Origin of the sequence: Pseudarthrobacter defluvii, from assembly GCF_030323865.1 — a bacterium.
Taxonomy (GTDB): domain Bacteria; phylum Actinomycetota; class Actinomycetes; order Actinomycetales; family Micrococcaceae; genus Arthrobacter; species Arthrobacter sedimenti.
Genome location: NZ_CP066362.1, coordinates 3,805,302 through 3,861,419, shown reverse-complemented (window position 1 = coordinate 3,861,419; position 56,118 = coordinate 3,805,302). Strand labels below are relative to the sequence as shown.

Annotated in this window: 52 protein-coding genes, 1 tRNA gene and 2 riboswitches (2 of these 55 running past the window's edge); of the genes, 27 read left to right on the top strand and 26 right to left on the bottom strand. The window is 66.5% G+C overall.

From position 1 onward, the window contains the following. Nucleotides 1-310: the beginning of a LysR family transcriptional regulator gene (locus JCQ34_RS17995; protein ID WP_286399995.1), read on the bottom strand. Its footprint begins 605 nt before the window's first position; only the first 310 of its 915 coding nucleotides appear in the window; it begins with the start codon at nt 308-310; the stop codon falls past the left edge of the window. Nucleotides 311-465: 155 nt separating this feature from the next. On the opposite strand from JCQ34_RS17995, the gene JCQ34_RS17990 reads away from it, so the two are divergent. Beyond that, nucleotides 466-1,929, top strand: a complete 1,464-nt coding sequence (locus JCQ34_RS17990) for an amino acid permease (RefSeq protein ID WP_142132328.1) — start codon at nt 466-468, stop codon at nt 1,927-1,929. A 324-nt stretch (nt 1,930-2,253) separates the two neighbouring features. Beyond that, nucleotides 2,254-5,760, top strand: coding sequence for a bifunctional proline dehydrogenase/L-glutamate gamma-semialdehyde dehydrogenase (locus JCQ34_RS17985; RefSeq protein ID WP_286399990.1), 3,507 nt, complete (start codon nt 2,254-2,256; stop codon nt 5,758-5,760). Between the two features lie 76 nt (nt 5,761-5,836). Here the strand turns inward: JCQ34_RS17985 and JCQ34_RS17980 are convergent, their stop codons facing one another. Together JCQ34_RS17980 and JCQ34_RS17975 are read right to left on the bottom strand one after the other, a co-directional pair. Beyond that, the gene (locus JCQ34_RS17980) at nt 5,837-6,151 is read right to left on the bottom strand and encodes a hypothetical protein (protein WP_236799977.1); all 315 of its coding nucleotides are present in this window, start codon (nt 6,149-6,151) and stop codon (nt 5,837-5,839) included. 164 nt (nt 6,152-6,315) lie between these two features. Beyond that, the gene (locus JCQ34_RS17975; RefSeq protein WP_286399985.1) at nt 6,316-7,170 is read right to left on the bottom strand and encodes a LysR substrate-binding domain-containing protein; all 855 of its coding nucleotides are present in this window, start codon (nt 7,168-7,170) and stop codon (nt 6,316-6,318) included. A gap of 140 nt (nt 7,171-7,310) precedes the next feature. Here JCQ34_RS17975 and JCQ34_RS17970 point away from each other — a divergent pair, with 140 nt between their 5' ends. Continuing rightward, nucleotides 7,311-8,690 (top strand): MFS transporter, encoded by a 1,380-nt coding sequence (locus JCQ34_RS17970; protein ID WP_286399982.1) that lies wholly within the window; start codon nt 7,311-7,313, stop codon nt 8,688-8,690. A gap of 60 nt (nt 8,691-8,750) precedes the next feature. Here JCQ34_RS17970 and JCQ34_RS17965 read toward each other — a convergent pair. Continuing rightward, nucleotides 8,751-8,824 (bottom strand) — tRNA-Gly (locus tag JCQ34_RS17965). 253 nt (nt 8,825-9,077) lie between these two features. Between JCQ34_RS17965 and JCQ34_RS17960 the strand changes: the two genes are divergently transcribed. Beyond that, entirely contained in the window at nt 9,078-9,539 is a 462-nt protein-coding gene (locus JCQ34_RS17960) for an SRPBCC family protein (protein ID WP_286399979.1), read from the top strand. 49 nt (nt 9,540-9,588) lie between these two features. Here JCQ34_RS17960 and JCQ34_RS17955 read toward each other — a convergent pair whose 3' ends face one another. Next, on the bottom strand, nt 9,589-11,313 hold the full coding sequence (locus JCQ34_RS17955; RefSeq protein WP_286399976.1) for a CAP domain-containing protein: 1,725 nt from the start codon (nt 11,311-11,313) through the stop codon (nt 9,589-9,591). A 142-nt stretch (nt 11,314-11,455) separates the two neighbouring features. Between JCQ34_RS17955 and dcd the strand changes: the two genes are divergently transcribed. Next, the gene (gene dcd / locus JCQ34_RS17950) at nt 11,456-12,031 is read left to right on the top strand and encodes a dCTP deaminase (protein WP_286399973.1); all 576 of its coding nucleotides are present in this window, start codon (nt 11,456-11,458) and stop codon (nt 12,029-12,031) included. Nucleotides 12,032-12,105: 74 nt separating this feature from the next. On the opposite strand, the gene JCQ34_RS17945 is transcribed toward dcd, so the two are convergent. The 3 genes from JCQ34_RS17945 to JCQ34_RS17935 form a co-directional block, all read right to left on the bottom strand. Continuing rightward, entirely contained in the window at nt 12,106-13,287 is a 1,182-nt protein-coding gene (locus JCQ34_RS17945; RefSeq protein ID WP_286399970.1) for a cation:proton antiporter, read from the bottom strand. Between the two features lie 5 nt (nt 13,288-13,292). Continuing rightward, nucleotides 13,293-13,775 carry a cation:proton antiporter regulatory subunit gene (locus JCQ34_RS17940; protein WP_286399967.1) on the bottom strand — a complete coding sequence of 161 codons (483 nt, stop codon included), beginning with the start codon at nt 13,773-13,775 and terminating at the stop codon, nt 13,293-13,295. Between the two features lie 64 nt (nt 13,776-13,839). Next, nucleotides 13,840-15,243, bottom strand: a complete 1,404-nt coding sequence (locus JCQ34_RS17935; RefSeq protein WP_286399965.1) for an MFS transporter — start codon at nt 15,241-15,243, stop codon at nt 13,840-13,842. Between the two features lie 196 nt (nt 15,244-15,439). Between JCQ34_RS17935 and JCQ34_RS17930 the strand changes: the two genes are divergently transcribed. From JCQ34_RS17930 to mnhG, 6 genes are read left to right on the top strand one after another with little or no spacing between them, the layout of a single operon-like run. Beyond that, complete coding sequence (locus JCQ34_RS17930; RefSeq protein ID WP_286399962.1) at nt 15,440-18,529, top strand: Na+/H+ antiporter subunit A; 3,090 nt, start codon at nt 15,440-15,442, stop codon at nt 18,527-18,529. After that, on the top strand, nt 18,526-19,146 hold the full coding sequence (locus JCQ34_RS17925; protein WP_286399959.1) for a Na(+)/H(+) antiporter subunit C: 621 nt from the start codon (nt 18,526-18,528) through the stop codon (nt 19,144-19,146). Before JCQ34_RS17930 ends, JCQ34_RS17925 begins: the two co-directional genes overlap by 4 nt. Continuing rightward, complete coding sequence (locus tag JCQ34_RS17920; protein ID WP_286399956.1) at nt 19,143-20,768, top strand: Na+/H+ antiporter subunit D; 1,626 nt, start codon at nt 19,143-19,145, stop codon at nt 20,766-20,768. The genes JCQ34_RS17925 and JCQ34_RS17920 overlap by 4 nt, the downstream gene beginning before the upstream one ends. After that, the gene (locus JCQ34_RS17915) at nt 20,765-21,310 is read left to right on the top strand and encodes a Na+/H+ antiporter subunit E (protein WP_286399955.1); all 546 of its coding nucleotides are present in this window, start codon (nt 20,765-20,767) and stop codon (nt 21,308-21,310) included. The genes JCQ34_RS17920 and JCQ34_RS17915 overlap by 4 nt, the downstream gene beginning before the upstream one ends. Next, on the top strand, nt 21,307-21,585 hold the full coding sequence (locus JCQ34_RS17910; protein WP_286399952.1) for a monovalent cation/H+ antiporter complex subunit F: 279 nt from the start codon (nt 21,307-21,309) through the stop codon (nt 21,583-21,585). The genes JCQ34_RS17915 and JCQ34_RS17910 overlap by 4 nt, the downstream gene beginning before the upstream one ends. Continuing rightward, the gene (gene mnhG, locus JCQ34_RS17905) at nt 21,575-21,985 is read left to right on the top strand and encodes a monovalent cation/H(+) antiporter subunit G (RefSeq protein ID WP_286399949.1); all 411 of its coding nucleotides are present in this window, start codon (nt 21,575-21,577) and stop codon (nt 21,983-21,985) included. Before JCQ34_RS17910 ends, mnhG begins: the two co-directional genes overlap by 11 nt. Before the next feature lie 7 nt (nt 21,986-21,992). Here mnhG and JCQ34_RS17900 read toward each other — a convergent pair whose 3' ends face one another. From JCQ34_RS17900 to JCQ34_RS17890, 3 genes are all read right to left on the bottom strand, one after another. Beyond that, a complete protein-coding gene (locus JCQ34_RS17900) occupies nt 21,993-22,256 on the bottom strand; it encodes a DUF4235 domain-containing protein (protein ID WP_142132343.1) in 264 nt (87 codons plus the stop codon). Between the two features lie 133 nt (nt 22,257-22,389). Continuing rightward, nucleotides 22,390-22,653: a CDGSH iron-sulfur domain-containing protein gene (locus tag JCQ34_RS17895; RefSeq protein WP_376977856.1), complete on the bottom strand. Its 264-nt coding sequence runs from the start codon at nt 22,651-22,653 to the stop codon at nt 22,390-22,392. Nucleotides 22,654-22,724: 71 nt separating this feature from the next. Next, nucleotides 22,725-23,780, bottom strand: coding sequence for an iron-containing redox enzyme family protein (locus JCQ34_RS17890; protein WP_286399946.1), 1,056 nt, complete (start codon nt 23,778-23,780; stop codon nt 22,725-22,727). Nucleotides 23,781-24,058: 278 nt separating this feature from the next. Next, nucleotides 24,059-24,199, top strand: a riboswitch (TPP riboswitch). Between the two features lie 67 nt (nt 24,200-24,266). Here JCQ34_RS17890 and JCQ34_RS17885 point away from each other — a divergent pair. The 5 genes from JCQ34_RS17885 (at nt 24,267) to JCQ34_RS17865 (ending at nt 30,182) form a co-directional block, all read left to right on the top strand. Continuing rightward, the gene (locus JCQ34_RS17885; protein ID WP_286399945.1) at nt 24,267-24,890 is read left to right on the top strand and encodes an ECF transporter S component; all 624 of its coding nucleotides are present in this window, start codon (nt 24,267-24,269) and stop codon (nt 24,888-24,890) included. Next, nucleotides 24,890-26,437 (top strand): ABC transporter ATP-binding protein, encoded by a 1,548-nt coding sequence (locus tag JCQ34_RS17880; RefSeq protein WP_286399942.1) that lies wholly within the window; start codon nt 24,890-24,892, stop codon nt 26,435-26,437. Before JCQ34_RS17885 ends, JCQ34_RS17880 begins: the two co-directional genes overlap by 1 nt. Continuing rightward, nucleotides 26,434-27,234 carry an energy-coupling factor transporter transmembrane component T family protein gene (locus JCQ34_RS17875; RefSeq protein WP_286399939.1) on the top strand — a complete coding sequence of 267 codons (801 nt, stop codon included), beginning with the start codon at nt 26,434-26,436 and terminating at the stop codon, nt 27,232-27,234. The genes JCQ34_RS17880 and JCQ34_RS17875 overlap by 4 nt, the downstream gene beginning before the upstream one ends. A 129-nt stretch (nt 27,235-27,363) precedes the next feature. Further along, on the top strand, nt 27,364-28,887 hold the full coding sequence (locus JCQ34_RS17870) for a UDP-N-acetylglucosamine 1-carboxyvinyltransferase (protein WP_286399938.1): 1,524 nt from the start codon (nt 27,364-27,366) through the stop codon (nt 28,885-28,887). 68 nt (nt 28,888-28,955) lie between these two features. Further along, complete coding sequence (locus tag JCQ34_RS17865; RefSeq protein WP_286399936.1) at nt 28,956-30,182, top strand: glutamate--cysteine ligase 2; 1,227 nt, start codon at nt 28,956-28,958, stop codon at nt 30,180-30,182. Between the two features lie 122 nt (nt 30,183-30,304). On the opposite strand, the gene JCQ34_RS17860 is transcribed toward JCQ34_RS17865, so the two are convergent. The 3 genes from JCQ34_RS17860 to JCQ34_RS17850 are packed head-to-tail and all read right to left on the bottom strand — an operon-like array spanning nt 30,305 to nt 32,184. Continuing rightward, a complete protein-coding gene (locus tag JCQ34_RS17860) occupies nt 30,305-31,513 on the bottom strand; it encodes an O-succinylhomoserine sulfhydrylase (RefSeq protein WP_142132351.1) in 1,209 nt (402 codons plus the stop codon). Then, complete coding sequence (locus tag JCQ34_RS17855; protein WP_286399935.1) at nt 31,514-31,924, bottom strand: rhodanese-like domain-containing protein; 411 nt, start codon at nt 31,922-31,924, stop codon at nt 31,514-31,516. Continuing rightward, complete coding sequence (locus JCQ34_RS17850; protein ID WP_286399933.1) at nt 31,921-32,184, bottom strand: DUF1737 domain-containing protein; 264 nt, start codon at nt 32,182-32,184, stop codon at nt 31,921-31,923. Before JCQ34_RS17850 ends, JCQ34_RS17855 begins: the two co-directional genes overlap by 4 nt. Nucleotides 32,185-32,197: 13 nt before the next feature. Beyond that, nucleotides 32,198-32,313: riboswitch (SAM riboswitch) on the bottom strand. Nucleotides 32,314-32,493: 180 nt separating this feature from the next. On the opposite strand from JCQ34_RS17850, the gene opgC reads away from it, so the two are divergent. Then, nucleotides 32,494-34,959, top strand: a complete 2,466-nt coding sequence (gene opgC, locus JCQ34_RS17845; RefSeq protein WP_286399931.1) for an OpgC domain-containing protein — start codon at nt 32,494-32,496, stop codon at nt 34,957-34,959. 85 nt (nt 34,960-35,044) lie between these two features. Here opgC and JCQ34_RS17840 read toward each other — a convergent pair whose 3' ends face one another. Beyond that, entirely contained in the window at nt 35,045-35,299 is a 255-nt protein-coding gene (locus JCQ34_RS17840) for a hypothetical protein (protein WP_286399929.1), read from the bottom strand. Between the two features lie 225 nt (nt 35,300-35,524). Here JCQ34_RS17840 and JCQ34_RS17835 point away from each other — a divergent pair, with 225 nt between their 5' ends. Continuing rightward, nucleotides 35,525-36,229, top strand: a complete 705-nt coding sequence (locus tag JCQ34_RS17835; RefSeq protein ID WP_286399927.1) for a TetR/AcrR family transcriptional regulator C-terminal domain-containing protein — start codon at nt 35,525-35,527, stop codon at nt 36,227-36,229. A gap of 12 nt (nt 36,230-36,241) precedes the next feature. Here JCQ34_RS17835 and JCQ34_RS17830 read toward each other — a convergent pair whose 3' ends face one another. Both JCQ34_RS17830 and JCQ34_RS17825 read right to left on the bottom strand, forming a co-directional pair. Then, complete coding sequence (locus JCQ34_RS17830; protein WP_286399925.1) at nt 36,242-36,706, bottom strand: pyridoxamine 5'-phosphate oxidase family protein; 465 nt, start codon at nt 36,704-36,706, stop codon at nt 36,242-36,244. A gap of 61 nt (nt 36,707-36,767) precedes the next feature. Then, nucleotides 36,768-37,697 carry an aminodeoxychorismate lyase gene (locus JCQ34_RS17825; protein ID WP_286399923.1) on the bottom strand — a complete coding sequence of 310 codons (930 nt, stop codon included), beginning with the start codon at nt 37,695-37,697 and terminating at the stop codon, nt 36,768-36,770. 93 nt (nt 37,698-37,790) lie between these two features. On the opposite strand from JCQ34_RS17825, the gene cls reads away from it, so the two are divergent. Next, nucleotides 37,791-39,266, top strand: a complete 1,476-nt coding sequence (gene cls, locus JCQ34_RS17820) for a cardiolipin synthase (protein WP_434738917.1) — start codon at nt 37,791-37,793, stop codon at nt 39,264-39,266. 41 nt (nt 39,267-39,307) lie between these two features. Here cls and JCQ34_RS17815 read toward each other — a convergent pair whose 3' ends face one another. The 7 genes from JCQ34_RS17815 to JCQ34_RS17785 form a co-directional block, all read right to left on the bottom strand. Continuing rightward, nucleotides 39,308-40,582 carry a multidrug effflux MFS transporter gene (locus JCQ34_RS17815; protein WP_286399922.1) on the bottom strand — a complete coding sequence of 425 codons (1,275 nt, stop codon included), beginning with the start codon at nt 40,580-40,582 and terminating at the stop codon, nt 39,308-39,310. Nucleotides 40,583-40,749: 167 nt separating this feature from the next. Further along, complete coding sequence (gene pabB / locus JCQ34_RS17810) at nt 40,750-42,831, bottom strand: aminodeoxychorismate synthase component I (protein ID WP_286399920.1); 2,082 nt, start codon at nt 42,829-42,831, stop codon at nt 40,750-40,752. A 33-nt stretch (nt 42,832-42,864) separates the two neighbouring features. Further along, complete coding sequence (locus tag JCQ34_RS17805) at nt 42,865-43,416, bottom strand: DUF2231 domain-containing protein (RefSeq protein ID WP_286404644.1); 552 nt, start codon at nt 43,414-43,416, stop codon at nt 42,865-42,867. A 73-nt stretch (nt 43,417-43,489) separates the two neighbouring features. After that, nucleotides 43,490-44,023, bottom strand: a complete 534-nt coding sequence (locus JCQ34_RS17800; RefSeq protein WP_286399918.1) for a low molecular weight protein-tyrosine-phosphatase — start codon at nt 44,021-44,023, stop codon at nt 43,490-43,492. A 135-nt stretch (nt 44,024-44,158) separates the two neighbouring features. Next, nucleotides 44,159-44,782, bottom strand: a complete 624-nt coding sequence (locus tag JCQ34_RS17795) for a LysE family transporter (RefSeq protein WP_286399916.1) — start codon at nt 44,780-44,782, stop codon at nt 44,159-44,161. Between the two features lie 39 nt (nt 44,783-44,821). Then, nucleotides 44,822-45,640, bottom strand: a complete 819-nt coding sequence (locus tag JCQ34_RS17790) for a methyltransferase domain-containing protein (protein ID WP_286399914.1) — start codon at nt 45,638-45,640, stop codon at nt 44,822-44,824. A gap of 29 nt (nt 45,641-45,669) precedes the next feature. Next, complete coding sequence (locus tag JCQ34_RS17785) at nt 45,670-46,170, bottom strand: MarR family winged helix-turn-helix transcriptional regulator (protein WP_286399912.1); 501 nt, start codon at nt 46,168-46,170, stop codon at nt 45,670-45,672. Between the two features lie 203 nt (nt 46,171-46,373). Here JCQ34_RS17785 and JCQ34_RS17780 point away from each other — a divergent pair, with 203 nt between their 5' ends. Next, complete coding sequence (locus JCQ34_RS17780) at nt 46,374-48,575, top strand: MMPL family transporter (protein WP_286399910.1); 2,202 nt, start codon at nt 46,374-46,376, stop codon at nt 48,573-48,575. 17 nt (nt 48,576-48,592) lie between these two features. On the opposite strand, the gene JCQ34_RS17775 is transcribed toward JCQ34_RS17780, so the two are convergent. After that, entirely contained in the window at nt 48,593-49,522 is a 930-nt protein-coding gene (locus tag JCQ34_RS17775) for an NAD-dependent epimerase/dehydratase family protein (RefSeq protein WP_286399908.1), read from the bottom strand. A 124-nt stretch (nt 49,523-49,646) separates the two neighbouring features. On the opposite strand from JCQ34_RS17775, the gene JCQ34_RS17770 reads away from it, so the two are divergent. From JCQ34_RS17770 to JCQ34_RS17740, 7 genes are all read left to right on the top strand, one after another. Next, entirely contained in the window at nt 49,647-50,393 is a 747-nt protein-coding gene (locus JCQ34_RS17770; protein WP_286399905.1) for a TetR/AcrR family transcriptional regulator, read from the top strand. Nucleotides 50,394-50,485: 92 nt separating this feature from the next. Continuing rightward, complete coding sequence (locus JCQ34_RS17765; protein WP_286399904.1) at nt 50,486-50,917, top strand: hypothetical protein; 432 nt, start codon at nt 50,486-50,488, stop codon at nt 50,915-50,917. A 233-nt stretch (nt 50,918-51,150) separates the two neighbouring features. Next, nucleotides 51,151-53,019, top strand: a complete 1,869-nt coding sequence (gene dnaK, locus JCQ34_RS17760; RefSeq protein WP_142132368.1) for a molecular chaperone DnaK — start codon at nt 51,151-51,153, stop codon at nt 53,017-53,019. Nucleotides 53,020-53,022: 3 nt separating this feature from the next. After that, on the top strand, nt 53,023-53,715 hold the full coding sequence (locus JCQ34_RS17755) for a nucleotide exchange factor GrpE (protein WP_286399902.1): 693 nt from the start codon (nt 53,023-53,025) through the stop codon (nt 53,713-53,715). A gap of 273 nt (nt 53,716-53,988) precedes the next feature. Then, nucleotides 53,989-54,960 (top strand): DnaJ C-terminal domain-containing protein, encoded by a 972-nt coding sequence (locus JCQ34_RS17750; RefSeq protein WP_286399899.1) that lies wholly within the window; start codon nt 53,989-53,991, stop codon nt 54,958-54,960. Nucleotides 54,961-54,974: 14 nt separating this feature from the next. Then, nucleotides 54,975-55,400 (top strand): heat shock protein transcriptional repressor HspR, encoded by a 426-nt coding sequence (locus JCQ34_RS17745; protein WP_286399897.1) that lies wholly within the window; start codon nt 54,975-54,977, stop codon nt 55,398-55,400. Between the two features lie 181 nt (nt 55,401-55,581). Continuing rightward, nucleotides 55,582-55,968 (top strand): hypothetical protein, encoded by a 387-nt coding sequence (locus JCQ34_RS17740; RefSeq protein ID WP_142135025.1) that lies wholly within the window; start codon nt 55,582-55,584, stop codon nt 55,966-55,968. Nucleotides 55,969-55,999: 31 nt separating this feature from the next. Here JCQ34_RS17740 and JCQ34_RS17735 read toward each other — a convergent pair whose 3' ends face one another. After that, nucleotides 56,000-56,118 carry the final stretch of an aldehyde dehydrogenase family protein gene (locus tag JCQ34_RS17735; RefSeq protein WP_286404639.1) on the bottom strand. 1,291 nt of this gene lie beyond the right edge of the window, so only the last 119 of its 1,410 coding nucleotides appear in the window; its start codon lies beyond the right edge, outside the window; it ends in the stop codon at nt 56,000-56,002.

The following is a 56,118-nucleotide window of genomic DNA, read 5'->3' as shown; positions in this document are numbered from 1 at the left end:
GCGCCGCGGACTGGAACACCGCGATGCGCACCGTGCCCGTGACGGTGGTCAGCGAGGCTGCCAGATCCGCCTCCGCCTGTTCCATGGTTTCCAGCAGCTGGGCGGTGTGGGCCACCAACACTTCCGCCTGCGGGGTCAGCTGGACCCGGCGCCCCGTTTTGCGGAGCAGCTCCACGCCCACTTCCTTCTCCAGCAGGGCCAGCTGCTGCGAGACCGACGACGGGCTGTACTGCAGGGCCTCCGCCACCTCAGCCAGCGTCCCCCGGATGCTTAATTCGCGGAGCAGCCGGAGCCTGCGGACGTCGAGCATGGCATATTCCTAACTGAAACTAACGAATATAGGTTAGAAGTAGTCACTTTATCTAACGCAAACCCGCACGCATACTGTTGAAATCGAGTTACCCCCGTCACAGCCAGGTCCCTTGGCGTGCCGCGGCGGGGTCGCCCCCCAAGCAGGAGTTCCTGATGAGCACCAAAGATTTGAGCCAGTCGATCATGCGGCGCAAGCCCATCGATGACATCGAAGAAGAGAGCAAGCACAGCGGACTGTTTAAGTCCCTGGGACTGTGGCAGCTCACCGCCATCGGCGTTGGCGGCATTATCGGCGTCGGCATCTTCTCCCTCGCGGGACTGGTGGCCGCCGGCAGTGAAGGCAACCCGGGAGTGGGGCCCGCGGTACTGATTTCCTTCCTGATCGCGGGCCTGGCCTCTGCGGCCGCGGCCCTGTCCTACGCGGAATTCGCGGGCATGATTCCCCGCGCCGGTTCCGCCTACACCTACGGCTACGTGGCGCTCGGCGAGGTGATCGGCTGGTTCATCGGCTGGGACCTGCTGCTGGAATACATCGCCATCGTGGCCGTGGTGGCCATTGGCATCTCCGGCTACCTTGACGCCTTCCTGTCCGGCATCGGCATCCACATGCCTGCCTGGATGACGTCCACGGTGGACGAGGGCAAGGGCGGCATCATCAACATCCCCGCCATCCTGGTCTGCCTCCTGGTTACGTGGATCCTGTCCCGCGGCACCAAGGCGTTCGGCCGGTTCGAACTCGTCGCCGTCGCCATCAAGATCGTCCTGATCCTCTTCATCATCGGCCTCGGCGTGTTCTACATCGACACCAACAACTACAACCCGTTCATGCCCAGCGGATTCGGCCCGGTTGTTGCAGGCTCCGCCACCGTCTTCTTTGCCGTGTTTGGATACGACGCCATGAGCACCGCGGCCGAGGAAGCCAAGGACGGCAAGAAGCACATGCCCAAGGCCATCGTGCTCTCGCTCATCATCGCCATGCTGCTCTATGTTGCCGCCACCCTGGTCCTTACCGGCATGCAGAACTACAAGGACATCGACCCCAAGGCCGGCTTCGCTTCCGCCTTCACCTCCGTGGGCCTGCCTGTGATCGCCACCATCATCTCGGTGTTTGCCGTGCTGTCCATCCTCACCGTGATGCTCACCTTCCTGCTGGGCGTCACCCGCGTGTGGTTCTCGATGAGCCGCGACGGGCTGCTTCCCGGCTGGTTCTCCAAGACCGACCGCCACGGCACCCCGCAGCGCGTCACCTGGATCGGCGGCATCGCCTCAGCGTTCCTGGCCGGCGTCTTCCCGATTAAGGCCGTCGCGGATCTGACCAACATCGGCATCCTGGCCGCGTTCGTCGTCGTATGCCTGTCCGTCATCATCTTCCGCTACAAGCGCCCCGATGCTCCCCGCACCTTCCGCTTGCCGCTGATGCCTGTGATCCCTGCCTTCGGTGTCCTGGCCTCGGCCTTCCTGATGCTCCAGTTGCACTGGGAAACCTGGCTGCGGTTCGTGGTGTGGCTGATTATTGGTTTGGTCATCTACTTCGGCTACGGCCGCAAGCACTCGCTGATGAACCCCAACAGCCCCCGCCACCAGGAACTGGCGGACCTCCACCGCCCGCTTTCCTAACCCCAACCCCCGCACGCCCGCTCACGTCTCGCGGGTTTTCCTGAAACGCCCGCTCACGTCTTGCGGTTTTTTCTAAAACCCTCGCTCACGTTCCGTCAGAACAGGAACCCTCCTGCACATCACGTGCAGGAGGGTTCTTTGTTTAGCCGCTGAAAGTGAGCGGGCGTTTGGGTTTTAGCCGCCAAAAGTGAGCGGGCGTTTGGAGTTTGCAAAGCATTGGTTTTTCTAACCTGTATTAGTTGGAAAAGATCGCTTTATCTTATGTGATTGGAAGCTCATACTGATGGAAAGACCCCTCCCTCAGTAAGAAAGATCGGGAACATCATGACCCACGTTGCAATGGAACCGGCAGTCGCCAAAGCGGCCACCCCGCAGGCGGTCGACGTCGACGTCCCCCAGGCAAAGGCCCTCGCCGATGAGGCAGTCGCACTGGTCCGCCACTGGCTTACCGAGGCCGCCAAGGTGCCGGTGGACCCGTCGGCCCAGCAGCTTGCCGGCGTCCTCAAGGATCCCAACGGCCTGGACTTCACCGTGGGCTTCGTGGACGGTGTGGTCCGTCCCGAGGACCTGAACGTCGCAGCCCGCAACCTCGCCGCACTCGCCCCCAAGGTTCCGGCCTTCCTGCCCTGGTACATGCGCAGCGCCGTGGCACTCGGCGGCACCATGGCTCCGGTCATGCCCCAGGTGGTTATCCCCATCGCCCGCAAGGTACTGCGCGAAATGGTGGGCCACCTGATCGTGGACGCCACCGACGCCAAGCTGGGCCCGGCCATCGCAAAGATCAAGAAGGACGGCATCAAGCTCAACGTCAACCTGCTCGGCGAGGCGGTCCTCGGCGAGCATGAGGCCTCCCGCCGCCTCGAGGGAACGCATACCCTGCTGGCGCGTCCCGACGTCGACTACGTCTCCATCAAGGTCTCCTCCACCGTGGCACCGCACTCCGCCTGGGCCTTCGACGAAGCGGTGGAACACGTCGTCGAAAAGCTCACCCCACTCTTCCAGCGCGCCAACTCCTTCGCCGCGGGCGGCCGCAAGGCCAAGTTCATCAACCTGGACATGGAGGAGTACAAGGACCTGGACATGACCATCGCGGTCTTCACCCGGATCCTGGATAAACCCGAGTTCAAGAACCTCGAGGCCGGCATCGTGCTCCAGGCCTACCTCCCGGACGCGCTGTCCGCCATGATCCGCCTGCAGGACTGGGCCGCAGAGCGCTGCGCCAACGGCGGTGCCGGCATCAAGGTCCGCGTGGTGAAGGGCGCCAACCTGCCCATGGAACAGGTGGAAGCCTCCCTCCACGACTGGCCGCTGGCCACCTGGGGCAGCAAGCAGGACTCCGACACCAGCTACAAGCGGGTCATCAACTACGCGCTGCACCCGGACCGGATTAAGAACATCCGCATCGGCGTGGCCGGCCACAACCTGTTCGACATCGCCTTCGCCTGGCTGCTGGCCAAGGAGCGCGGCGTGGAGTCGGGCATTGAGTTCGAGATGCTGCTGGGCATGGCGCAGGGCCAGGCCGAGGCCGTTAAGAAGGACGTTGGCTCCCTGCTCCTTTACACGCCCGTGGTGCACCCTGCCGAATTCGACGTGGCCATCGCCTACCTGATCCGCCGCCTGGAAGAGGGCGCAAGCCAGGAAAACTTCATGTCCGCGGTCTTTGAGCTCAGCGAAAACGAGGGCCTGTTCGAGCGCGAAAAGCAGCGCTTCCTCTCCTCGCTGGAGGCCCTGGACAACACCGTCCCGCTGCCAAACCGGCGCCAGGACCGGAGCCTCCCGCCGGAGCCGATGCCGCACACCGGTTTCCGGAACACCCCTGACACCGATCCCGCGCTCCCCGCCAACCGCACCTGGGGCCGCGCCATCCTGGGCCGTGTCGCCTCCTCCGCCCTGGGCGAGGACTCCGTCAAGGCTGCCTTCATCAACGACGAGGAAACCCTCAATAGCGCCATCGACAATGCCCTTGAGAAGGGCAAGGCCTGGGGCCGGCTCTCCGGCAACGAGCGTGCCGAGATCCTGCACCGCGCGGGCGAGATCCTGGAAGCCCGCCGCGCTGACCTGCTCGAGGTCATGGCGAGCGAGACCGGCAAGACCATCGACCAGGGCGATCCCGAGGTCAGCGAGGCCGTGGACTTCGCCCACTACTACGCCGAATCCGCCCGCAGGCTGGAAACGGTCGACGGCGCCACGTTCGTCCCAGCTAAGCTCACCGTTGTCACCCCGCCATGGAACTTCCCGGTCGCCATCCCGGCCGGGTCCACCCTTGCGGCACTCGCCGCCGGCTCCGCCGTCGTGATTAAACCCGCCAAGCAGGCCGCCCGCAGCGGCGCTGTGATGGTCGAAGCGCTGTGGGAGGCTGGCGTGCCCAAGGGTGCGCTGACCATGGTGCAGCTGGGGGAGCGGGAGCTCGGCACCCAGCTCATCAGCCATCCTGCCGTGGACCGCGTGATCCTCACCGGCGGCTACGAAACCGCTGAGCTGTTCCGTTCCTTCCGTAAGGACCTGCCGCTGCTGGCCGAAACCAGTGGCAAGAACGCCATTATCGTCACCCCCAGCGCGGACCTGGACCTCGCTGCCAAGGATGTGGCGTACTCCGCGTTTGGCCACGCCGGGCAGAAGTGCTCCGCCGCCTCGTTGGTGATCCTGGTGGGCTCGGTGGCCACTTCCAAGCGGTTCCACAACCAGCTGATCGACGCCGTCACCTCCCTCAAGGTGGGCTACCCGCAGGATCCCACCAGTCAGATGGGCCCGATCATCGAGCCCGCCAACGGCAAGCTGCTAAACGCCCTCACCACGCTGGGCGACGGCGAAAACTGGGCCGTGGAACCGAAGAAGCTGGACGAAACCGGCCGGCTCTGGAGCCCGGGCGTGCGCCACGGCGTCAAGCGGGGCTCCTACTTCCACCTCACCGAGTTCTTCGGCCCCGTCCTGGGCGTGATGACCGCCGAGACGCTGGAAGAGGCCATCGCCATCCAGAACCAGATCGAGTACGGCCTCACCGCGGGCCTGCACTCGCTCAACACCGAGGAACTCGGCATCTGGCTGGACACCATCCAGGCCGGCAACCTCTACGTCAACCGCGGCATCACCGGCGCCATCGTCCAGCGACAGCCCTTCGGTGGCTGGAAGAAATCGGCAGTCGGCGCCGGCACCAAGGCGGGCGGCCCCAACTACCTGGCGGGGCTGGGGGATTGGGCGCCGGCCGAGAGCACGGCTACTGCCTCTGTCACCCACGCTGGGGTGCGCCGCATCCTGGACGCAACTGGTTCCGCCCTGCAGCCCGCCGAGCTCGAGTCCGTCCAGCGTGCCCTGGCGTCCGACGCCGAGGCCTGGGCTGAGGAGTTCGGCACCGCCAAGGACGTCTCCGGGCTGAGCGCGGAGCGCAACGTCTTCCGCTACCGCAGCCTGCCGGTCACCATCCGCCTCTCTGAAGGTGCGCCGCTGGCACACCTCGTCCGGACTGTGGCAGCCGGGGTGCTGGCGGGTTCGGCACTCACGGTGTCCACCGCCGTCGAACTTCCCGCCCAGCTGCGCTCCGTGCTCACCGCGCAGGACATTGACGTGAAGGTGGACTCCGACGCCGACTGGCTGGCTTCGGCGGGGCACCTCGCCGCGGCGGGCAGGCTGTCCGGGGCGCGCATCCGCCTGATCGAAGGCGACGCTTCCGCACTGGCCGAAGCGACCGGCGGACGCCCGGACCTGGCCATCTACGCCCACGCCGTTACCGAGGCCGGCCGGGTGGAGCTGCTGCCGTTCCTGCACGAGCAGGCCGTCAGCATCACCGCCCACCGCTTCGGTACCCCAAACCACCTGTCGGACACGCTGATCTAGGGCAGGCAGGCGGTAAAAAGGTCCGGTGGTTGGGCTTGTTTACACAAGCCCAACCACCGGACCTTTTCTATGTCCTTTAGCCCAGGTACCAGCCGGGTGGTGCCCAGGTGGCCGGGACGCTGTGCGCGGAAAAATCCTCGCAGCGGGTGCAGGTGTAGGCTACCTCGCCAAGGGTGGCCACGCTTCCGTCACGCCGGTACGTGGGCGGAATGTACGACTCAAGGTAGACGAATTCGTCAGTACGGCATTTGTCGCAGGTTGGTTTTCCCACGTAACCGGAGTCAAGGGAGGCGTGTCCGGTTCCGAGGGTGTTCTGGCGCGTGGACGGCCGCGGTGCAGAGTACGGGCGTGCGTGGGCAGAACCGAGATGGATGTTCCTGGCTGTCGTCATTGGCTGCCTGTCCCAAGCGTTTTCCCATGCAGGGGACGCGCTTGATTTAGTGAACTGGCCTGCTGCTTGACCTTGAAAATTCAGCATAGGCCATGCCAGTTCCCCTATCAATGGACACGGACCCCCTAACTCCCCCAAATGCTGGAAATCGTGCCGGAAGAGAGTTAGGTTTGCCGGTTAATGGTCCGGCCGACGATCGATTGGGTAAGGGCGTCGATCACCTCGGCGTTTGCCAGCGGGTTGCGGATCAAAGTGAAGTCCACATCCCCCACGGGGGGAAGATCGAAGCGGCGGGTGATGATCTTCAGGTCTTCGGGCACCAGTGATGTCGGCATCACCGCAACGCCGATCCCGGCCCGGACCGCTGCCAGTACGCCACTGATCTGCCGGGTGGTGCAGGTGATCCGCCACGTCCTGCCATGCGCTTCGAGTGCATCGATGGCGAGCTTCCGGCTGAGGCTGGGGGCGGGGTAGGCAATCAGCGGTACAGGGTTGCCCGGCTCCATCACAGTCTGCTCCAGGCCCACCCAGGAGAAGGAATCGTGCTGAACCACAGTGCCGTCCTTTGCCCCGGCCACCCATTTCACGAAGACCAGGTCCAGTTGTCCGGCGTTGAGCTTGCGGTACAGCTGGTCGCTTTGCCCCACCGTCAGTTCCAGGTTGATCTGCGGATAGATCTGCCGGAACTCGCGCAGGATCCGGGGCAGCCCGGTGATGGCGAGGTCGTCCGCGGTGCCGAACCGCAACCGGCCCCGCATCGCGGAGCCGGAGAAATAACGGGCGGCGGCGTCGTGGGCGGACAGGATGTTCCGGGCGAATCCGGCCATGGCATCGCCGTTGTCCGTGAGCCGGACGTCGCGGGTATCGCGCGTGATCAGGCTGCGTTTGGCTGCCGCTTCCAGCTTGCGGATGTGCTGGCTGATGGTGGGCTGGGCCAGCCCCAGGCGCTCGGCGGCCTTGGTGAAGCTGAGGGTGTCGGCCACGGCCAGGAAGGAGCGCAACTGGGCTGGTTCGAACATGGGGACTCCGGTGTCTCTGGGGCTGCGGACCTATTGCGTATTGCAATACGAGTTATAGGGACCATACGCCTCCATAATCTGCTCTGCCAGCCTAGCGTTAAGGACATCCCAGACCGCCCCGCAATTTTGAGGACATCCCTGTGGCACCCCCACCGCCTTCGTCGGCCTCCATCTCCCAGCCAATCATCGACGCGGCGGGCTCAGCGCCGCCGGACAACCAGACCCAGCCGATTCCCGTCGTCGCAGACCGGCTCCCATGGAAGCACACCTTCATCTCGCTGAAGGTGCCCAACTTTCGGATCTTTGCTGCCGGCCACTTCATCGCGGTCATCGCCATCTGGATGCAGCGGATCGCCCAGGACTGGCTGGTGCTCCAGCTTTCCGGCTCCGTAACAGCCGTTGGCGTCACCGTGGCGCTGCAGTTCCTGCCCTCCTTGCTGCTGGGCCCCTGGGGTGGCATGATCGCCGACCGGTTCGCCAAGCGGAAGATCCTCATCCTGTGCCAGAGCATGGCCGCCGTCCTGGCCGCAACGCTGGCCACCCTTGCCCTCACCGGTGTCATCATGGTTTGGCATGTCTACGGCATTGCGCTGATCCTGGGCCTGGTGACAGTCCTGGACCAGCCCGCACGCCAGGTGTTCGTCAACGAACTTGTGGGCCCCACCTACCTACGGAACGCTATCAGCGTCAACTCCACCACCTTCCAGCTGGGCGGCCTGATCGGCCCGGCCATCGCAGGCCTGCTGCTGACGGCGGTGGGTGCCGGCTGGGCCTTCGCAGCCAACGCCCTGGCCTGCTGCTCCACCGTGGTGATGCTCCTGGTCCTGCGGAAGGACCAGCTGTTCGTCAGCGCCCCCACACCCAAGAGCAAGGGAATGCTGCGGGAGGGGCTCCGCTATGCCCTGAGCAAGCCCACCATCTACTGGCCATGGCTGATGGCCGGATTTGTCTCAGTCTTTGCCATGAGCCTGCCCGTAATCCTCGCCGCCTTCGCGGACCATATCTTCCAGGTGGGCGCCGGCGGCTACGGCGTGCTCAATGCCCTGGTGGCACTCGGTGCCCTCTCCGGCGCCGTGGCATCCACCCGCCGTCGTCAATTGCGCCTTCGGTCCGTGGTGTTCTGCGCCGGCATGTACGGCCTGATGCTCTGCCTTGCCGCGCTTGCCCCGTCGATGGTGACCTTCGGGGCGGTGATGGTGCTGTCCGGATTCTGGTGCCTTATGTTCCTGACCGGCTGCAACCAGCTGGTGCAGATCAGTTCCAACCTAGGCATCCGCGGCCGTGTGATGAGCCTGTACATCATGGTGCAGATCGGGGGCCAGGCGCTGGGCGGGCCCATGTTGGGTTCGATCGCCGAACATGCCAACCCCCATGTTGCCCTGCTGGTCTCCGGCGGCGTCCCGGCGCTGGCGGCCGCGACGGTGGCGGCAATCCTCGCGCGGAAGGGCTCGCTGCAGCTCAAGGTGGACTGGCGGGACCGGCGGCATCCGGTGCAGATCGCGCGGCGGGCGGCGGCGTAACAGGGCCGTGCTGGCAGGGTCAGGGAAGAGGGGAGGGGGCCTGGTCCGGCAGGAAGGGGTTGGAGCGGCTGACGGGAATCGAACCCGCGTATCAAGCTTGGGAAGCTAGCGCTCTACCATTGAGCTACAGCCGCAGCGCCCTCGCTTGAGCGGGGCAGAACTTAGCTTAGCGCAGATCTCCGGGCTCCCCGCCAACCCGGCAAGCAGCGGCGTCGTGTCCTTGAAACAGGCCATGCAACCCGCGGCGTCATCCAGTAACTCTTCAATAACGTCCGCGCTGCCTGCTAGGTCCGGGCGGTGAGCGCTGGCTAACCTGATCCGGGTAGCGGCCGCATTTGGGGGAGGCAGCTATTGCGGCAGCCGACGTCAACCACAGGAACTTTTTTCATGGCAATCGCAGAGCACGAGGTCCTCATCGAACGCGACGCCATGGCCGTGTACCAATACCTCCTTGACGCGACCAATCTTCCCGCCTGGCGCAGCGATGTCCGGAGCGTGAAGCTCCTGCACGGCCCGGCCGATGCCAACGGCGCGCTGTACCGCAAAATGGTGGCCGGCCGCTCCGGCCTGAGCATCCCGGCCGAGCTGGAGATCACCAACGTGCGGCCCGGGGCCGAAATAGAATTCCACATTGTCTCCGGCCCGGCAACGCGCTGGGGCGGCTACTACCTCAGCACCGAGGACGCCGGGACCCGCGTGCGGTTCTCCATGGAAGCGAAACGCGGCGGCCGCTTCGGCTTCCTCAGCACGTTCACGTTTCTCGACGGGATGCTGCAGCGCCGCGTCTGCTCCGATGTGGCCCAGCTGGACCGGCTGAAGCACGTACTGGAACTGCAGCCCGCAATCTGACGCCGGCTGAGGGGCGCCAGGGTTCCGGGTTTCGGTTGCCGGCTTTGGCCTATTGCGCCAGCCGTTGCCCGGCCCAGGGGCCGGCGATGTTCGACGGCGACGCGAGGCTTCCCGAGGTCAGGTCCCAGTACTGCACGGTGTCGTTGGCCCGCCGAAGCGCTATGCCAGTGGAATTCAGTCCGGTGACATTGCGCAGCGCCCGGATTCCCGTAACATCTGTCCACCCCGTCGCGACGGTGGGCCGGGCCTCAGCGCGAACGGCGGTGGTGCCCCACCCGCGGTAGAGCTGCACGGTGCCGTCGGTCTTCAACGCCAGGACGTCCTGGAAGCCGTCAGCGTCGTAGTCCACCATGGAGAGCCGGGAGGCGTAGACGCCCGTGGCAATGGTGACCCGGTCCGCGATATCCCCCGTGCCCTTGTTGGCATACATGAACAGGTTGCCGGCGCCATCCAGCGCCAGGATCTGGGGCATCCGGTTGTTGGCGCACCACCCACCGACCGCCAGGGTCAGGGTGTTCCAGCCGCCTGTTCCGAGGGTGATGGGCGCCTGGAACCCGCCACTGGCGATGCCCCTGTGCAGGGTCAGGTTGCCGCCGGTCCACTGCGTCAGGACGTCATAGGCGCCGTCCCGGTCCCAGTCGGTGACAAAGACTTCCTTGGCTCCGCCAAAGCCGGATCCGATGACCTTGGCTGCGGCGTAGGTGCGGGGCCCGGTGGACGCCCGGTTCAGCAGCTGGCCGGCGGAGTCGACGGAAACGAGGTCGGCCGGGCCGGTGATTGCCGCGGCGGCGAGGTTGAGGGTGGGCGGCATGTGCTTGACGGGTGCATCGCACAGACTTGGCGGCGGCGGCGGGAAAGCCCCGCCCGACCCGGCGCCGCCCGGGGAATCGAGCGTACCTGCCGGCAGTGTGGTGTATCCGAAGAAGTTCACTACACCCCAGATCTGGTAGGTGGAGTTCGTGTAGGAGATCCCGGCGCCCATTACGTTGAAGCGCGGGTCGAGAAGCATGGCGTTGTGGCCCGGCGATCCCTTCCACCACTCCACGAGCTGGGCGGCGTCGCGGTCGGTGCGGATGGCAATGACTTCGCCGGCGCCGTTGTTGGGGTTCAGGGCGCGCGGATCGGTCCAGAAACTCGCCCGGTGCTCGATCACTTCACGCGAGGCAATGCTGTCCGACCATTCCTGCGACATCCCGGCCACCGTGGGGTGGTACTTGACCTTGTTCAGGCCGTTGGCCACCCGGTACTCGTTGATCTTGTTAAAGACGGTAAGGACGGCGGACGCGTTGCTGTCCGGTACCAGTGCCTCGGTGGAAAGGGTAGCGGATTCGGGAGCCGGCAGCTGTGTTGTGGACGGTGATGCCAGTTCCTGGTCTGGTGCCCACAGCGGTGGGATGGACGCCGTTTGGGGTGTGGGCTGCGTGGAAGCGGCAGTGGCCTCCGGAGCCGACAGCGTTTCCGTGGCAGGCGCAACCCCTGCCTCGGACGAACGGGCGACGTCGGGGCCGGGCGTGCCGGTCGAGGGAGCAGGCTGCGGTGCTGGGGTTGGCCCGGTCAGGGGGGAAGCGATGCGAATGTCCGGGTCCACGGCAGGGGTGAGTTTGCCTGCCGGGTCCGCCTGAGCTGACGTTCCGCCGCTGCGGACCAGCGGGGTCTGCAACGTGATGCTCGCCGTGCCCGACGCCTGGCCGAACGGCAGCGGTTCGGGTGGTGCGGCAGCGGACGAAGAGACCAACGCCAACGCACAGAGCACGCCAATAAAAGACGGTGCCACTAATTTATTCACAACATCCCCAGCTCTGTTACGCCATCCGGGAGACCATTCCGGCGGCTTTCATTCGCAACATTAGCCCCAGGAGGCCACAGCAACAACGGGAAAGTGTGGCTGTGGATAACCGATACGGTAATTTGGGACGGTGCTGATCTCTGACCGCGACATTCGTGCCGAAATTGATTCCGAGCGGATCGTGCTTGAACCGTACGATCCGGCGATGGTCCAGCCGTCGTCCGTGGATGTCCGGATCGACAAGTTCTTCCGGTTGTTCGACAACCACAAGTACGCGCACATCGATCCGGCACAGGAGCAGCCCGAGCTGACGCGGCTGGTGGAAGTGGAGCAGGACGAGGCCTTTATCCTGCATCCGGGGGAGTTCGTCCTGGGTTCCACCTATGAGACCGTGACGCTGCCCGATGACATCGCGGCCCGCTTGGAAGGCAAATCATCGCTGGGCCGGCTGGGCCTGCTGACGCACTCCACTGCAGGTTTCATCGACCCCGGCTTTTCCGGCCACGTCACCCTTGAGCTGTCCAACATGGCAACGCTGCCCATCAAGCTGTGGCCGGGCATGAAGATTGGCCAGCTCTGCTTCTTCCGGCTGAGTTCGGCCGCGGAGTACCCGTACGGCCAGGGGGAGTACGGAAACCGGTACCAGGGCCAGCGCGGCCCCACCGCCAGCCGCAGCCACCTGAACTTCCACCGCACCAGCATCTAGCAGCACCACCCGGTAGCGGCGCGCCTAAAGCTACGGCGCTTAGAACTCCTGCGCGCCCTAAGGCCCTCGGCCGCCTAAAGCTGCGGGGCCACTTGGGCCGGCCGGATGAACGGCTTGGCCAGCGGTTCCACGTACCGCGCGGCCAGCGGGCCCAACACCGCCATCAGCAGTACGTAGGCGGTGGCCAGCGCCGCGAGGTCATGCGGAACCGCCCCCGAGGCAACAGCCAGGCCGGCAATCACAATGGAGAATTCGCCGCGGGCCACCAGGGCGGCGCCCGCCCGGAAACGGCCGGGCCGGGCGATCCCGGCCTGCCTGGCGGCCCAGATCCCGGTGATCATCTTGGTGCCCGCCGTGGCCACCGCCAGGACCAGGGCCCAGCCCAGGACCGGCGGAATGGAGGTGGGGTCCGTGTTGAGCCCGAATGCCACAAAGAAGATCGCGGCAAACAGGTCCCGCAGCGGCTCAAGGATCCGGGTGGCGTTGTGCGCGGTGGCGCCTGAGATGGCGATGCCCAGCATGAAGGCACCCACTGCCGCGGAGACCTGCATGGCGGACGCTACGCCCGCCACCAGCAGGGCGGCGCCCAGGACGTTGAGCAGGAAGACTTCGGAGTTCTCGCTGTGGACGGCCTTGGACACGTGGTGCCCGTGCCGCAGCGCCACCATCAGGACCACGCTGACCACCGCCAGGGCAATCCCCACCGTGGTCAGCCCGCCCAGGAAACTGACCCCGGCCAGCGTGGCCGTGAGGATGGGCAGGTAGACCGCCATGGCCAGGTCCTCGAACACCAGGATGGAGAGCACCACGGGTGTTTCGCGGTTTCCGAGCCGGCCCAGGTCCGTGATGACCTTTGCGGCGATGCCCGAGGAAGAGATGTAGGTGACCCCGCCCATGACCATGGCACCCACGCCGCCCCAGCCCAGGAGCAGGGCGAGCCCGGCCCCGGGCAGGAAGTTCAGGACTAGGTCCAGGATGCCGGCCTGCCACGAACGGCGCAGCCCGGTGAAAAGTTCAGCAGCCGTATATTCCAGCCCGAGCATAAGCAGGAGCAGGATGACGCCGATCTCGCCGGAGAGATGGGCGAACTCGTGCATGCCCTCGAGCTTGATGATGCCGCCGGCGCCGAAGGCCAGTCCGCCCAGCAGGTAGAACGGGATGGGCGACATGCCGATCCGTCCGGCCAGCCTGGCCAGGAGGCCGAGGCAGAACACAACGGCCCCCAGTTCAACGAGGGTCTGGGCCAACGGGTCCATGGGAGCTAGCCGTGGCGCAGGATATAGGCCGCCGAGTCGAGGCCTTCCTGGGTGCCCACTGCCACCAGCAGGTCACCGGGGTGGAGGACGACGTCGGGCCCGGGCGATGGCAGCACCTCACCCTCGCGCATGATGGCAACGATGGAGACGCCGCTCCGGGTGCGGATGGACGCCTTGCCCATGGGCTGGTTCTGGAACGGCGAGTCGGCGGCGATGGAGAACTGCCGGGTGACAATCCCCGGGACGTCCTTGTGCTCCTCCGCGAGCTTCATGGCCAGGTGCGTGCCGCCCAGGAGGTTGCCAAGGGTGGCTGCTTCGTCGCTGGTAAGCGGAATCGACGCCTGGCAGGTATCGGGATCGTCCCAGGTGGAAACGATGAGTTCCGTCTGGCCTTCCCGCCGCTCCACTACGCCGATGCGGCGTCCGGAGGCGGTCATGAAGTCCTTCCGGAGGCCCAGGCCCGGAAGGTTCGTTTCGTCCACGTTCATGGGTCCAGCCTAGTCTGCGTTGCCCTGCTTGGCGGAGTGCCGGAGCCGGACTGGAACGGTCCTCTTAGTTGGCGGGTACGACGGCGACGGGCGCCTTTGCTGGTGACTTCACCGGGAGCAGCACCAGGAGTCCGGCCAGGAGGACCAACATGATGCCCAGGATGCCCCACCGCTGTGCCTGGCCGGCAGGCACCAGCGGGGTTGCCAGGGTGATGCAGAGTGTGAACAGGGCGGGCGCCAGGAAGCTGACGGCCCGGCCGGTGGTGGCATACAGGCCGAAGAGCTCGCCGGATTCCCCGTGTGGCGCGAGCCGAGCCAGGTACGCCCGGGACGAGGACTGGGCCGGTCCCACGAACAGGCAAAGGAACAGCCCGAACACCCAGAACGTGGTGCTGCCGGCCCACTGCATTCCAAAAAGGGAATATGTTCCGTTGCCAAGGACCAGGATGGCGGTGCCGGCAATGAGGAGTCCCACCAACGAGCCGGTGATGACCGCCTTGGGACCCGCCTTGTCGTCCAGGAACCCGCCGAGCATCGCGCCGATGGCCGCCACCACGTTCCCGAAGATGGCGAAGAAGATCACCTGGGACAGGGCAAAGCCAAAGGTGCCGGCAGCGATGATCCCGCCGAAGGTGAAGACGGCGGCGAGCCCGTCACGGAATACGGCGCTGGCCAGCAGGAAATAGATGGTGTGCGGGCTGGTGGCGTAGATGGCCTTGATCCGCCGGAACAACAGGCCGTAGCTGGCAAGGAAACCCAGGCGCGTGGCTTGGGTGGTCCGCGGAAGCTCTGGGACGGCGAACAGGACAGGAAGGGCGAAGACGAAGAACCACAGGGCGGAGAAGACGGCCACGAGCCGGATGTTGAGGCTGTCCCGGGTGGACGCACCGAACCAGTCAAAGGCGGGCTGGACGAACAGTTGCAGGACGATCAGGAGGGCCACGATGCCGCCCAGGTAGCCTGCGCCCCAGCCGAAGCCGCTGACCTTTCCGATGTTCTGCGGCGTGGAAACCTGGGCCAGCATGGCGTTGTAGTTGACGCCGGCGAATTCGAAGAACACGTTGCCCAGCGCGATCAGGCATGCGCCGAGGAGCAGGAACTCCGGGCGCGGGAACACGAAGAAGCACAGGGCCGTGAGGACGGCGACGGCGGCTGAGTTCACTCCCAGCCACAGCTTTCGCCTGCCGCCCGCGTCGGAGCGCTGGCCCGTCACGGGTGCCAGCAGCGCGATGGCGAATCCGCCCACGGCCAGGGCCGCGCCCAGCACGGCGGACGCGCTGTCCTCGCCGCCGAAGGCCTTGGACGTCAGGTAGACGGTGAAGACGAAGGTGGTCATCACTGCGTTGAAGGCCGCCGAACCCCAGTCCCAGGAGGCCCAGGCCAAGATGCGGCCCTTGCTGGACGAGGGGGTTTCGGCTTCGAGTTCCGAGGCCGGCTGCATTGCCCCCGGCGCGCTGGCGCTGTTCATACGATGCATCGTATCCGCCGACGGCGAACACCCGGGGGAGCGTGGGCCCGTGCTGCCGGGGATTCTGCCCGTTGCGGGCCAGTGAGGGGTGAAGGATAGCGCACCTACCTTGGTAAACTGGGCCCTCCCGAACCTTACTTTTTTGCCGCCTGCTCCAACTTTTGACAATCGAATCCCTGACGTTGCGGAGAATCCAGTGATCACAGTCCTTGCCGTGCACTTTTCGGTGGCTGTCCTCGCGCCCTTCCTTTTCCGGGTTTGGGGCCGCAACGCCTTTTACGCGCTGGCGGCAGTTCCCGCGGTTTCCTTCGGCTGGCTGATGTTCCAGCACGGCCCCATCTATTCCGGTCCGGGAACCATCACCGAGACCTTCGAATGGATCCCCAGCCTCCACTTGGAACTGGCCTTCCGCATGGACGCGCTGGCCTGGGTAATGTCCCTCCTGGTGCTCGGCGTCGGCTCCCTGGTGCTGGTCTACTGCGCGCGGTACTTCAAACGGAGGGACCAGGACCTGGGTGCGTTCGGCGCCCAACTGCTGGCCTTTGCCGGCGCCATGTTCGGCCTGGTCACAGCGGATGACCTCCTGCTGCTGTTCATTTTCTGGGAACTGACCACCATCCTGTCCTACCTGCTGATCGGCTTCGCCAGGACCAGGCTTGCCGCCCGCCGCTCCGCCCTCCAGGCCCTGATGGTCACCACCGCCGGAGGCCTGGCCATGCTGGTGGGCCTCATCATGCTTGGCTACACCGCCGGGACCTACCGCATTTCCGGCATCCTGGAGCAAGCTGCTGCGCTCGCAACCGGCCCGTCGGCCGCCCTGGTGAGCGCCGCCGTCGTCCTCATCCTGGTGGGTGCCATCACCAAGTCCGCGCTGGTCCCGTTCCACTTCTGGCTGCCCGGCGCCATGGCCGCGCCCACTCCCGTCAGCGCCTACCTGCATGCCGCCGCCATGGTTAAGGCCGGCATCTATCTGGTGGCGCGGCTCGCGCCAGGCTTTTCGGAGACTGCCTATTGGCAGCCCGTTGTCCTGGGGCTGGGCCTGGCCACCATGCTGGTGGGCGGCTACCGGGCGCTGCGGCAAACCGACATCAAGCTGATCCTTGCCTACGGCACCGTCAGCCAGCTGGGCTTCCTCACCATGGTGGTGGGTCTGGGAACGCCCGACGCCGCGCTGGCGGGCCTGGCCATGCTGCTTGCCCACGGCCTGTTCAAGGCCACGCTCTTCCTGGTGGTGGGCATCATCGACCACCAGTCCGGAACCCGGGACGTGCGCAAGCTGTCCGGCGTCTTCCGCTCCTCACGCGCTTTGGGCATCGTGGCTGCAGTCGGTGCCGCGTCCATGGCGGGCATTCCGCTGCTGGGCGGCTTCGTGGCCAAGGAATCGGTGCTGGAAGCTTTCGTGCACCACGCCAAGGAGCCGCACTCCGGACCGTGGGGCCTGGTGGTCCTGGTGGGGCTGGTGCTGGGTTCCATCCTCACCTTTGCCTACAGCGCCCGCTTCATGTGGGGTGCCTTTGCCGTCAAGCCAGGCATCGACCCCACCCCGTTCAAGGCGATCACGCCCTCCTTCCTTGCCGCTCCCGCCATCCTCAGCCTCCTCACCATCGTTTATGGGCTTTGGCCGGTTCCGGTGGACGCATGGATCCAGCCGTACGCCGCGCTTTTCGCGTCCACAGCGCCCGACGCCGGCACTCCGGCCGAGCAGGCAGGGCACCTTGCGCTGTGGCATGGCCTCACTCCGGCGCTTGGGCTGACAGCCCTCACCTTCGTGCTGGGCGCCGCCATGTACTTTGGCCGCAACGCGGTGGCCCGGGCCCAGTCGCTGGTCCCGGCGTGGGTGGACGGCGACCGCGCCTACCAGCTGACCATCGGGGCCCTGGACGATGTTGCAGTGTGGATCACCGGGCGCACCCAGCGCGGTTCCCTGTACTTCTACCTTGCCGTGATCCTCAGCGTGGCCTTCGTCCTGCCGCTCGTGGCCATCCTGCTGGGCGGCAGCGCCATGCCGCAGAACATCTACCTGGTGGATCCCAACTCCCCGTTGCAGCTCGTGGCGGGCGCGGGGATCGTGATCGGCGCGCTTGCGGCCGTCAAGGCGAACAAACGCTTCCTTGCAGTCCTGATGGTGTCAGTGACCGGGTATGGCATCGCCCTGGTGTTTGCCCTGCAGGGCGCTCCGGACCTGGCCCTGACCCAGATGCTGGTGGAGACCATCATCCTGGTGGCCTTCGTCCTGGCCATGCGCAGCCTGCCGCCCGAACTGCGCGACCGTACCGGCGGCAGGTACCGGGTGGTGCGCGTCATCATCGGCGTGGGATTCGGCGTGACCATGGTGTTCGCCGCCATCTTCGCCATGGGTGCCCGCACCGCCATTCCCATTTCGCTCCAGTTCCCGCAGCTTGCCTACGAGGGCGGCGGCGGGCTGAACGTGGTCAACGTCACCCTGGTGGACATCCGCGCCTGGGACACGTTCGGGGAAATCAGCGTGCTGGCGCTCGCCGCCACCGGCGTGGCCAGCCTGATCTTCGTGCGGGGACGCGGCGACCGCCTGCAGGCATCGGCGTCCGTTGCCGAAGGCACGGTGGGACGCTACCGCGGCGTGGACCCCGGATCCCGTGACGGGGCCGCACTGGCCATCAGCCGGAAGTTCGCAGCCTCCGCCCGCGACGCCTGGATCGTGGCAGGGCGGACGCTGGCCCCGGAACGCCGCTCCATCATCTTCGAGGTGATCACCCGCCTGATCTTCCACTCCATGATCATCTTCTCGCTCTACCTGCTGCTGGCGGGCCACAACCTGCCAGGCGGCGGCTTTGCCGGCGGCCTCACCGCAGGCCTGGCCCTGACCATCCGCTACCTGGCCGGCGGGCGCTTCGAACTCCGGGAAGCGGCACCGATCAGTGCCGGCGGCCTGCTGGGGACAGGCCTGGCCCTGGCGGCCATCTCCGGGGTGATGCCCCTGCTGCTGAGCGGCCAGGTGTTCCAGTCCGCCATCATCCAGGTGTGGCTGCCCGTGTTCGGTGACATCAAGTTCGTCACCTCAACCATCTTCGATATCGGCGTGTACATCGTGGTGGTGGGCCTGGTGCTGGACGTGCTCCGCAGCCTCGGGGCTGAAATCGATGAACACATGGAGGAACGGTCTGCCGGAGGCGGGCACGAACCGGACCACGACCGGCACGGGCAGGAACCTGACCGCACGCAGGTCCAGGGCCAGCAGGAACCGGTCCAGCAGGAACAGGAACCGGACGGGATTCCTGCCGAGACCACCGCAAAGGGCCACGCATGAGCGTCAACCTGACCCTGCTGATCGTGATGGGCGCCCTGTATGCCTGCGGCATCTACCTGATCCTGGAACGCAGCCTCACCCGCGTGCTGCTGGGGCTGATGCTCCTGGCCAACGCCACCAACCTGCTGATCCTGGCCACCGGGGGCTACGCCGGCCTGGCGCCGCTGTTCGCCAAGGACACGGCCGCCCAGGAGTACAACGACCCGTTGCCGCAGGCCCTGATCCTGACCTCGATCGTGATTTCCTTCGCGGTCACGGCGTTCATGCTGGGCATCATCTACCGCACCTGGGTCCTGGCCCGCCAGGACGAGATCCAGGACGACCTCGAGGACCGCCGCGTGGCCGCCACCCCCAGCTTTGACGCTGAGGACGACGCCGAGATCCCCGCGGAAACCTCCGAGTTCCCGCTCACCATGCTCGGGTCCGACGGCCGGGACATCTCCAACCACGGCGCTTCCAGCGCCGATGCGGGCCTCGCCGACGGAGGCCACGAAACGGACCAGCCCGTGGCCACGCTGGTGGCCGGCGGCCGGGAAATGCCCGCCGAACACGCTGCCGCGGAGGAAAAGCCCGGCTCGCTCAACGTTGACCCCAACCCGGAAGGAGGCGGCAAGTGAACATCGCAAGCCTGGCCCCGCTCGCCGTCGTCCTTCCCATCCTGGGCGCGGCCCTCACTTTCCTGCTCATCCGGCACTCCCGGGCCCAGCGTGCGGTGAGCATCGGCCTGCTGTCGCTGACCCTGCTGCTTGAGTGCCTCCTGCTGGCGTCCGCCTGGAACGGGGGCACTGCCGCGGTGACCATCGGCGGCTGGGTGCCGCCGTTCGGCATCGTCATGGTGGTGGACCAGTTCTCGTCGCTGATGCTGGTGGTGTCTTCCGCCGTGAGCCTGGCCGTGCTGGTCTACGCCACCGGGCAGGGCATGGCCGACGGCGACGAGGACGCCCCGGTCTCGATCTTCCACCCCACCTACCTGATCCTGGTGGCCGGGGTGTCCAACGCGTTCCTGTCCGGGGACCTCTTCAACCTTTACGTCGGCTTCGAGATCCTGCTGACCGCAAGCTACGTGCTGATGACCCTGGGCGGCACCGGGCCGCGCATCAGGGCCGGCGTCACCTACGTGGTGGTGTCCGTAGTGTCCTCCGTGCTGTTTCTGATCGCCATCGCCATGGTCTACGGCGCCACCGGAACGGTCAACATGGCGGACCTGGCCCTCAAACTCGGCGACCTGGACCAAGGCACCAAGACCCTCCTGCACGTGATGCTGCTGGTGGCGTTCGGCATCAAGGCAGCCGTCTTCCCGCTGTCCTTCTGGCTCCCGGACTCCTACCCCACGGCCCCGGCGCCGGTCACCGCTGTGTTCGCCGGCCTGCTCACCAAGGTGGGCGTGTACGCGATGGTCCGCACCGAGACCCTGCTGTTCCCCGGCGACACCTTGAACACGCCCCTGATGGTGGCGGCTCTGCTGACCATGGTGGTGGGCATCCTGGGCGCTCTGGCCCAGAGCGACATCAAACGACTCCTGTCGTTCACCCTGGTCAGCCACATCGGCTACATGGTGTTCGGGCTGGCCATGTCCTCCGCGGTTGGCCTGGCGGCCGCAGTGTTCTACGTGGCCCACCACATCACCATCCAGACCAGCCTCTTCCTGGTGACGGGGCTCATTGAACGCCGTGGCGGCAGTTCCTCCGTGGACCGGCTGGGCGGCCTGGCCAAGCTGTCGCCCATGCTGGCCCTGCTGTTCTTCATCCCCGGCATGAACCTGGCCGGGATCCCGCCGTTCTCAGGCTTCCTTGGCAAGGTGGGGCTGCTGCAGGCGGGCATTGAATTGGGCACGCCGCTGGCCTACGCGCTGGTGATCGGCGGGGTGGTCACCAGCCTGCTGACGCTGCTGGCCATCGCCAGGGTCTGGAACCGCGCCTTCTGGCGCCGCCCCACCGACGCCGAGCATCCGGATCCGGTGCTCCTTGCCAGTCCCGCGGCGAGGGTGTCCGGCCCCGGGGCCAAGGTCAACAACACGGTGACGCTCCTGCCGCGCACCATGGTGGGTTCCACGGCGGGCCTGGTGGTCCTGGGTGTCGCCCTGACCGTGTTCGCCGGGCCGCTGTTCAGTCTTTCGGACCGGGCAGCCCGGGACATGCTCGACCGCACCCCATACATCCACGCGGTCCTGGGAGAGGGCACCGCCGTACCGGGAGCCATGGGCGGGACAAGCGCAAGCACCGGGGGAGGAGCGCGATGAGCCGCAAACGCATTTCCCTGCGCCAGGAACTGCCGCTCCTGGTTTGGCTGGTAATTGTATGGGGTGCCCTCTGGCAGGATTTCAGCCCCGGCAACCTCCTGTTCGGTGCCCTGCTGGCCGTAGGCGTGGCCCGGCTCTTCTACCTTCCGCCCGTGGAGCTCAGCGGCCGGTTCAACATCCTTTACGCCGTGCCCTTTGCCCTGGTGTTCCTGTGGAAGGTGGTGGTGGCCAGCGGCCAGGTGCTCTACCTCGCAACGGTCCGCGGGTCCAAGGTGACCAACGCCGTCGTCGCCGTACGGCTGCGCAGCCACCAGGACCTGATCGTCACCGCCACCGGGCATGTCATTTCCCTCATCCCGGGGTCGCTGGTGGTGGAGGTGGACCGCTCCACCTCCACCCTCTACCTGCACGCACTGAACATCACTTCCCCGGAAGACGTGGAGGGCCTGCGGAACGAGGTGCGGTCCATTGAGGCCGGCCTGATCCGCATCATGGGCAGCCGGGAAGAACTTGAAGCCGTCCGCATGGAGGCCGCCGCATGATGAACGTAGTCCTGGCTGTTACAGCCGTCATCTTTTCGCTGGCCGCGGCCGCAGCCATCATCCGGATCGCCCGCGGACCTTCGCTGCTGGACCGGGTGCTCGCCACCGACGTGCTGCTGGCCATCCTGGGCGGGGCGCTGTGCATCGACATGGCCGTGAACCGGCACCTGAACAACCTGATGCTGGTGGTGGCCATCTCCGTCATCGGCTTCATCGGGTCCGTGACGGTGGCCAGGTTCGTGGCGGACCGGAGGGTGAAGCCTGATGAATCCTGACTTTTCGGGCCCTGACGCCTGGATCGACCTTGTGTCGGCCGTGTTCATGGTGGTGGGGGCGCTCATGTCCCTGGGCGCCGCGATCGGCCTGCTCCGTTTCCCGGACCTGCTGAGCCGCATGCACGCGGCCACCAAGCCGCAGGTCCTGGGCCTGTTCCTGCTGCTGGCCGCGATTGGGCTGCAGATGCGGACATGGTGGGTGTGGCCGGTGCTGGTGGTGGCCTGGATCTTCCAGCTGCTGACGGTGCCCGTATCCGCGCACATGGTGGGCCGCGCGGGCTACCGGACCAAGCACCTGCACCGGGAGCTGCTCACCGCCGATGAGCTGGAGGCCGTGGTGCAAAAAGCCGCCGCCGAGGCTGCCCGGAAGGACAGCCCCGACGACGGCCGGCAACGCTAAGGAAGAGCTAGACGATGTCCTGGGTCTTGGCGAACCGGGCAATGGCGCGCTGGGTGCCGCGGTTTGCCAGGACCTGGATGATGGCGCTGACCGATGCCGAGATCAGTGCAAAGGTCAACGCCGAACGTAGGCTGGTGGGGACATCCTCGTGCTTGCCGGTGGGCGGCTTCTGTCCGGTGGTCTTTTCCCAGATGGTGTTGACCAGCTTGGTGCCGGCCAGGCCTGCGCCGAGGCTCACCCCGGTCCCGAGCAGCTTGATGAGAAGGTTCATTCCTAATACTCCTTGCGGACGGAAAACGGACTGCCTCCAGCCTAGCCGTACACCCGTCGCGGTCCCGGCAAGAGTCGGGGCAAGGGCGTGGCCGGCCGGCGGGGCTTGTTGAACTGGCTAGCCCGCCGGCTGGCTAGGTGGCCTGGGGCTCGGTGCGGAACTTGATCATCTTGTGCGTGCCGTCGCAGTAGGGCTTGATGGCGGACGCCCCGCACCGGCACAAGGCCACCGTTTTCCGCTCCCGGGGCACGGCACCGCCGGATGGGGTGACGATCTCAAATTCGCCCCGGACAATGAGTGGCCCGTCCGGGCAAACCACGATCGAGCTCGCGGCAGGTTCCTGCTCCTCGTGTACCTGGTCCATGTCGGCTCCTGTTCCCTGCTGTTCCAGGCTCATGCCTGCACCGCATCCATCGTTGTTGTTTCTGGCCGGCCCGGGACGCCCTGGCCCTGCCGCGGCGGCGCCTGTCACGCTGCCGCCGGCACGGCCGCCCGGAGTGAAGTCTGCCCGGCTTCCCAGGACGACATCAGGTGGGCGGAAAGGCGGCTGTCGATGGCCATGACGGCCGTGGCCCCGAACAGGACGTCGGCCAGCAGTTGGGGTTCAGCTTCCACCAGGCCGCCGGCGAGGTCGCGTCCGGCGATCTGTTCGTGGACGGCGTCGGCCTCCACGTGCTCGTCAAAGTAGTGCGTGATTTCCGGGCCGAAGCCGTGCCGGCGGAATCCGTTGCCGTAGAAGCGGTTGGGCTGGGAGGACGTCATTTCGTAGATTGCCAGGTGCCCGGTGATGGCACCGCGGAGCCGCCGGTTCAGGCCGCAGAGCGACATGAGGTTGACCGAAGCCAGGGAGACCGCCGGTACGGCGTCCACGTAGGCGCCGTAGCTGTCGTCCAGGCCCAGGCCGCGCATGGTCCGGGCAAACAGCGCGCTGTGCATCCGCTCAGGCCGGCCGCCGCCGTATTCGTCCGCCTGGATTTCCACCAGGGCCGCCTTCGGCCGGCCGCTGAGCCGCGGAATGGCCCATGTGTGCGGATCGGCTTCCTTCAGTTGGTACATGGACTTGTGGACCAGGAACTCTTTGAGCTGGTCCAGTGTGGCTTTCCTGGCCACGTAGCGGGACACGCTGGGACCGGTATCCGTGGCGGCCAGGCCAAAGAGGACGTCGGCAACCGCGTCGCTGGTCATGGCAACCCCGCCGGGCAGTTCGAAGTTCCCGGCGGTTTGGTACGCGGCAGCGCGCAGTGCCGCTTCGAAGGGTTCCTCGATCAACCGCCGGACGCTGATCAGCGCCGGCTCCCATTCCCAGAGGTCTGAAACGCCGTCCAGGCCGGAGTAATGGAGTTCGTAAAGGCAGAAAAGCGAAAGTTGGATGTCCTCGTCGGAGATGATGTCGCCGGACCCGGCCAGCTGCCGCACCACCAGGGAGTACAGCCCGTCCAGGCCCGGCCCGGCGGTGTCCGGAGCCTGCGCCAGGACCTGGAACAGTGCGCTGCTGACGGGTCCTCTGGGTTCCGGGATTCTCATGGTGCTCCTTGGTCTGCCGCACTGCTGACGGGAACGAACGGGGGGCCGCCCATGGTGAGTCCCATGCCCGTCCTCCTCGAAACCCGGGAGACAACATAGTAAGCATGATTACTAATAAAAGCTAAGCGCACTGACCTCCAGGCGTCACGCCATCACAAAGCGGCCGGTCACATCCGGTCCGCTTGGCGCCCGCAGCCCTCAATCCTGCGCCGGCCGGTGTAAACTGGAGCACGCCCGGAAGGGCAATCACAAGCCTTACCCAAACCAAAAAGCAACACTAAAAACGACAGGGGAGCGCCGCCGTCGGGCATCCTGGCACAAGCCGGGCACCGCAGGTGGGCGCTGAGAGTGCGGACAGCCGCAGACCCTCGAACCTGATCCGGTTAGTACCGGCGCAAGGGAGTCGAGTTCTCAAAGTGTCGCGGCTGCACGGCAACGGGCCGTCAGCCGGGTCCACTTTCCCCTCCTGTTTCCCAGGAGGATCACATGAGCACTGCAGCAATCAAGAAGACCACCAGCAGGTCCTGGCGCGTCGTGGACATCGTGGTGGCTGCGCTGGTGGCCATCGCCGGCGGCGTCATCTTCTGGGCGTGGGACCAGGGCGCGGCAGCGCTGTCGGCCCCCATGAACGCCGCCTACCCACCCCTCACCGGGCTGCTGGCCGGCGGATGGATGATCCCGGGCGTGCTGGGCATGCTCATCATCCGCAAGCCCGGCGCCGCCCTGTTCTGCGAAACCGTGGCCGCCACCGGGGAACTGCTCATGGGCTCCCAGTACGGCGCCTCGGTCCTCTTCTCGGGCTTCATCCAGGGCCTCGGCGCGGAAATCATCTTCGCAATCTTCGTGTACCGCAAGTTCAACCTGCCCGTATCGCTGCTCGCCGGCGCCGCGGCCGGATTCTTCTGCGGCCTGAATGACTCCTTTGCGCCGTGGGGCTGGAACATCGCCTACTCGGGCGCGGACAAGTTCGCCTACATCGTCCTCACCACCATTTCCGGGGCAGTCCTGGCAGGTGCCCTGGCCTGGCTCGCCACCCGCGGCCTGGCCCGCACCGGCGTCCTGAGCTCCTTCGCCTCCCGCAAGGCTGCCACGGAGCCAGTCTTCTCCTGATGGCACCCTCCCAGGGCGCCGGCGGCCCCGTCCGCCCAGCCGCCGTCACCGCCCGCGGCTGGGGCTGGCGGCACGCCGGCAGGGCCAAGCCCGCCGTCCATGCCCTTGACCTGGACATCCGCCCCGGCGAGCGGGTGCTGCTGCTTGGCCCCTCGGGCGCCGGAAAGTCGACGCTCCTCCATGCCCTCGCCGGCGTGCTGGGAGACATCAACGACGACGGCGAGGCAGGCGACGCCGACGAGTCGGGTTCGCTGCTGGTTGACGGTGCCGTGCCCCGCTCCCAGCGTGGCCGCGCCGGCCTGATGCAGCAGGACCCGGAGACGCAGGTGGTCCTTTCGCGCGTGGGGGACGACGTCGCCTTCGGCGCCGAGAACCTTGCCGTGCCGCGGGATGCCATCTGGGCGCGCGTGCACGAGGCGCTTGCCGACGTCGGACTGTCCCACCTCCCGCTGGACCACCCGACGTCGGCCCTGTCCGGCGGGCAAAAGCAGCGCCTGGCGCTGGCGGGGATCCTGGCCATGCGGCCGGGGCTGATCCTGCTGGACGAGCCCACCGCCAACCTGGACCCGGACGGGGTGCTGGAAGTCCGCGACGCCGTGGCGCGCTGCCTGGACAAGACGGGGGCCACGCTGGTGGTGGTGGAGCACCGCGTGTCCGTGTGGAAGGACTTGGTGGACCGGATCGTGGTCCTGCAGCCGGGCTCGTCCAGCGAGCCCGCCGTGCTCCTGGACGGGCCGCCGGACCGGGTACTCAGCGAGGCACGGACCATGCTCGCCACCGCAGGGGTATGGGTCCCCGGGTACGTCCCGGCCACCCGGGCCCGGGCTGCGGTGCCGGCGCCGGGAACGGGCAACCTCCTGCTGGCCGCCGAACAGCTGGGCGTCTCCCGCGAACGTTCCCGCCGCCATGGCTTCCGCAAAATCCCGCCCGTCCCCGTCCAGGAAGGTGTAGCCGCCCAGGTCCGCGCCGGGCAGGCGCTGGCCATCACCGGTCCCAACGGCGCCGGCAAGTCCACGTTCGCGCTGACCCTCGCCGGCCTCCTGGAGCCGGTGTCCGGAAAGGTGTCCGCCACCCTGGACCTGAGCCGCGGTGCGGGCATCGACCCGGTCCGGTGGAAGGCCGAGCAGTTGATTTCGCGCGTGGGGACGGTGTTCCAGGAGCCTGAGCACCAGTTCGTGACCGGCAAGGTGCTGGATGAGCTGCGCTTTGGTCCCCGGCACCTGGGCCACGGGGAGGGCCGGGTTGACGAGCTGCTGGAGAGGCTGCGGCTCACCCAACTGGTGGACGCCAACCCTTACACGCTCTCCGGGGGTGAAAAGCGGCGGCTGTCCGTGGCCACCGTCCTTGCCGCCAGCCCCCAGGTCCTTGTCCTTGACGAGCCCACCTTCGGGCAGGATGCCAACACCTGGGCCGAGCTGGCCTCGTTCCTGTCCGAGCTGCTTGACGCCGGAACGGCGGTGGTTTCCGTGACCCACGACGCCGAATTCACGGAGGCGCTGGGCGGCGAGGAGCTGCGCATGGCCGCTGCGGAAGCGGTGGCGCCATGAGGCAGCAACTCACCCTCAGCGGCAACCGCGCGCTCCTGACCCGCGCCAATCCACTCAGCAAATTCGCGGCGGTCCTGCTCATCACGGCCGTCCTTGCCCTGTCCATCGACTGGGTTTCGGCCTCCGTGGCACTGGTCTTTGAGCTGCTGCTGTTTCCCCTGGCCGGGCTCACCCTGTCCCTGCTGTGGCAGCGGGGGTGGCCGCTGATCCTTGCGGCGGCGATTGGCGGGTGGAGCACGTCCATCCTGGCGCCGGACAGCGGCAGGATCCTGCTCGACGCCGGCATCTGGACCATGAGTGAAGGTTCCCTCCAGCTGGGGATCGGCTTTTTGCTGCGCGGCTTTGCCATCGCCCTTCCGGCGGTACTCCTGATGAGCTGCACCGATCCCACGGACCTCGCCGATGCGCTGGCGCAGAAAGCACGCCTGCCGCACAGGTTCGTCCTGGGAACACTGGCCGCGATGCGCCTGGTGGGACTCATGGCCGAGGAATGGCAGACAATCGGCATGGCACGGCGTGCCCGCGGCGTGGGTTCCCGCGGCAGTTTGGCCCAGCGGGTGAAGGCCACGCTGGGGCAAAGCTTCGGGCTCCTGGTGCAGGCCATCCGGCGCGCGTCGAGGCTGGCCGTCACCATGGAAGCGCGGGGCTTTGGCGGTGCCACGCGGACCTGGGCGCGGGAATCAACCTTCAGCCTGCTGGATCTCGGAGTGGTGGCCGGCGGCATCGTGGTGGCCGGGCTGGCTCTTTTCGCGGCTGTCACCGCCGGTACGTGGAATATGGTGTGGCTGGGTAGCTGAGCGTCCGGCCCAGGAACTACGTATGCTTCCCTATCGCACCCGATGGGTACAGCCGTCCCGTAGCCCCCATAAGCGCCGTTGGGTAGTCTCACGGGAGGCCCGATAACTCATTTATGATATATTCGCGGTATGACCCAGGAAACCGCTGAACACGTTGCCGCCATGCTGAGGGACGCCCGGAGCGAGAAAGGGTGGACCCAGGGCCAGTTGGCCGCCGAACTCGGCACCAGCCAGAGCGCTGTGGCCCGGATGGAACAGGGCAAGCAAAACCTGAGCCTGAAAATGATCCAGCGGCTGGAAAACATCTTCGACCGCAGCATCGTCAACGTGGGCAAGCCGCAGATGACCCACCTCCGGGTGGAGGGTGGCCGCACCCTGTCCGGGGCCGTGGACGTGAACAGCAGCAAGAACGCCGGCGTCGCCCTGCTCTGCGCCAGCCTCATCAACCGCGGCACCACAGTGCTCCGCCGGCTGGCCCGCATCGAGGAAGTCAACCGTATTGTCGAGGTGCTGACCAGCATCGGCGTGGAATGCACCTGGCTCAACGACACGGACCTGCGCCTGCGCCGTCCCGCCGTCCTGGACCTGGAAGCGATGGACGTGGACGCGGCACGCAGGACCCGCAGCGTCATCATGCTGCTCGGCCCCATGCTGGACGAGTCCCGGGAGTACCGGCTGCCCTACGCCGGCGGCTGCGACCTGGGCACCCGCACGGTGGAGCCCCACATGCAGGCCCTGCGCGAGTTCGGCCTGTCCGTGGAGGCCACTGCAGGTTTCTACACCGTGCAGGCACCCCCTGCCGACACCCGGGACCGTTCCTTCGTCCTCACCGAGCGGGGCGACACCGTCACCGAGAACGCGATCATGGCCGCGGCGCATCGGCCGGGAACAACCGTGATCCGCAACGCCAGCCCCAACTACATGGTCCAGGACCTCTGCTTCTACCTGCAGATGCTCGGCGTCACCATCGAGGGGGTGGGCACCACCACCCTGAAGATCACCGGCCGGCCCGAAATCGACGCCGAGATTGAATACTTCCCCTCCGAGGACCCCATCGAAGCCATGAGCCTGATCACGGCCGGCATCGTCACCAACTCCGAGGTCACGGTGCGGCGCGTTCCCATCGAGTTCATGGAAATCGAATTGGCCACCCTGGGCCAAATGGGGCAGAAGCTTGAGGTTTCGGGCGAATACATGGCCCGCAACGGCCGCACCCGCCTGGTGGACGTCACCACCAAACCCTCCGAGCTGCGTGCCCCCGAGGACAAGATCCACCCCATGCCCTTCCCCGGGCTGAACATCGACAACCTGCCGTTCTTTGCCGTCATTTCGGCGAACGCCCACGGCCAAACCATGATCCACGACTGGGTCTACGAAAACCGGGCGATCTACCTGACGGAGCTGAACCGGCTCGGTGCGCAGGTGCAGCTCCTGGACCCGCACCGGATCTACGTCAACGGGCCCACCAAATGGCGCGCCGCCGAGGTGGGCTGCCCGCCCGCACTCCGCCCGGCCGCCTGCTTGCTGCTGGCGATGCTGGCTGCCCGCGGCGTCTCCGAACTGCGGAACATCTATGTGATCGAGCGCGGCTACGAGGACCTGGCGGAGCGGCTGAACACCATCGGCGCCAAGGTGGAGTACTTCCAGGACTAGGCTTTCACGGTTCGTCATGAACCGCGTCTGACAGTTCCAATGCCCCGGCGCTGCCGCAGAATGTTCGTATGCGTACGTTCGGCGTAGAGGAAGAACTCCTGATCGTTGATCCGGAGTCCGGAGAACCGCTTGCGCTGGCTGACGCCCTCCTTGCCAGCCATCGCGTTGCGGCGGACGATCTCCCCGTCGATCCTGACGCCCATCACGCCGGGACCCACAGGGATTACGACGACGAGATGGGCCTGAGTGCCGAGCTGAAGCTTGAGCAGATCGAGACGCAGACCCGGCCTTGCGTGGACTATGGCAGCCTCTTGGAACAGATCCGCGCGGGCCGTGCCCTGGCGGACCAGGCGGCCCGGAAGCATGGTGCAAGGGTGGCGGCCCTCGCCACGTCGCCGGTGGCATCTCCCAGCCACACAACGCCGGACCCGCGCTACGCAAGGATGCTGGAACGCTTTGGCCTCACTGCGCAGGAGCAGCTGACCTGCGGCTTCCACGTCCACACCTACATCGAATCGCCGGAAGAAGGCGTGGCCGTCCTGGACCGCATCCGCGACAAGCTGGCCGTGCTGACGGCACTGAGCGCCAACTCGCCGTTCTGGAACGGCGTACCCACGGGGTTCGAAAGCTACCGGACCCAGGCATGGAACCGGTGGCCGACGGCCGGACCGGCAGGCATTTACGGAACGTACCCCACCTACCGGCGGGTGGTGGCCCGGCTGCTGGAAACCGGCGTCATGCTCGATGAGGGCATGGTCTACTTCGACGCCCGCTTGTCCCGCAACCATCCCACCGTCGAGGTACGGGTGGCGGACGTCTGCCTCCGGGCCGAGGACGCGGCCCTCATTGCGGTCCTGGTCCGGGCGCTGGTGGAATCAGCAAGCAGGGAGTGGCGCGAGGACGTTGATCCTGCACCCGTTCCCACGGTTCTTTTGCGGATGGCTTCCTGGCAGGCCAGCAGTGAAGGGCTCAGCGGCGAACTCCTGGATTTCGGCAACTTCCGTCCTGCCCCCGCTGCGGACGTGGCCCGTTCACTGGTGGACTACCTGGCTCCCGTCCTGCAGGAACAGGGCGAGCTGGCCCTTGCCCGGCAGGGTGTAGAGGACATCATCGCCCGCGGGACGGGGGCAGCCGAACAACGCCGCGCCCGTGACAATGCCCTGGCCGGTCCGCCGCCCGGGGACATGGGGTTCGGGGCCGTGGTGAGGCAGGCCGTGAACGTGACCATGCGCGGAGCGCTTGATCTCTCCGAAGTGGCGGCCACTCCCGAGCTGCTGCGGGTCCGCCAATCCTGACCGGCCGCCTGGCGCATCGCGACGCGCAGCTTCCTTTTCGACGCGCTTATTCCCTTTCGCGGCCCGCATTTGGGCCGCGACCGGGAATCTGCGCCGCGAAAACGGGAAAGCGCGTCGAAAACCTAGATCTGCTTCAGAGCCTGTTCCAGGTCGCGGATGAGGTCGTCCGGGTCCTCAAGCCCCACGGAGAGACGGACCACGCCGTCGCTGAGCCCAATGGCAGCCCGTCCCTCCGGTCCCATGGCGCGGTGGGTGGTGGTGGCGGGATGGGTGATCAGGGACTTGGAATCGCCCAGGTTGTTGGAGATGTCGATGATCCGCAGCCCGTCCAGCAGGGCGAAGGCGGCCTCCTTACCGGAGCGCCCACCCGAAGGAGCAAGCTCCAGCGTCAGGACGGTCCCGCCCGCGCTCATCTGCTTCGCCGCCAGCCCGTACTGCGGGTGCGACTTCAGCAGCGGATACTTCACCCAGCTCACGGCCGGTTGCTCCTCCAGCCACTCGGCCAGCCGGAGGGCGGTGGCGGAGGAGTGGTTGACGCGGAGGCCCATGGTTTCCAGGCCCTTGGTCAGGACCCAGGCATTGAATGGGGACAGCGCGGGGCCGGTGTGTCGCATCAGCTGCTTCACGGGTCCCTCGATGAACTCCTTGGTGCCCAGGATGGCACCGCCCATCACCCGGCCCTGGCCGTCGATGTGCTTGGTGCCCGAGTAGACGATGACGTCGGCGCCGAGGTCCCCGCAGCGCTGCAGTAGGGGAGTGGCGAAGACGTTGTCCGCCACCACGGTGGCCCCGGCGGCGTGCGCCAGTTCGCTGACAGCGGCGATGTCCACGATTTCCTGCATGGGGTTGGACGGGGATTCGAAGAAGACAGCCGTGGTGGGCTTGGAGAGCGCTTCGCGCCACTGGTCCAGGTCCGGCCCGTCGACGAACACCGTCTCCACACCCCATCGGGGCAGGATCTCGTTCAGGACTACGAAGCAGGAACCGAACAGCGAGCGTGCGGCCACTACCCGGTCGCCGGCTGCCAGCAGGGCACCCAGGGCCGTGAACACCGCGGACATGCCCGACGCCGTCGCGAAGCATGCTTCAGTGCCTTCGAGCAGCCGGAGCCGTTCCTGGAAGGTGGCCACGGACGGGTTGCCATAGCGGGAGTAGACGAAGCGCTCATCCTCGCCGGTGAAGGCGCGTTCAGCAGCGGCCGCGGATTCGTAGACGAAGCCGGAGTTGAGGAAGATGGCCTCCGACGTTTCCTGGAAGTTGCTGCGGTCCAGCCCGCCGCGGACTGCCTGGGTGTCGGGGTTCCAGCCGGGGGCGTCTTGGTTGAAGCTCACTTAGTTCTTTCCGAGGTTGGTGGGCAGGCCGCGGTTTTTCCAGCCATTGACGGTCCGCTCGCCGAAGCGGTCGGGATCGCCTTCGAAGCCCTCGAGGACGCTGTAGGCGGTGAAACCCGCCTGGGTGGCGGCGGTGGCCGCGGCGATGGAGCGCTTGCCGGAGCGGCACAGGAACACCAGTTCCGCCTGGGGATCCTCCGGTGCCTGGTTCGTCAGGTCCTTGATGAAGTCCGGGTTGGGGATGCCGCCGGGGAAGGTCCACTGGATGAACAGGGGGTCGTTGTCTGTGGCCTTGGTGTCGGGGATGCCGATGTGGGCCCATTCGCCCTCGGTGCGGACATCCACCAGGACGGCGCCCTGCTCCAGCTTGGCCCAGGCTTCCTGCGGCGTCAGGTCTCCGGCGTAGCTCATGCGTGGCCCTCGCCGTCGAACTCGCCCTCGAGCTCGTCCACGGCAGTGGCCACGGCGGCATCCGCCGAGGCGATGGCGGCCGGAAGGACGATGGCCTGCGCCACGATGACGGTGGTGCCGTTGAAGGTTGCCGCAGGGCTGCCGTGCAGCACGTACCCGTCGGCGAGTGCAGCGGAGATCCGCTCGCAGAACTCACGGGTGTCCGCGCCGGTAATCAGGCGGTAGGACAGTCTTTCGTCAGGGGCGGGTGCGTCAGACACGACGGATCTCCTTCTTTCACGCTTGCAGCTCGAATGGGTCGATATGCCGAGTATTCACCTGAGGCACCCCGCCGCGAAAGGGAGGGTTGCCGACCGGCCAGTCAGGGCTTGGCGCCGGTACTCATTACTCCCCAAAAACGTAACACCTGCGCTCCCGAGCCGCACGGCCGCCGTCGTCATGTTCCGTAATTCGCCGGACGCCCAGGCGACACGCGAAGGCCCGCCGCCCGATAAAGTCTTACCGGGGGCACCGCCCCGTCGCCTAAGCAACGGGCAGCAGAGCAATGAGTACCGGGGGGTCCTTGCAACATGCGGGCAGTGACATCGCACCACCACGCCATCTGGCGGAACCGTCCGCGTTCTGCCGTCGCCTATCTGGCAACCATCGTCATCGCCTTCCTGGCCGTTCTGGCGCCGGCAGGTCCGGCGCAGGCGGCCCAGACTGCACCTGACAACGGAAAGCCGTGGTTGGGTGCCGTCCTTGAGTGGGGCGAGGATACCGCCGCAGGCTTCAGCGACCGGCTGGGTGCCAGCCCCGCTGTCTTCGGACACGACATCACCATTCCATTCCGTGACTCGGAACGGAATGACATCGACGGCTTCCTGCAGCAGGCCGCAGCCAAAGGCTCCCACGCCCTGCTCACGGTGAAGCCGTCGGTGCCGCTGGACCAGCTCGGCACCAGCGAGGCCGAAGCCTTCGCACAGCAGGTGCACGGCCTCACCTCCGGGTTCAAGGGGCAGCTGCTGATCCGGTTTGCCCCTGACATGAACACCAGCTGGGTGGGCTGGGGCCAGCAGCCCGCCGCGTACCGCCAGGCCTTCCAAGCAGTGTCCAAGGCATTCAAGAAGGACGACGGCGGCCGGGTCGCCATGGTGTGGTCACCTTACCTGGGCAAGGACTACCCCTTTGACCGGAGCCGGAACGCGCCGCAGCCGGGAAGCGACGGGTTCGCTTTGCTGGACACGAACGGGGACGGGGCCTGGAACGGGAGCGATAACGCCTACGCACCGTATTACCCGGGCGACGACGCCGTGGACTGGGTGGGTCTTGCCGCCTACCACGACGACACGGCCGGCGGAGCCGCCGTCAACACCGTGCCCCGGGCCGGTGAACTCCAGGAGATGCTGACAGCCTCCGGGGGCGAAAACTTCTACGGCACCTATTCAGAGGGGCGCCGGAAACCCTTCCTGCTCCAGACGTCGGCCTTCTACAGCCCTTCAACGGGCGGCGCACCCGAAGCCGACATCAAAACCGGCTGGTGGGACCAGGTGGTGGGAACTGCCACCTCCCCGGGATTCGGCCGCACGGCCGCCGTCGTGTGGGATGAGCGCACCAGCACCAGGGACACCGGGGTGGCGAGCATCAGCTGGCTGCTCACCGGAAGCCCGGAGATTGCCAAAGCGGCGGCGGATCGGCTGAAAGCCTCGCCGATGGTCACCGGCCCTGTGACCGATCAGGCATCCACCGGCACTTATGTCCGCGCCAACACACTTTCCGGGCCTGCTGCCTGGACTGTTGCCGCTGCCATGCTCATCCTTCTGGTGGCCCTGTGGCAGGTTCCGCGCAGGATCAATGCAGCCACGGCCTGGAGCTACCAGGATCCTTCCACCAGGGACTCGCGCGTAGACTTGTTGCGCGGCATGGCCATCGTCTTTGTGGTGGTCAACCACCTGGGCATGGCCTCGCTGTTCCAGTTGCTCACGCAGGAGGCAGTGGGCTTCGTGTCAGGCGCAGAGCTGTTTGTCCTCTTCTCCGGACTGGTGGTGGGCATGGTGTACGGGCCCAAAGCCAAGGAGGACATCGGACGGGTTGTGGACCTCACCTCACGCCGGGCCGGCAAGCTCTACCTGACGGCGCTCGCCGTGCTGATCGGCGTCTTCCTGTTGTCCCTGCTCCCGTTCTTCCACACCGAGGCGCTGACCACCTTTGTGGACCAGGGAACCGGCGGCGCCGGGCACAACGGTGCCGGCAGGACTTACGACCTCTACGCGGGCATGTCCTCGCTGTTCCAGTTCCCCGTGCCGCCCCAGGTGCTGCCGGCCATCATCCTGCTGCAGTTCGGGCCGTGGCAGTTCAACGTCATGGGCCTCTACGTGGTGCTTCTGCTGATCAGCCCGCTCATCCTGGCGGCGCTGAACCGTGGAAAGGCCGTTTGGGTGCTGGCGGCGACCCTCGCCGTGTACGCGGTGGGTACGGTGACCAGGTTCCGCGTCCTGCCGTCGCAGTTCGAGGATTCGTTCCCCCTGCTGGTGTGGCAGGTGCTGTTCGTGCTGGGGCTGGTTGCCGGTTATCACCGCCGTGCCATCATTTCCTGGCTGTCCAGGCACATCTGGGTGGTGGTTGCCTGCACCGCCGCGGCGTTTGCGCTGGCCTTCCTGTCCTGGGGCAACCCCTACCTGGCCAACAACTACGACGTCCGCCTGGCGCTCATGCCGGACGCGGCATACCGCGGCATGTACGACGCCCTCTTTGGCCGCACGTACCTGGCTCCCGGCCGCCTGCTCAATGTCATGGTTTTGGTGGTAGCGGCCTACGCATTCCTCAGCGCCTACTGGAAGCCGGTGCAGCGGGCCCTGGGCTGGTTCCTGATTCCACTGGGCCGGGCCACGCTCTACGTGTTCATCATGCACGTGCTGCTGATCGCCGTCGTAGCCAACATTCCGGCGCTGCAGCAACAGAGCATTTTCCTCAACACCGCGGCCTATGCCGTGGTCCTGGGACTGCTGTGGGTGATGGTGCGCACCAGGTTCCTCTTCCGGATCATCCCCACCTGAGCCGGACATGAAAAATGCCGTGGCACCGGAGTGCCACAGCATGTGTTCGTGCGCCCGCGGGTTGCCCCAAGGCGGCCCGGGGAAGCTAGACAAGCCCCGGATAGCTGGCGAGGATATAGTCTGCGGCGGCTGGGCCCTTCATGCGGAGTCCGTTGTGGCCGGGGTTGATCCTGTGCTTCATGGCTGACCAGAAAGTGGATTCGCTGCCGAGCGGCTGCTGATTGATCATGCACCAGCTGGTGTACAACCCATAGAGCCGGTCCCGGTCCAGGGTGAAGCCGGAAGCGTGGTCGGAATAGGTGGCTTCGTTCAAGAAAAGATCGAACTGCGAATTGGCCATGACGGCGTCCCTTCGCTCGGTGCCTGGTGCCGCCGGTAGGCTACAGCGGCGAATCTCGATGCCCTGCACAAGATGGCAAAGGATTTTGTAGGCGTTCCCCTCGACTTTCGGGGAGCGCATGTGCTCTCACCACGACGTCTACACTGTAGACTTTACCTGTAGACCAAATATGAGGCAACCGGCCCGGCGCCTATCAGGACCACGGCCGGCAGTGAGGATTTTTCGATGGCTTCCGCCGATACTTCCGGGCCCGGCTCGCCCAAAACGAGGCTCAGCAGGGACATCGTGCTGGCCAAAGCCCTGGAACTGGTTGACGCCGAAGGCCTGGAAGCGCTGAGCATGCGGCGGCTGGGGCAGGAACTCGGCAGGGATCCCATGAGCCTGTACCGGTATGCCGAAAACCGCGCCGCCCTGCTCGACGGCGTGGCAGAGCTTGTCCTCGACCAGCTCTCAATCGATGCCGGGGACCCGGACTGGAAAGCGCAGCTGCGGGTCCTTGCCCACGAGCTGCGCGGCCTGGCACTTGAGCACCCCAACGTTGTGCCCTTGCTGGTGACGCGGCCCCTGTCCACTCCGCTGGGCCTGCGGCCGCTGGGCACGCTGCGGCCGCTGGAGCAAATCCTGTCCCTGCTGGTGGCGGCAGGATTCAAGCCGGCCGATGCGCTCCACGTCTACCGCGCCTACTACGGCTTCCTCTACGGGCACATCCTCAACGAGCTGCAGGAGTACGTGGTGGACCCGGAAGAAAACGAGGTGCTGCTGCGGCTGGGGCTCCACCGCCTGCCTGCCAAGGAGTTTCCCAGGCTGCGTGCCCTGGCTCCGGCCCTGGCGGAATACGACGGCGCCGCGGAGCTTGATCAGGGACTCACCATCCTGCTCTCCGGGCTGGAGGCACAGCTTTCACGGCAGGCGGCCCGTTCCGGCGCCTGACGCAGGCGCCTGCTACTCGAACGAGGCGCGGCGCCGGTCCTGGACCCGGGTGTTCCAGACGTCCGGCCGGTTCACCTGGAACCTACGCCCTGTCAACGCCTTAGCTCCCAGCCTGACATAGTTGGCCTTCTCGCCGGGCTGCCACGGCTCCAGGCCAAGGCCGTCCACTGCATCCCTGACGGCCTGGTCCTCAATGATTTCCGTGTCGCCCCGGACCACCACGCTCCAGGCCCGTTCAGTGGAGGAGTCGTAGCCGTCGATTTCCAGCGCGGCCGGCCGTTCCATCCTGGCGCCCCAGAGCTTTGACCCAGGAGCCGTGCGGAAGACGATGCTGCGCAGGTGCACGACATAGTTCACAGGGAAGATTTCCGGATGCTCGTCCACCACGATGGCCAGACGGCCCACCGTGTCATTGTCGAGCAGTTCCCAGCAGTCGTCGAAGGACAGGTTTTCGATCGGCAGGTTTCGCGAGTCCATGGTCCACACCTTACGGGTGAACCGGGAGCGGGAAAAGGGATTAAGCGCCTGTTGCAGGGGCCTACTGGATGCCCGCGAAGAGCCCGCTCAACTCTGCAGTCAGCTCCTTCTGGAGGGAGGGGCTGCCGATCTGCTTTCCGTCGATCGTGTTCACGGGAGCAAGCAGGCGGACGCTGGAGATCAGCCAGACCGCATCCGCGTCCAGGAGGTCCTGCGGTTCCAGCGGGCCGTAGCCCAGCTCCCAGCCCGCCGCCTTCGCGGCAGCGAAAAGGGCGCCCTGGGAGGTTCCAGGGAGGATGCCGCTGTCCAGCTGGGGTGTGATGAGGCGCTTCACCGGCGTGCCGTCGTCGGACTTTCCCGCATGCGCCAGCAGGACCGTGGACGTGGGGCCCTCCAGGACGCGGCCGTCGGAGGACAGGAAGATGACGTCGTCCGCGCCCTGCTTGTGCGCATAGCGGAGCGCTGCCATGTTGACGGCGTAGGAAAGAGTCTTGGCGCCCAGGAGCAGCCAGGGTGCCCGTTCGGCCACGTCGCTGTCGTAGCCGCGGTCAAGGAGGATGACGTCGATGCCCGTTTCGCGCTGCCGGCGGCCGGCTGCCCCGGCGGGCGATGCCTGCACCCAGGCCGTGGGAGCGGGGGCGCCCTCCACGCCGCGGGTCACCACCAGCTTGACCACCAGTTCATCGGCGGCAGGGTCTGCCGGCGGGTTCTCTGACCGGTGCCGGGCCACGGCAGCGGCAATGGCACGCCGCCACGCGTCCTGGTCCGGGATGTCCAGGTCCAGGGCTGCGGCGGAGCCTGCCAGCCGGTCCAGGTGGGCCTGCATTTTCCGCACCGACCCGCCCACCGCCAGCATGGTTTCGAAGACGCCGTCGCCCCTTGTAACCCCAAGATCCGTGACCAGCAACTGGGGTTGGGACGCGTCGGCCGCCCTGCCGTCAGGAAATGCGGGATCGAGGAAAAGGAGAACCACTGGGGCTGGAGAGGTCATGGCACCAGCTTAGTGCGGCACCGCGGATAAGCTGGGCAGAGCGCCCCGGCCGGAAGCAGTCCTCCGGAGCCCAATTTCCCGGGAGTTATAGACGTGTTGTGGCCTTTTTCGCTTGCCGGCACCGCGCCCACGTGGGTGGTGGTCCTCCTGGGCTTTGCCGACCTGGCCATCAGGGTCCTGGCCCTGGGCATCATTCCCGGCAACAGGCGCCCCACCACGGCCATGGCCTGGCTGCTGGGGATTTTCTTCATTCCTTTCGTCGGCATCGTCCTGTTCCTACTGTTCGGCAATTTCCAGCTGTCCCGCCGGCGGCGCGCGCAGCAGCAGCTGGTCAACGACCGGGTACAGGCAGGCATCACGGCGCTGTCGGATGTAGAAAGCGACTACCCCGGCCCGGAGTGGGTCAAGTCCGCCTCTGAGCTCAACCGCACCCTGGGGTCGCTGCCCATGGTGGACGGCAACACGGTGGACCTCATTCCCGGTTACCCGGACTCCATCCTGGAAATGACGAAGGCTGTGCGGAAGGCGAAGAAGTTCGTCAATGCCGAGTTCTACATCATGAGCTCGGACCACGTCACCAACGATCTCCTCACCGCCCTGGAGGAAGCGGCCGAGCGCGGCGTCGAAGTGCGCATCCTGTTCGACCACATCGGCACGCTGCGCATCCAGGGGTACAGGAAGCTGCTCAAGCGGCTCAAGGCGGGCAAGATCCAGTGGAAGCGGATGCTGCCCCTCCTGCCCATCCACGGTCAGTGGCGCCGCCCGGACCTCCGCAACCACCGCAAGATCATGGTGGTGGACGGTGAAATTGCATTCACGGGGTCGCAGAACCTGATCGAGCCCTCCTACAACAACCCCCGCCACCGCAAGGCAGGCCGCGAATGGGTGGAGCTGATGGCATGCCTGCGCGGACCCATCGTCACCACCCTGAACGTCGTGTTTGCCACGGACTGGCTGAGCGAAACCGACGAATCACTGGAACACCAGCTGCAGCTTCCCTCGGATCCGCATCCCGGTGGCATCACGGCCCAGGTGGTGCCCAGCGGCCCGGGGTTCATCACCGAAAACAACCTGCGGCTGTTCAACACCCTCATTTACTCGGCGCAGCACCGGATCTCCATCTGCAGCCCCTACTTCGTTCCGGACGATTCCCTGCTGTACGCCATCACCACGGCGGCCCAGCGGGGCGTTGACGTGGAGCTGTTCGTGTCCGAAAAGGGCGACCAGTTCCTGGTCCACCACGCCCAGCGGTCCTATTACGAGGCCCTCCTGGAAGCCGGCGTGCGCATCTACCTGTACAAGGCCCCGTTCGTGCTGCACGCAAAGCACTTCACCATTGACGACGAAGTGGCCGTCCTGGGCTCCAGCAACATGGACATGCGGTCCTTCTCACTGAACCTTGAGGTGTCCGTGATGCTCCTGGGCGAGGACATCGTGAACAAGATGCGCGCGGTGGAGGACACCTACCGGGACATATCCCATGAGCTCAAGCTGGCGGACTGGCTCAACCGCCCGCTCGCTGCGCGCTACGTGGACAATGTGGCCCGGCTGACGGCCACCGTGCAATAGCCACCGTCCAATAGAGGTACGTGCACTAACTGCCGCAACCCCTAGTCGTCGGCACTTACCCGCTGGCCGTCGTCGCGCCCTGCATGTTCCGCCCAGCCGCCCTTCCGGTAGGCGGGCGTTCCCACGGCTAGCACCGTCACCGCCAGGGCGCAGCTGCCGATCATGACGATGACCATCGACAGCGAATTCCCGCCCAGGACCCCCACCAGTGGGCTGACGAGTCCGGCCACCCCGGACTGAAGGGCGCCGATCACCGCTGCCGCGGTTCCCGCCATGTGGCCGTAATTGTGCAGTGCCAGGACTGAGGCGTTCGCCGGGACCATGCCCTGCATCGACAGCACCAGCCAGAGGCCTGCGACTGCCCCGAATGCTCCGCCGGCACCCGTTGCCACCACCACGAGCAGCAGCAGGGCCAGGACCAGCTGGACCAGCAGTGCGGTGCGCAGGAGGCGTACCGGCGGGAATTTCTTGACCAAGGCGGCGTTGAGCTGGGCCGACAGGACAAGCGCGGCGCCGTTGAGTGCGAAGACGAGGGCAAACTGCTGGGCGGTGAGGCCGTACTCGTTTTGGAAGACGAAGGGCGACCCCACCACATAGCTCATGATCAGGGCCAGCCCCAGCCCGGGAATGACGGCCAGCGCCATGAAGTGCCTGTCCCGCAGCAGCGCCCAGTAGGCCCTGGCAACGTGCTTGGGGTGGCCGGGACTGCGCCGGTCCTCCGGCAGCGTCTCCGGCATGAACTTCAGGACGATTGCCACCAGGACCACCCCGATGAGTGCCAGCGCGTAGAAGACGGCACGCCAGTTCCAGGCCCCGGCGATGGCCTGCCCCACGGTGGGGGCAAGGAGCGGCGCCACGCCGATCACCAGCATCAACCGGGAGAGCAGCTGGGCGGCAGCCGAGCCAACAAAGCGGTCACGGATCACGGCGAGTGCCACCACCGCGGCGGCCGCATTGAAGAAGCCCTGCAGCACCCGCAGCCCCGTCAGCGTTTCGATGTTTGGGGTCATGGAGCACAGCAGCGAGATGGCCACGTGCAGGGTAATGCCGATGATGAGCGGAAGCCGCCGCCCGAACCGGTCCGAGAACGGGCCGATCACCAGCTGGCCGAACCCTGCCCCGACCAGGGTTCCGGACAATGTCAGCTGGGCCGCGGTCTGGGTGGTGTGAAGATCGGCTTCCACGGCGGGCAGCGAGGGCAGGTACATGTCCGTGGTGAGTGCCGGAAGCGCGGCCAGGGCGCCCAGCATGAGGACATATTTGAAGCTGCGCGGTGCCTGCTTGCTGGTGGTGCGGGGATGGGAGGAGTCCGTCACGCGGCAAACCTAACTCGTTGAAGCGCCTTGGAGCCCGCCGCATGGCTTGAGCGGTTCAGCTGACGCTCTGAGGCCCTACCCCCGGTGCCGACTTCCTAAACCGGCGTCCGCAGTGTGGATGGAAGGCACGATGGAGGCCGCGTGGCAGGGGCGGGGCGGTCCCTGTGTCAGGCTTCGGGGAAGGTTGTGCCCAGGGTTGAGAGCACACCGTAGGCCTTGGTGCGAATCTCTTCATATTCCTCGTCAGGAACGGAGTCCGAGGTAATGGCGCCGCCGACGCCGAGAGAGAGTTCCACGGTCCCGTCCCCCTCCGTGTTGAGCACCAGCGTCCGGATGGCGACGGCGAGGTCGGCCGCCCCGTTGAGCGAAAAGTAGCCGACGGCGCCGGAATAGAGCCCCCGCGGCCCCGCCTCCAGCCGGTCCAGGATGGCCATGGTGCTGATCTTGGGGGCCCCGGTCATGGAGCCCGCCGGGAAACAGGCTGCCACCGCCTCTGCCCGTGGTGCCCCCGGGAGGAGCTGCGCGTCAATGGTGCTGACCATCTGGTGCACGGTGGCGTAGCTTTCGATCGCGCAAAGCCGGCTGACCGTAACGGAGCCGGGTTCGGCGAAGTGGCTGAGGTCGTTACGCAGCAGGTCCACGATCATGATGTTCTCGGCCCTGTCCTTCAGGGAGGTGGCCAGGTCCGTGCGCAGCCTGCCGTCCTCCTCCGGGTCGGCGGCCCGGCGCCGGGTGCCCTTGATCGGTTCAGCGCGCATCCCGCCGTCGGACGCTATCTTCAGGAACCGCTCGGGTGAGGTGCTGGCCACTGTGAGGTCTCCCAGCCGGAGGTAGCTGGCAAACGGCGCCGGGTTCCTGCGGCGCAGTGCCAGGTAGGTGGCCCACGGGTCCAGCGAGCCGGCCGGGATCCGGGCTTCGAGCGTGGTGGTCAGGCACACCTCGTAGGTGTTTCCCTGGGCAATCTCGTGCTGGGCGGCGGCGATCTTTTCCCGGTACCCGGCGCCGGTGTCCCGGCTGAGGAAGGCCGGCGGCGGGGAAGGTACGACGCCGGTGCTGCCGCCGGCTTCCACGGTTGCGCCCGCTTCCACGGCTGCGGCGGCTTTCACGGCCGCCCGCGCCCGGGCCAGCCACTCGCCGGCGTCGGGTGCCTCCAGCGCCAGCAGCCAGGTGGCCTTTTCGGCATGGTCCAGGACCACGGCCCGGCCGGCGAAAACCAAGGCGGCGTCCGGGGTGGGGGCGGACAAGTCGCTGCCGCCCGTTTCGCGCTTCAACTCATAGCCCAGGCAGCCCAGCCAGCCCAGCGTGAATTCACCGGGGTAGCCCTCCGGGCTGCGCACCGCCCGACGGCCCCAGACGCTATCCAGCCACCGGAAGAACGGGCCCGGGACTTTCGCGGTGCAGGAGCCGGCGCTGATCCGGCTTACCCCCGAACGGTGCGTGACGGACTGTCCGAACGTGCCGCCGTCGTCCGCCATGATGCTGAACCGGCTGCGCCCGGCGGCAGTACGCACCGCCGGGTCCGGTTCGTCCTGTCCACCTGTACCCGCGTTCGAGGAGTCCAGCCACACGGCATTGCCCGATGCTCCATAGAGCGACTGGAACAGTGCAGGCGCGCCCGGCGCGGTATCCAGCCGCTCGGCGTGCAGCCGGAGGCCCCGGCGTGCGGAGAGTTCAGGCGCGAGGACCTGTGCCAGGGCAGGCAGGTAGGGGAGGAGCTGCAGCAGGTCGTACGGGGCCGATCCGTCTGCAAGGTTCTGTACGCGGAGGTCAGCGTGTCGGGGCACGTCGTCGCGTCCCAGCCACTCTTCCTCCTGCGCAGCCCAGCGGTCCCAATGTGGTTCAAAGGTTGCGCCGTCCCGGTCCAGCGCCCGGGTCCGGCGGACGTCGTCCGGCGACTCGGCCCAGACCACTGCGTCAATCAGGGGGCGGGCGGCTTCCGCGGCGGCCCCTACGCCCTCCACGATGACGATCTCCGCGGGCAGCGTCACCCGGGCGTCGCCGTCGTAATGGTTTTCCCAATCCCAGCTGGTCCAGGCGGCAGCCTCGCCGCGGCTCAGCGGCGTGAGGACCGTGGTGACATAGCGTTCGATGCCGGCGGCCAGTCCGTCCCAGCCGGGGTAGATCTCCTCCAGGTGGAACAGCGAGACTTTGTGGTGGGCGCGGAGGCGTGCCGCGAGTTCGACGGCGAGGGTGGTTTTCCCTGCGCCGGAGCGCCCGTCGACGGCGATGATGACGGGGGCTGGGCTCATGGACTAGAGCGTACCGTTTTCCGTTGTCCGCTTTCAGGCATGAAGCACACCCTGCCGTGACGCATGGCGGCCGCTGCTGAGGTGGCCGCCCAGGAACCCGCTCACCAGCAGAAGGACTGCTCCGGCCCGCCCCAGCCGCACGCCCAGCCGGTGGTTGCCGCGGGAGCGGGCACGCCAGGAAGCGGTGTAAACAACGGTGGCTGCGGCATTGGCGCCGGCGTGCACGATGCCCACACGCTTCAGGGGCCGGTCCTTGCCGGACCAGGTCGCCCAGCCGGACAGGGCGGTGGGAACGGCGGCAATGACGCCGAGGGCCACCAGCCGCTGGGCGGAGCGGCGGGAACTGTCGTCAGCAAAGAAATCCAGGAACACTGCCGACCACCAGGCGCCGAAGGGCCCGTCGGTGAGGATGGTGTGCAGCGGTATGCCGGTAATGTCGCCGCGGACAATTGACCGGATCCGGGGCTGCGACATCAGCCTGGATGCCAGTGGCTCCGCTGCTTCGACAGCGGCGTCCAACGTCGTGGCATCCTCAAGGCTGCCAAGGAAGCGGGTGTACCTGCCGGGGCTGGAAGCGGCGCGCATGAGCACAAAATACTCCTGGTGCCGCCGTGCCGCACCCGTTTTTGCACCCGCAGCCTCTGCCGGGCGCTTTCGGCTAGTGCGGTTGAAGCTGGGTGTTCTGCAGGACCGCGCCCTTGATGTGCTGGACCAGGCCCGGCAGGGCGGCGTGGATCTGATGCCAGACTGCATCGAAATCCGCGTGCCCGCCATACCAGGGGTCCTCGATGCCCTGGTCCAGCCGGTCAAGGTCCGCCATGGCCGGATCAAAACTGCGAAGCATCCGGATTTTGTCCAGCGCTTCCCGGTCAGGGGCGGCTTCGGTCAGCCAGGCGTAGTGGTCAATGTCCAGCGCCAGGATCAGGTCGCGCTCGCGGAACCACTCAGGCTCCCACTCCCGGGCCACATGGTGCTCCGAGGCCAGCTGGGTCACGGCCAGCCGGCGTGCCGCGCGGGGATCGATGGGCCGGCCGGCCTCATAACCGGTGATGCCGGCGGAGTCCACCTCCACCAGTCCGTCAAGGCCCTCGCGTTCCAAGGCCGCCTTGAGCATAAGCTCGGCCATGGGAGACCGGCAGATGTTGCCCGTGCAGACGGTGATTACGCGATATGCGCTCGACGTTGAGTTCATGGAACCAAGCATGCGCGCTGGCGAAGCCTCTTGGCTACCCGCCTGTTCACATTGTTTTACAAGCTTGTAAAGATGCATTACCGGGTGGGAAATGGGTACGTACCATGCTGGTGGCGAACCGGCAAAGAGCGCTTGTCAGTGGATCAGGGCCAGCAGGATGCCCACGCCTACGAACAGGACGCCGAAGACCCTGCTGAGCACTGTTTGGCCCTGCTCGGTGCTGGTAAAGCGCTGGAACGAACGCGCGGCGGCCGCAAAAAAGAACCACATCACAAGGATGTCGATGGCCACAATGGTGGCCGTGAGGACGGCGTACTGGGTGAACAGGGGTTGGTCCGGCCGGATGAACTGCGGCGTGAAGGCAAGGAAGAAGACTATTGCCTTCGGGTTCAGCAGGTTGACCCAGAAGCCCCGCCGGAAGATGGACCACGTGGGTTCGTTGCGCAGGGCGGCCGCCTGCTCCTGCTGGGCCGTGGGCTTGCTGAGGAACTGGCGGATGCCCAGGTACACCAGGTAGGCGGCGCCGGCGTAGCGGATCACGTTGAAGGCGACGGGGGAGCTTGCCACCAGCACGCCAACGCCCAGGGCCACGATCAGGACGTGCACTACGAGGGCCGCCTGCTGGCCCAGGATTCCCCATATGGAGCGGCGGAAGCCCGCGTTGAGCGAGTTGCTCATGGTGTTGATGGCCCCGGCCCCCGGGGTGAAACTGATCAGGACGCCGGCGCCCGCCAGGGCCAGCCACAGGGAAAATTGCACTAACCAATCTTACGCGGGCAACAGCAGGCCCCTGCGTTGCTACGCCCGTGCGATGACCTCACCGTTGGGGATCAGGAACCAGCCGTCGTCCGTGGATCCCCAGCGGTGCCAGCCGGCCGAGATCCGCGCCAGGTCCGCGGGCTCCGCGAACCCGTATTCCAGTGCCTGCTCGGCGAAGGCGGAATGCAGCACCCGCTCACCCCAGACGCGTGCCTGCCAGCGGCGCTGCTGCGCCGTGGCGTAAAGCCAGTTGCTGCTGGTGGGTGCAACATCGGTGAAGCCCGCGGACTGGGCCCAGCTGACCAGCCGCCGCCCGGCGTCGGGTTCTGCTCCGTTGCGGCGGGCAACCCGCTGGTACAGGTCCATCCACTCGTCGAGTTCGGGGATTTCGGGGTACCAGCTCATGCCGTGGAAGTCGGCATCCCGCACCGCGACGATGCCGCCCGGTTTGGCCACGCGTCGCATCTCCCGCAGTGCCTCAACGGGATCGGTCAGGTGCTGGAGCACCTGGTGGGCATGGACGACGTCGAAGCTTTCGTCGGCGAAATCCAGGTCATAGATATTGCCCGCCACGAATTCCACATTGGGCACTTCGCGCTCGACGGCGAGCGCCTGGGCCTGGGCGATGATGTCCGGTGAGCGGTCCAGGCCGGTGACCTTGCCCGGGCTGACCAGGGCGGCGAAGTCGCAGGTGATGGTGCCTGGCCCGCAGCCGACGTCCAGGAGGGGGGATCCGGGGGAGAGGTAGGGCCGAACGAAGGCCGCGGAATTTTCCGCGGTCCTTGCGGCATGGGCGCGGACCACCGATTCGTGGTGGCCGTGCGTGTAAACGTCGTCCCCGGGCTGCTGCGCACTCATAACCAAACGCTACCCCCGGCGCGGGCTTCCTATTCGGATTCCGTCCGTGCCGCCACGGTTGCGTCAATCATTGCCGTCATGAAGCGAGTGACCGTGTCCAGTTCATCCTCGGAGAACCCGGCCATGGCGCTCCCCATACGCTGTGCCAGCGGGGCGAAGATGGCGCCGCCCTCCTGGAATGCCTTGGGCGTCATTTTCAGCTGGACCTGCCGCCGGTCCGTGGCGTGGCGTTCCCTGACCACGTGCCCGGAATGGTCCAGCCGGTCGATCAGTGCGGTGGTGGCGGGTGAACTCAGGTTCAGTTCCTTCCGCAGCAGCCCGGGCGTCACAACGTTGCCCCTGGCGGTATGGCGCATGATCACGGCGAGGGCGTTCATGTCCGTGCGGTGCATGTCCTTGCGGTCCCCGGCCGCGTCCACATACCGGTTCGCCTCGATGGTGAACTCCTGCAGGATCCGGAGCAGCGGGTGCCCGAACTCCGGGCCGCCCTGCTCGAAGGGGGAGGCACCCGGAGTGTTGTAATCCGCCATCTCCACCTCCCAGCCTTCGCTCCTGCGCCGTGTTTTTGCCTAGGCGTCCTGACGGATATTACTCCAGGCTCCATGGAGCCAACTGCACCACCGGCCCATTGGTACCTGCGATAGAGAAAAGCTTGACTGGCACTTATCTCTGTCATGGAGATAATCTATGCTGGAACAAATACTACTCCTCCTGCTCATCCACGGAAGGCATCATGAAACGCACAAATGTTGGCAGGGAACGTGTCCCGTTCTGGCTGCGCTGGCTGGTCCCCGTTGTCCTGGTGCTGACCTGGCTGGGACTGGCCGGGGTGGGCGGCCCCACCTTCGGCCGCTTGGAGGAGGTCTCGTCCAACGACCAGGCATCCTTCCTGCCCGCCAGCGCCGAGGCCACGGAGGCACAGGACTGGCAGGCGAAGTTCCGCGACTCTGACGAAGTTCCCGGCATCATCGTCATCGAAAAGGGTGAGGCCTTCACGCCCCTGCAGCTGGGCGAACTCGCCACCCTGAAGTCCGATCTTGAAAACCTCAAGCTGGGCAGCGCGGTCATCGGCCCCATTCCCTCTAAGGATGCCAAGGCCGTGCAGTTCGTCGTGCCCATCGGATCGTCGGCCGAGCTCAAGGAGGCCGTCAAGGAACTCCGCGACACGGTCAAAGCGGCAGCGCCGCAAGGTGCACAGAGCTTCGTGACCGGACCTGCCGGGCTTGCGGCGGACCTTACCGCTGCATTCGGCGGCATCGACGGCATCCTCCTGCTCGTGGCCCTGTCCGCCGTGTTCGTGATCCTCCTGATCGTCTACCGGTCCCTGCTGCTGCCCATCATGGTGCTGCTGACCTCGGTGTTTGCCCTCTGCGCGGCCATCCTGCTGGTGTTCGGCATGGCCAAGGCCGGCTGGATCCAGCTCAACGGCCAAAGCCAGGGCATCCTCTCCATCCTGGTGATCGGCGCCGCCACCGACTACGCGCTGCTCTTCGTGGCCCGCTTCCGCGAGGCCCTCACCCACACCACCAACCGCACCGCGGCGGTCCTGACCGCCTGGAAAGCGTCCTGCGAGCCCATCCTTGCCTCCGGTGCCACGGTGATCATCGCGCTGCTGTGCCTGCTCTTCTCCGACCTGAACTCCAACAAGGCCCTGGGCCCGGTTGCCGCCGCAGGCATCCTGTGCGCCCTGTTCGCCGCGCTGACCCTGCTGCCCGCCCTCATGGCGCTGCTCGGCCGGGCCGCGTTCTGGCCCTTCCGGCCCAAGCTCCTCCCTGCAGACCAGCGCGAACCGGAACTGGTCACCGGCCTGGAAGGCCAGAAGGGTCTCTGGCGCGCCACCGGCTCCCTGGTGTCGCGGCGGCCCCGGACCGTCTGGGTTGCCTCGGTCCTCCTGCTCCTCGTCGCCGCCGGCGGCCTGTTCCAGCTGAAAGCCAACGGCGTGCCGCAGACGGATGTCATCCTCACCGCCTCCAACGCCGTTGACGGCCAGGACGCTCTGGCCCGCCACTTCGACGCCGGCAGCGGCAGCCCCGCCGTCGTGGTCGCCGACCAAGGCAAGGCGGCAGAGGTGCTGGACAAGGTGAAAGCGGACGACGGCGTGGGCGAGGCCTACCTGCTGGGCCGCGGCAGCGTGCCGGTCACCGGCGCCCCCGGTGCTCCCACCACGCCGGACGTCCGGGACGGGAAAGTCCTCATCAATGCCACCCTGAAGAATGCCGCGGACTCGCTGGAGGCGGAGGAAACCATCAAGTCCCTGCGCACCGAGGTGAAGGCCATTGATCCCGGTGCCCTGGTAGGCGGCGTCACCGCTACGGCGCTGGACACCAACACCACCGCCCAGCGCGACCTCCTGGTCATCATCCCGGTGGTCCTGGTGGTGATCCTCTTCATCCTGATGCTGCTGCTGCGCTCCGTCGTGGCCCCGGTCCTGCTGGTGCTCTCGGTGGTCCTGTCCTACGCGGCCGCACTGGGAGTCTCGGCCTTCGTTTTCAACAACCTCTTCGGGTTCCCGGGAGCCGACGCCACCGTGCCGTTGTTCGGCTTCGTGTTCCTGGTGGCCCTGGGCGTGGACTACAACATCTTCCTGATGAGCCGCGTCCGCGAGGAATCGCTCAAGCACGGCACCCGGCCCGGTATCCTGCGCGGTCTGGTGGTCACCGGTGGTGTGATCACCTCGGCCGGCGTGGTCCTGGCGGCGACATTTGCTGCCCTGGGCGTCATTCCCATCATGTTCCTGGTCCAGTTGGCCTTCATCGTAGCGTTCGGCGTGCTGCTGGACACCGTGCTGGTGCGCTCGCTGCTGGTTCCGGCGCTGGCCTACGACATTGGGCCGAAGATCTGGTGGCCCAGCAAACTGGGCCGGACGGATGGCCGCGACGCCGCCCGGCCGCGGGAGCCCGGCGTCGAGCCGCTGGAAGAGGTTCCCAGCCGCTAGCCCTGCTTTCGATGGCACTAACCCTGTTGCCGCCACCAGTCCACGGTGGCGGCAACAGCCGTTTCCAGCGGGGTAGGGGTAACGCCAAGGGCGGCCTCGGAAGCGGCCGAGTCCATGACGAACGGCCGCTCGAACTGGTACAGCATCTCCGCCAATTCGCGGGCGTCACCTGAGAAAAGTCCCGCCGCCCGGAGTGCCCAGCCGGGGAGGACGCGCACCTTGGGGGATGGCCGTCCTGCGGCTGCAGCGAAAGCCTGGGCAAGTTCCTTTTGGGTGAGCGCCGGTCCGGTGGGCGCGTGCCACACGGCGTTCCAGGCGGACGGCCGATCCGCTGCCGCAATCATGGCGGAGGCCAGATCGGGAACGTACGTGAACGAGTGCGGCTGCCGGGAACTGCCCACCACGCTTACGTTCTTTCCCGCCAGGATCGGCGCCACCATGCGTTCGCCGGCGTGGGCAATCCGGGCCCGCGGGCCGAAGAAGTCACCGGACACCACACTCACCGTGGGCGTGGCCGAGGCGGCGCGCGCCCGAAGCAGGGCCGTCCGTACGCCGCGTTTGCCCCCGGTGGCCCGGCGCGGGCTGCCCTCCGCCATGACGCTGTCCGGCTCGCTGTAGGAGTAGAGGCTTTCGGGGAAGACGACGACGGCGCCCACCTCCTGCGTGGCATCAAGGACCGCCTGCTCGGCGGCGGGAAGTTCTGCCTGCCAGACCGATGCGTTGTACGCCGAGCCGTGGATGCAGTGGAACACCGCCTGGGCGCCGGCAAGGACCGAGCGAAGGACCGCAGGATCTTTCGCGTCCCCTCTTATCCGCTCGATCAGCTCGTGCTCCGGTCCGCTGCCCGATCGCGTCAGGACACGCACCTGGCGCCCCTGCTCCGCCAGTTGTTCCGCCACAGTCCACCCCACGGGTCCCGCTCCGGTCACGACGTATACCTTCGACATCTCGGTCTCCTTATTCGAATGAGAGAGCAGTGCTCTCAGAAATAGAATGAGGGTTTGGTGCGGCAAAGTCAAGAGCAGCGCTCTCTTTTGCTGCCGCCGCTCTTGCTTGTGGCATGCTGGACCCGTGACTGAAGCCAGCAATACACCCGCCGCGGCTGCCCGCCCCTTGACGCCCCGGCAGCGGGCCAGGACCCGGACCGTGGCGGACATCGTCCGGCTCGGCCGGAAGCACTTGGCAACACATGGCGCAGCAGCGCTCTCCCTGCGCGCAGTGGCAAGGGACCTGGGTGTCGTGTCCTCCGCCGTCTACCGGTATGTGGAAAGCCGGGACGAACTGCTGACGCTGTTGCTGATTGACGCTTTCGGTGAGCTCGGGGACGCAGTGGATGCCGCCGTCGGGGAAGTGTCCGAAGATGACCATGCTGGACGCTTCATGGCGCTGGGCCGGGCTGTCCGCGCTTGGGCCCTGCGCGAGCCGGCCAGCTACGCCCTCCTGTTCGGCAGCCCGGTGCCGGGCTACAACGCCCCGGCCGAGCGCACGACAGGTCCGGGCACGCGGGTCATTGTCGGCCTCATCGGCATCCTGGATGCTGCCTCCCGGGCCGGGCAGCTTGCAGTTCTCCCGGGGTCCGCGGAGCTGGCGCCCACCCTTGCTGCCGACCTTCACGCCATCCGCTCCGAGTTCGGGCTTGCCATCCCGGAGGAACTTGTGGCGCGGGGTGTCCTTGTGTGGAGTTCCCTTTTCGGCGCCGTCAGCTTCGAGGTGTTTAACCAGTACGGTTCGGACACCTTTAAAGCGCCCGAAGAGCTTTTCGACCACCATCTCGCCGTTCTGGCCAGCGTCGCGGGGCTGCAGGTGGCGGCCTCCTGACGCCGCCTGCCGGGGCCTGTTGGAGTGCCTGCCCCGTCGGTAGACTGCCAGTGCGCCCGCACGGACGCGGAGCCTCGAAGGAGAGATGCACCATGACTGAGAACCCGGAATTTGCAGCCGAGGAACCCCGCAGCGGCAGCAGCGGCGCACCTGGCCTGGAAGGGGAAGGCGGCCAGTACGTCGACGGGGATTATGGCGACGCCGGCACCATTAGCGAGGCGGAGCGGGGCCCGGCGGACGGTGAGTACGAAGAAGGCAACTATGGTGCCGCCGGGGCTGCCCGTGCAGACAGCTTGGATGAGGGCCAGTACGCGGATGGCAACTACGGGAAAGCGGGCAGCCTCAACGAGCCCGCTCCGGGGCCGGCCGACGACGAGTACGAGGAAGGCGATTACGGCGACGCCGGAACCGCCGGCGGCGCGAGGACCGAGGACGCCATCCGCGAAGGGCTCACGGACGGCCAGGTCCAGACCACTGCGGAAGAGCGCGGGCCGCTGCACGGGGATCGGAACACGGAACGCTAAGCAGTCCGGCGGCACGTTCTCGCAGAGCGAACCGGCGTGCCGCCGTCGTACTTTCCCATCAGGTTCCGCGTCGTTTCAAGCAATGTGGCGGCGCACGTCTGTCCTCGGGCTCAAAGTTGAGCGGACCTCACTCAACTTTGGATTGACATCGCCGGCGCCCTGAGTAAAGTTGAGTGCAGAACGCTCAATGCTTAGGGCGCCACCCAGTTTCCAAGGAAAGAAGGAAGCAACACATGTCACGTGCAGTAGGTATCGACCTCGGAACCACCAACTCCGTCGTCTCCGTTCTCGAAGGTGGCGAGCCCACCGTTATTGCCAACGCCGAGGGTGGCCGCACCACGCCGTCGGTCGTTGCATTCTCCAAGTCCGGCGAGGTCCTGGTTGGCGAGATCGCCAAGCGCCAGGCCGTCAACAACATCGAACGCACCATCGCGTCGGTCAAGCGCCACATGGGCACCGACTGGACCGTTGCCATCGATGACAAGAAGTACACCCCGCAGGAAATCTCCGCGCGTATCCTCATGAAGCTGAAGAACGACGCCGAGTCCTACCTGGGCGAAAAGGTCACCGACGCCGTCATCACCGTCCCGGCCTACTTCAACGACGCCGAGCGCCAGGCCACCAAGGAAGCAGGCGAAATCGCCGGGCTGAACGTCCTGCGCATCGTCAACGAGCCCACCGCCGCAGCACTGGCTTACGGCCTGGACAAGGGCAAGGAAGACGAACTCATCCTGGTCTTCGACCTCGGTGGCGGTACCTTCGACGTCTCGCTGCTGGAAGTCGGAAAGGACGAAGACAACTTCTCCACCATCCAGGTTCGCGCCACCGCCGGTGACAACCGCCTGGGCGGTGACGACTGGGACCAGCGCGTCGTTGACTACCTGCTGAACCAGCTCAAGGTCAAGGGCATCGACCTCTCCAAGGACAAGATCGCCCTGCAGCGCCTCCGTGAAGCTGCCGAGCAGGCCAAGAAGGAACTGTCCTCCTCCTCCAGCACCAACGTCTCGCTCCAGTACCTCTCCGTCACCCCTGACGGCCCAGTCCACCTGGACGAGCAGCTGACCCGCGCCAAGTTCCAGGACCTCACCAAGGACCTGCTTGAGCGCACCAAGAAGCCGTTCCACGACGTCATCAAGGAAGCCGGCATCAAGCTCTCCGACATCAACCACATCGTGCTGGTCGGTGGCTCCACCCGTATGCCCGCCGTCTCCGAGCTGGTCAAGGAACTGGCCGGCGGCAAGGAGCCCAACAAGGGCGTCAACCCGGACGAGGTCGTGGCAGTCGGCGCAGCCCTGCAGGCAGGCGTGCTGAAGGGCGAGCGCAAGGACGTCCTCCTGATCGACGTCACCCCGCTGTCCCTCGGCATCGAAACCAAGGGCGGCGTGATGACGCACCTGATCGAGCGCAACACCGCCATCCCCACCAAGCGCTCCGAGACCTTCACCACCGCCGACGACAACCAGCCGTCCGTGGCCATCCAGGTCTTCCAGGGCGAGCGTGAATTCACCCGCGACAACAAGCCGCTGGGCACGTTCGAACTGACCGGCATCGCCCCGGCACCGCGCGGTGTTCCGCAGGTTGAGGTCACCTTCGACATCGACGCCAACGGCATCGTGCACGTCTCCGCGAAGGACAAGGGCACCGGCAAGGAACAGTCCATGACCATCACCGGTGGCTCCAGCCTCTCCAAGGAAGACATCGAGCGCATGGTCCGTGACGCCGAGGAGCACGCAGCCGAGGACAAGGCCCGCCGCGAGGCCACCGACACCCGCAACACCGCCGAGCAGCTGGCCTACTCCGTGGACAAGCTGATCGCCGACAACGCGGACAAGCTGCCCGAAGAGGTCAAGACCGAGGTCCAGGGTGACGTCGACAGCCTCAAGAAGGCCCTCGAAGGTACCGACGACGCCGCTGTGAAGTCTGCATTCGAGAAGCTGCAGGCTTCCCAGACCAAGCTCGGCGAAGCGATCTACGCCCAGGCCGGTTCGCCGGACGGCGCAGGTGCTGCCGGTGCTGAAGGTGCCGCCGGAGCTTCGGCCGGTTCGTCCGACGAGGACATCGTCGACGCCGAGATCATCGACGAAGACGAAGCGAAGAAGTAACCCATGCCGCACCACGGTAACGAGGAAGAGCACAACGCATCCGCCGGCCAGGAGCGCGGGCAGAACGGTGAGCCGGTCATCCGGGACAACCGCAAGGTTGACCCGGTGACCGGGCAGGCCCGGCACCCCGAGAGCGGCCAGTCCGCCCCCGGGGCCGGTGCCCAGGCCGGAGCAGATTCCGACGGCGACGCGCTGGCCCAGGCCGAGGAGATTCTCAACGGCGTGGACGTGCCGGCCGAGGAATCCGTGGCCCAGGGGGCTCCGGCAGGTTCCGGCGGCAACGCCGAGGCAGCCGAACTGCGCAACGACCTGCTTCGCCTCCAGGCTGAGTACGTCAACTACCGCAAGCGCGTTGAACGCGACCGCGCCGTGGCAGGGGAAATGGCCGTCATTGGCGTCCTGAACTCCCTGCTTCCGGTCCTGGACGACGTCGACGCCGCCCGGCAGCACGGCGACCTCACCGACGGACCCTTCGCCGCGATCGCCAACAAGCTGGAAAACGCGCTGAAGACCTACGGCCTGGTCCGCATCAACGAGACGGGCGTGGAGTTCGATCCCACAATCCACGAGGCCCTGATCCAGCAGCCCGGCGAGGACATCGAGGTTGACACCGTCAGCCAGGTCCTCCGCTCGGGCTACAAATCAGGAGACCGCGTGCTCCGCGCAGCGCAGGTCATCGTGGCGGTCCCGGCCTAGTCGGGGTTGGCTCGCGCTACGCCGGATATGGGGCGGTGCCCGCTTCGCGGTGCCCTCCACACCGCCGCCCCATATCCGGCCTCCGCGCCGGCGGTCATCTCGCCTAAGGTGAGGTAACCACGAAGCTCGCAGCGGTACAGGGGCCCCGGGAGTGGCATCGGGCCTGCCGAAGCTGGGTGGCTGGGGATCGTAGATCCTCAGCCACCCAGCGTAGGGGCGGGGGCCCCTGTACCGCGGAGAGCTATTAGTTAAGAGACTTGAAAGGAAACGCCATTGGCTAGCCAGGATTGGGTGGACAAGGACTTTTACAAGATCCTTGGTGTTGCCAAGGACGCTTCCGATGCCGATATCAAGAAGGCCTACCGGAAGCTTGCGCGGCAGCACCACCCTGATACCAACGCGGGGAACGCCGCTTCCGAGAAGAAGTTCAAGGACATCTCCGAGGCTTACTCGGTGCTCTCGGATCCCGATGAGCGCCAGCAGTATGACGCCATCCGGGCCATGGGCAGCGGGGCCAGGTTTGCCCCCGGCGGTGCCGCCGGCGGCAACGGCGGGTTCGAGGACATGTTCGGCGGCCTCTTCACCGGCAACACCGGACGCCACGCGGGCGGGTTCAACCCCGCAGGCGGCGGCATCCCGCCCGAGTTCGCCGACCTCTTTGGCGGTTTCGGCGGAGCGCCCGGATTCCAGCGCACCCCGCAGAAGGGTGCCGACCGGACCGCGTCCACCAGCATTTCGTTTGCCGGTTCCATCCGCGGCACCACCATCGGCCTGCGCGAGCCCAGCGGCGAGGTCATCGACGTTCGTGTCCCGGCAGGCATCAAGGACGGCCAGAAGGTCCGGGTGCGCGGTAAGGGCCAGCCCGGTGCCGCCGGCAATGGCGACCTGGTGGTTTCCGTGTCCGTACAGCCCCACGCTTTTTACACGCGCGACGGCGACAACCTCCGCATCCATGTCCCGGTCACCTTCCCGGAGGCCGCTTTGGGCGCCGACATCCAGGTGCCCACCATCGACGGCGAGACGGTGAAGGTCCGCGTTCCGGCGGGAACGCCGTCGGGCCGCACCCTGCGGGTGAAGGGCAAAGGCGTGAAGACGTCCAAGGGCACCGGCGACCTGCTGGTGACCATCGACGTCGCAGTTCCCAAGAATCTCAACAAGGACGCCGAAGCTGCGGTCAAGGCGTTCGCCGAGGCAACGTCGTCGGCGGACGTCCGCGAAGGCCTGGCAGCCAAGGCCCGGCTTTAGGGCGGAGGTGAGCCGTGGACATCAGTGCTGACCAGCCGATCTTCGTGATTTCCGTGGCGGCCGAGCTGGCGGACATGCATCCGCAGACCCTGCGGCAGTACGACAGGCTGGGCATCGTCAAGCCCAGCCGCGCCCCCGGGAAGTCGCGGCGTTACTCCCAGCGTGACGTGAACATGTTGCGGGAAGTGCAGCGTTTGTCCCAGGAAGGCGTGTCGCTGGAGGGAATCAAGCGCATCCTGGAACTCGAAAACCAGGTGGCGGCCCTCCAGAGCCGCATCAGCGATCTTACCGAGGAACTCGGGCGGAGGCCCCGCGCGGTGGACTCGCGGATCTTCGCAGCTGGCGCAGCCGGTGACGTGGTGAGCCTGGCGCGCGGTCAGCGGCCCCGGCCGAGGTCGCAGGCCGTCATGCTGTGGCGGCCGCGGGCCATCGGACAGTAAGTACCGCGTCCGGCTGCCTGGCCAAAATAGAGTACCCACTACTCGTGACCGAAAAGCCCCCTGAAACTTGAATGGAACCATCGCCGGATCAGCGGCGGTGGTTCCACAAGTTCTGGGGGTTTTTCGTGTTTAGAGTTCTCAGCAAAGGTCTTATCAGCAAGGCCCGGCCATGAGTCCGGGAATGGAATCCGTGGCCGCTTTCAGCCACTCCCTGCCGGGCCAGGTCCTGCTGGCCATCGGACAAACCATCGTTGTGGTCTGTGTCTGCTTTGATATGGTCCGCGAGTTGTCCGTCCCACGATCGCACCGGCGCTATGTGGCCAGCACCGTGTTCCGGACGTTGGCCATCCCCTCGATCATGGCCAACGCCTTGACCGTCTTCATCGCCCTGGTGCTCTCCTCCTGGGTGGACGTGGTGATGGGAATGTTCGTGCTGGTGGCCATTGTGTTCCGCTTCCACCACAACCAGGACGAGGACAACTGGTGGAAGGGCAAAGGCAAGAAACTCGCGCGTTGGGCCCGCCGCCAGTTCGCCGGCCGGACGTCCACCGCCCCGGCCATGGGCTGAACCCAGGACCGGAGCGGCGGCATCAAAGCGGTCAGCCGTTGATGACCTGTGGTACGCCGAGGGCCTTGAGGCCTTCGACGCCGAACTCCACCCCGTAGCCGGACTGCTTGGCTCCGCCGAACGGGATGCGGGGGTCCACGGCGCCGTGCC

What these genes read in the sequence shown, in the direction of transcription:
- JCQ34_RS17990 (WP_142132328.1), top strand. Translation starts at nt 466, where the DNA reads ATGAGCACCAAAGATTTGAGCCAGTCGATCATGCGGCGCAAGCCCATC.
- JCQ34_RS17985 (WP_286399990.1), top strand. Translation starts at nt 2,254, where the DNA reads ATGACCCACGTTGCAATGGAACCGGCAGTCGCCAAAGCGGCCACCCCG.
- JCQ34_RS17980 (WP_236799977.1), bottom strand. Translation starts at nt 6,151, where the DNA reads ATGACGACAGCCAGGAACATCCATCTCGGTTCTGCCCACGCACGCCCG.
- JCQ34_RS17975 (WP_286399985.1), bottom strand. Translation starts at nt 7,170, where the DNA reads ATGTTCGAACCAGCCCAGTTGCGCTCCTTCCTGGCCGTGGCCGACACC.
- JCQ34_RS17960 (WP_286399979.1), top strand. Translation starts at nt 9,078, where the DNA reads ATGGCAATCGCAGAGCACGAGGTCCTCATCGAACGCGACGCCATGGCC.
- JCQ34_RS17945 (WP_286399970.1), bottom strand. Translation starts at nt 13,287, where the DNA reads ATGGACCCGTTGGCCCAGACCCTCGTTGAACTGGGGGCCGTTGTGTTC.
- JCQ34_RS17940 (WP_286399967.1), bottom strand. Translation starts at nt 13,775, where the DNA reads ATGAACGTGGACGAAACGAACCTTCCGGGCCTGGGCCTCCGGAAGGAC.
- JCQ34_RS17935 (WP_286399965.1), bottom strand. Translation starts at nt 15,243, where the DNA reads ATGAACAGCGCCAGCGCGCCGGGGGCAATGCAGCCGGCCTCGGAACTC.
- JCQ34_RS17925 (WP_286399959.1), top strand. Translation starts at nt 18,526, where the DNA reads ATGAGCGTCAACCTGACCCTGCTGATCGTGATGGGCGCCCTGTATGCC.
- JCQ34_RS17915 (WP_286399955.1), top strand. Translation starts at nt 20,765, where the DNA reads ATGAGCCGCAAACGCATTTCCCTGCGCCAGGAACTGCCGCTCCTGGTT.
- JCQ34_RS17910 (WP_286399952.1), top strand. Translation starts at nt 21,307, where the DNA reads ATGATGAACGTAGTCCTGGCTGTTACAGCCGTCATCTTTTCGCTGGCC.
- mnhG (WP_286399949.1), top strand. Translation starts at nt 21,575, where the DNA reads ATGAATCCTGACTTTTCGGGCCCTGACGCCTGGATCGACCTTGTGTCG.
- JCQ34_RS17900 (WP_142132343.1), bottom strand. Translation starts at nt 22,256, where the DNA reads ATGAACCTTCTCATCAAGCTGCTCGGGACCGGGGTGAGCCTCGGCGCA.
- JCQ34_RS17895 (WP_376977856.1), bottom strand. Translation starts at nt 22,653, where the DNA reads ATGAGCCTGGAACAGCAGGGAACAGGAGCCGACATGGACCAGGTACAC.
- JCQ34_RS17890 (WP_286399946.1), bottom strand. Translation starts at nt 23,780, where the DNA reads ATGAGAATCCCGGAACCCAGAGGACCCGTCAGCAGCGCACTGTTCCAG.
- JCQ34_RS17885 (WP_286399945.1), top strand. Translation starts at nt 24,267, where the DNA reads ATGAGCACTGCAGCAATCAAGAAGACCACCAGCAGGTCCTGGCGCGTC.
- JCQ34_RS17880 (WP_286399942.1), top strand. Translation starts at nt 24,890, where the DNA reads ATGGCACCCTCCCAGGGCGCCGGCGGCCCCGTCCGCCCAGCCGCCGTC.
- JCQ34_RS17875 (WP_286399939.1), top strand. Translation starts at nt 26,434, where the DNA reads ATGAGGCAGCAACTCACCCTCAGCGGCAACCGCGCGCTCCTGACCCGC.
- JCQ34_RS17870 (WP_286399938.1), top strand. Translation starts at nt 27,364, where the DNA reads ATGACCCAGGAAACCGCTGAACACGTTGCCGCCATGCTGAGGGACGCC.
- JCQ34_RS17865 (WP_286399936.1), top strand. Translation starts at nt 28,956, where the DNA reads ATGCGTACGTTCGGCGTAGAGGAAGAACTCCTGATCGTTGATCCGGAG.
- JCQ34_RS17855 (WP_286399935.1), bottom strand. Translation starts at nt 31,924, where the DNA reads ATGAGCTACGCCGGAGACCTGACGCCGCAGGAAGCCTGGGCCAAGCTG.
- opgC (WP_286399931.1), top strand. Translation starts at nt 32,494, where the DNA reads ATGCGGGCAGTGACATCGCACCACCACGCCATCTGGCGGAACCGTCCG.
- JCQ34_RS17840 (WP_286399929.1), bottom strand. Translation starts at nt 35,299, where the DNA reads ATGGCCAATTCGCAGTTCGATCTTTTCTTGAACGAAGCCACCTATTCC.
- JCQ34_RS17835 (WP_286399927.1), top strand. Translation starts at nt 35,525, where the DNA reads ATGGCTTCCGCCGATACTTCCGGGCCCGGCTCGCCCAAAACGAGGCTC.
- JCQ34_RS17830 (WP_286399925.1), bottom strand. Translation starts at nt 36,706, where the DNA reads ATGGACTCGCGAAACCTGCCGATCGAAAACCTGTCCTTCGACGACTGC.
- JCQ34_RS17825 (WP_286399923.1), bottom strand. Translation starts at nt 37,697, where the DNA reads ATGACCTCTCCAGCCCCAGTGGTTCTCCTTTTCCTCGATCCCGCATTT.
- pabB (WP_286399920.1), bottom strand. Translation starts at nt 42,831, where the DNA reads ATGAGCCCAGCCCCCGTCATCATCGCCGTCGACGGGCGCTCCGGCGCA.
- JCQ34_RS17805 (WP_286404644.1), bottom strand. Translation starts at nt 43,416, where the DNA reads ATGCGCGCCGCTTCCAGCCCCGGCAGGTACACCCGCTTCCTTGGCAGC.
- JCQ34_RS17800 (WP_286399918.1), bottom strand. Translation starts at nt 44,023, where the DNA reads ATGAACTCAACGTCGAGCGCATATCGCGTAATCACCGTCTGCACGGGC.
- JCQ34_RS17790 (WP_286399914.1), bottom strand. Translation starts at nt 45,640, where the DNA reads ATGAGTGCGCAGCAGCCCGGGGACGACGTTTACACGCACGGCCACCAC.
- JCQ34_RS17785 (WP_286399912.1), bottom strand. Translation starts at nt 46,170, where the DNA reads ATGGCGGATTACAACACTCCGGGTGCCTCCCCCTTCGAGCAGGGCGGC.
- JCQ34_RS17780 (WP_286399910.1), top strand. Translation starts at nt 46,374, where the DNA reads ATGAAACGCACAAATGTTGGCAGGGAACGTGTCCCGTTCTGGCTGCGC.
- JCQ34_RS17775 (WP_286399908.1), bottom strand. Translation starts at nt 49,522, where the DNA reads ATGTCGAAGGTATACGTCGTGACCGGAGCGGGACCCGTGGGGTGGACT.
- JCQ34_RS17765 (WP_286399904.1), top strand. Translation starts at nt 50,486, where the DNA reads ATGACTGAGAACCCGGAATTTGCAGCCGAGGAACCCCGCAGCGGCAGC.
- dnaK (WP_142132368.1), top strand. Translation starts at nt 51,151, where the DNA reads ATGTCACGTGCAGTAGGTATCGACCTCGGAACCACCAACTCCGTCGTC.
- JCQ34_RS17755 (WP_286399902.1), top strand. Translation starts at nt 53,023, where the DNA reads ATGCCGCACCACGGTAACGAGGAAGAGCACAACGCATCCGCCGGCCAG.
- JCQ34_RS17740 (WP_142135025.1), top strand. Translation starts at nt 55,582, where the DNA reads ATGGAATCCGTGGCCGCTTTCAGCCACTCCCTGCCGGGCCAGGTCCTG.